At 63.3% G+C, this 57,671-nt stretch carries 46 protein-coding genes and 1 riboswitch (1 of these 47 running past the window's edge); of the genes, 22 read left to right on the top strand and 24 right to left on the bottom strand.

Going from position 1 to position 57,671, the window contains the following annotated elements:
- A protein-coding gene (locus B0919_RS13655; RefSeq protein ID WP_139362117.1) for a hypothetical protein crosses the window boundary here: on the top strand, positions 1–433 show its 3' portion. Its footprint begins 290 nt before the window's first position; the window shows 433 of its 723 coding nt (coding positions 291–723); the start codon falls outside the window, past its left edge; it ends in the stop codon at positions 431–433.
- Positions 434–712: 279 nt separating this feature from the next.
- On the opposite strand, the gene B0919_RS13650 is transcribed toward B0919_RS13655, so the two are convergent.
- From B0919_RS13650 to ettA, 5 genes are all read right to left on the bottom strand, one after another.
- Positions 713–1,675 carry an HNH endonuclease gene (locus B0919_RS13650; RefSeq protein WP_078012836.1) on the bottom strand — a complete coding sequence of 321 codons (963 nt, stop codon included), beginning with the start codon at positions 1,673–1,675 and terminating at the stop codon, positions 713–715.
- On the bottom strand, positions 1,672–2,610 hold the full coding sequence (locus tag B0919_RS13645; protein WP_078012835.1) for an HNH endonuclease: 939 nt from the start codon (positions 2,608–2,610) through the stop codon (positions 1,672–1,674). The genes B0919_RS13650 and B0919_RS13645 overlap by 4 nt, the downstream gene beginning before the upstream one ends.
- Positions 2,611–2,692: 82 nt before the next feature.
- Positions 2,693–3,163, bottom strand: a complete 471-nt coding sequence (locus tag B0919_RS13640) for a hypothetical protein (protein WP_078012834.1) — start codon at positions 3,161–3,163, stop codon at positions 2,693–2,695.
- Positions 3,163–3,597, bottom strand: a complete 435-nt coding sequence (locus tag B0919_RS13635; protein ID WP_254846575.1) for a multiprotein-bridging factor 1 family protein — start codon at positions 3,595–3,597, stop codon at positions 3,163–3,165. Before B0919_RS13635 ends, B0919_RS13640 begins: the two co-directional genes overlap by 1 nt.
- Before the next feature lie 531 nt (positions 3,598–4,128).
- A complete protein-coding gene (ettA, locus tag B0919_RS13630; RefSeq protein ID WP_078012833.1) occupies positions 4,129–5,796 on the bottom strand; it encodes an energy-dependent translational throttle protein EttA in 1,668 nt (555 codons plus the stop codon).
- A 610-nt stretch (positions 5,797–6,406) separates the two neighbouring features.
- Here ettA and B0919_RS13625 point away from each other — a divergent pair.
- The 4 genes from B0919_RS13625 (at position 6,407) to B0919_RS13610 (ending at position 9,531) form a co-directional block, all read left to right on the top strand.
- Complete coding sequence (locus tag B0919_RS13625) at positions 6,407–7,711, top strand: DUF349 domain-containing protein (RefSeq protein ID WP_078012832.1); 1,305 nt, start codon at positions 6,407–6,409, stop codon at positions 7,709–7,711.
- Positions 7,712–7,857: 146 nt separating this feature from the next.
- Complete coding sequence (locus tag B0919_RS13620; RefSeq protein ID WP_022821757.1) at positions 7,858–8,079, top strand: DUF2795 domain-containing protein; 222 nt, start codon at positions 7,858–7,860, stop codon at positions 8,077–8,079.
- Positions 8,080–8,145: 66 nt separating this feature from the next.
- The gene (locus tag B0919_RS13615; RefSeq protein ID WP_078012831.1) at positions 8,146–8,913 is read left to right on the top strand and encodes an ABC transporter ATP-binding protein; all 768 of its coding nucleotides are present in this window, start codon (positions 8,146–8,148) and stop codon (positions 8,911–8,913) included.
- A gap of 177 nt (positions 8,914–9,090) precedes the next feature.
- Positions 9,091–9,531 carry an endonuclease domain-containing protein gene (locus B0919_RS13610; protein ID WP_078012830.1) on the top strand — a complete coding sequence of 147 codons (441 nt, stop codon included), beginning with the start codon at positions 9,091–9,093 and terminating at the stop codon, positions 9,529–9,531.
- A gap of 14 nt (positions 9,532–9,545) precedes the next feature.
- Here B0919_RS13610 and B0919_RS13605 read toward each other — a convergent pair whose 3' ends face one another.
- From B0919_RS13605 to B0919_RS13585, 5 genes are all read right to left on the bottom strand, one after another.
- Positions 9,546–10,718 (bottom strand): lycopene cyclase family protein, encoded by a 1,173-nt coding sequence (locus B0919_RS13605; RefSeq protein ID WP_176133040.1) that lies wholly within the window; start codon positions 10,716–10,718, stop codon positions 9,546–9,548.
- Positions 10,719–10,798: 80 nt separating this feature from the next.
- Complete coding sequence (locus tag B0919_RS13600; protein WP_078012828.1) at positions 10,799–11,437, bottom strand: RBBP9/YdeN family alpha/beta hydrolase; 639 nt, start codon at positions 11,435–11,437, stop codon at positions 10,799–10,801.
- A 333-nt stretch (positions 11,438–11,770) separates the two neighbouring features.
- Positions 11,771–12,364, bottom strand: coding sequence for a hypothetical protein (locus B0919_RS13595; RefSeq protein WP_078012827.1), 594 nt, complete (start codon positions 12,362–12,364; stop codon positions 11,771–11,773).
- Between the two features lie 209 nt (positions 12,365–12,573).
- Positions 12,574–13,437 carry a TIGR00730 family Rossman fold protein gene (locus B0919_RS13590; RefSeq protein WP_078012826.1) on the bottom strand — a complete coding sequence of 288 codons (864 nt, stop codon included), beginning with the start codon at positions 13,435–13,437 and terminating at the stop codon, positions 12,574–12,576.
- 351 nt (positions 13,438–13,788) lie between these two features.
- Positions 13,789–15,051, bottom strand: coding sequence for an ABC transporter permease (locus B0919_RS13585; RefSeq protein ID WP_078012825.1), 1,263 nt, complete (start codon positions 15,049–15,051; stop codon positions 13,789–13,791).
- 224 nt (positions 15,052–15,275) lie between these two features.
- On the opposite strand from B0919_RS13585, the gene queA reads away from it, so the two are divergent.
- Positions 15,276–16,328 (top strand): tRNA preQ1(34) S-adenosylmethionine ribosyltransferase-isomerase QueA, encoded by a 1,053-nt coding sequence (gene queA, locus B0919_RS13580; protein ID WP_078012824.1) that lies wholly within the window; start codon positions 15,276–15,278, stop codon positions 16,326–16,328.
- Between the two features lie 70 nt (positions 16,329–16,398).
- On the opposite strand, the gene B0919_RS24775 is transcribed toward queA, so the two are convergent.
- Entirely contained in the window at positions 16,399–16,800 is a 402-nt protein-coding gene (locus B0919_RS24775) for a hypothetical protein (RefSeq protein WP_176133039.1), read from the bottom strand.
- Between the two features lie 139 nt (positions 16,801–16,939).
- Between B0919_RS24775 and B0919_RS13570 the strand changes: the two genes are divergently transcribed.
- The 4 genes from B0919_RS13570 to B0919_RS13555 all read left to right on the top strand — a co-directional run bounded on the left by B0919_RS13570 (position 16,940) and on the right by B0919_RS13555 (position 19,123).
- Positions 16,940–17,620 (top strand): 2-C-methyl-D-erythritol 4-phosphate cytidylyltransferase, encoded by a 681-nt coding sequence (locus B0919_RS13570; protein WP_078012822.1) that lies wholly within the window; start codon positions 16,940–16,942, stop codon positions 17,618–17,620.
- Positions 17,621–17,931: 311 nt separating this feature from the next.
- The gene (locus tag B0919_RS13565; protein ID WP_078012819.1) at positions 17,932–18,294 is read left to right on the top strand and encodes a hypothetical protein; all 363 of its coding nucleotides are present in this window, start codon (positions 17,932–17,934) and stop codon (positions 18,292–18,294) included.
- Positions 18,295–18,472: 178 nt separating this feature from the next.
- Entirely contained in the window at positions 18,473–18,673 is a 201-nt protein-coding gene (locus B0919_RS13560; RefSeq protein WP_078012818.1) for a hypothetical protein, read from the top strand.
- 228 nt (positions 18,674–18,901) lie between these two features.
- Positions 18,902–19,123: a hypothetical protein gene (locus B0919_RS13555; protein WP_078012817.1), complete on the top strand. Its 222-nt coding sequence runs from the start codon at positions 18,902–18,904 to the stop codon at positions 19,121–19,123.
- Here the strand turns inward: B0919_RS13555 and B0919_RS13550 are convergent.
- From B0919_RS13550 to B0919_RS13535, 4 genes are all read right to left on the bottom strand, one after another.
- Entirely contained in the window at positions 19,120–19,794 is a 675-nt protein-coding gene (locus B0919_RS13550) for an SOS response-associated peptidase (RefSeq protein WP_078012816.1), read from the bottom strand. The two genes, B0919_RS13555 and B0919_RS13550, sit on opposite strands and share 4 nt — an antisense overlap.
- A 62-nt stretch (positions 19,795–19,856) precedes the next feature.
- Positions 19,857–20,084: a hypothetical protein gene (locus B0919_RS13545; protein ID WP_078012815.1), complete on the bottom strand. Its 228-nt coding sequence runs from the start codon at positions 20,082–20,084 to the stop codon at positions 19,857–19,859.
- A 60-nt stretch (positions 20,085–20,144) separates the two neighbouring features.
- The gene (locus tag B0919_RS13540) at positions 20,145–20,993 is read right to left on the bottom strand and encodes an MIP/aquaporin family protein (RefSeq protein ID WP_078012814.1); all 849 of its coding nucleotides are present in this window, start codon (positions 20,991–20,993) and stop codon (positions 20,145–20,147) included.
- A gap of 46 nt (positions 20,994–21,039) precedes the next feature.
- Positions 21,040–21,789 carry an alpha/beta fold hydrolase gene (locus tag B0919_RS13535; protein ID WP_078012813.1) on the bottom strand — a complete coding sequence of 250 codons (750 nt, stop codon included), beginning with the start codon at positions 21,787–21,789 and terminating at the stop codon, positions 21,040–21,042.
- Positions 21,790–22,042: 253 nt separating this feature from the next.
- On the opposite strand from B0919_RS13535, the gene B0919_RS13530 reads away from it, so the two are divergent.
- Both B0919_RS13530 and B0919_RS13525 read left to right on the top strand, forming a co-directional pair.
- Positions 22,043–22,615: a Crp/Fnr family transcriptional regulator gene (locus tag B0919_RS13530; protein WP_078012812.1), complete on the top strand. Its 573-nt coding sequence runs from the start codon at positions 22,043–22,045 to the stop codon at positions 22,613–22,615.
- A 77-nt stretch (positions 22,616–22,692) separates the two neighbouring features.
- Complete coding sequence (locus tag B0919_RS13525) at positions 22,693–23,448, top strand: SDR family oxidoreductase (protein ID WP_078012811.1); 756 nt, start codon at positions 22,693–22,695, stop codon at positions 23,446–23,448.
- Positions 23,449–23,499: 51 nt separating this feature from the next.
- Here B0919_RS13525 and B0919_RS13520 read toward each other — a convergent pair whose 3' ends face one another.
- Positions 23,500–24,432, bottom strand: coding sequence for a hydrogen peroxide-inducible genes activator (locus B0919_RS13520; protein WP_078012810.1), 933 nt, complete (start codon positions 24,430–24,432; stop codon positions 23,500–23,502).
- 170 nt (positions 24,433–24,602) lie between these two features.
- Here B0919_RS13520 and B0919_RS13515 point away from each other — a divergent pair, with 170 nt between their 5' ends.
- The gene (locus tag B0919_RS13515; protein WP_078012809.1) at positions 24,603–26,111 is read left to right on the top strand and encodes a catalase; all 1,509 of its coding nucleotides are present in this window, start codon (positions 24,603–24,605) and stop codon (positions 26,109–26,111) included.
- 232 nt (positions 26,112–26,343) lie between these two features.
- Complete coding sequence (locus tag B0919_RS13510; protein WP_078012808.1) at positions 26,344–28,749, top strand: T9SS type A sorting domain-containing protein; 2,406 nt, start codon at positions 26,344–26,346, stop codon at positions 28,747–28,749.
- 103 nt (positions 28,750–28,852) lie between these two features.
- On the opposite strand, the gene B0919_RS13505 is transcribed toward B0919_RS13510, so the two are convergent.
- The 6 genes from B0919_RS13505 to B0919_RS13480 all read right to left on the bottom strand — a co-directional run bounded on the left by B0919_RS13505 (position 28,853) and on the right by B0919_RS13480 (position 36,372).
- Positions 28,853–30,190 carry a family 1 glycosylhydrolase gene (locus B0919_RS13505; protein WP_078012807.1) on the bottom strand — a complete coding sequence of 446 codons (1,338 nt, stop codon included), beginning with the start codon at positions 30,188–30,190 and terminating at the stop codon, positions 28,853–28,855.
- Between the two features lie 152 nt (positions 30,191–30,342).
- Positions 30,343–31,893, bottom strand: a complete 1,551-nt coding sequence (locus B0919_RS13500; protein WP_254846584.1) for a GMC family oxidoreductase — start codon at positions 31,891–31,893, stop codon at positions 30,343–30,345.
- Between the two features lie 223 nt (positions 31,894–32,116).
- The gene (locus B0919_RS13495; RefSeq protein WP_078012805.1) at positions 32,117–32,722 is read right to left on the bottom strand and encodes a gluconate 2-dehydrogenase subunit 3 family protein; all 606 of its coding nucleotides are present in this window, start codon (positions 32,720–32,722) and stop codon (positions 32,117–32,119) included.
- Positions 32,723–32,873: 151 nt separating this feature from the next.
- Positions 32,874–33,719, bottom strand: a complete 846-nt coding sequence (locus B0919_RS13490; RefSeq protein WP_254846583.1) for an SDR family oxidoreductase — start codon at positions 33,717–33,719, stop codon at positions 32,874–32,876.
- Positions 33,720–34,003: 284 nt separating this feature from the next.
- Positions 34,004–35,137, bottom strand: coding sequence for an alkene reductase (locus B0919_RS13485; RefSeq protein ID WP_078012803.1), 1,134 nt, complete (start codon positions 35,135–35,137; stop codon positions 34,004–34,006).
- 134 nt (positions 35,138–35,271) lie between these two features.
- Positions 35,272–36,372: a PA14 domain-containing protein gene (locus B0919_RS13480; protein ID WP_078012802.1), complete on the bottom strand. Its 1,101-nt coding sequence runs from the start codon at positions 36,370–36,372 to the stop codon at positions 35,272–35,274.
- 297 nt (positions 36,373–36,669) lie between these two features.
- Positions 36,670–36,784: riboswitch (SAM riboswitch) on the top strand.
- A gap of 74 nt (positions 36,785–36,858) precedes the next feature.
- Between B0919_RS13480 and metH the strand changes: the two genes are divergently transcribed.
- From metH to B0919_RS13450, 6 genes are all read left to right on the top strand, one after another.
- On the top strand, positions 36,859–40,602 hold the full coding sequence (gene metH / locus B0919_RS13475) for a methionine synthase (RefSeq protein WP_078013015.1): 3,744 nt from the start codon (positions 36,859–36,861) through the stop codon (positions 40,600–40,602).
- A gap of 206 nt (positions 40,603–40,808) precedes the next feature.
- A complete protein-coding gene (gene metF / locus B0919_RS13470) occupies positions 40,809–41,765 on the top strand; it encodes a methylenetetrahydrofolate reductase [NAD(P)H] (RefSeq protein ID WP_078012801.1) in 957 nt (318 codons plus the stop codon).
- 198 nt (positions 41,766–41,963) lie between these two features.
- Complete coding sequence (locus B0919_RS13465) at positions 41,964–42,455, top strand: tetratricopeptide repeat protein (RefSeq protein ID WP_078012800.1); 492 nt, start codon at positions 41,964–41,966, stop codon at positions 42,453–42,455.
- Positions 42,456–42,635: 180 nt separating this feature from the next.
- Positions 42,636–43,217: an energy transducer TonB gene (locus B0919_RS13460; RefSeq protein WP_078012799.1), complete on the top strand. Its 582-nt coding sequence runs from the start codon at positions 42,636–42,638 to the stop codon at positions 43,215–43,217.
- Positions 43,218–43,258: 41 nt separating this feature from the next.
- On the top strand, positions 43,259–43,822 hold the full coding sequence (locus B0919_RS13455) for a hypothetical protein (protein WP_078012798.1): 564 nt from the start codon (positions 43,259–43,261) through the stop codon (positions 43,820–43,822).
- Between the two features lie 153 nt (positions 43,823–43,975).
- Complete coding sequence (locus B0919_RS13450) at positions 43,976–45,574, top strand: N-acetylmuramoyl-L-alanine amidase (protein WP_078012797.1); 1,599 nt, start codon at positions 43,976–43,978, stop codon at positions 45,572–45,574.
- Between the two features lie 124 nt (positions 45,575–45,698).
- Here the strand turns inward: B0919_RS13450 and B0919_RS13445 are convergent, their stop codons facing one another.
- Both B0919_RS13445 and B0919_RS13440 read right to left on the bottom strand, forming a co-directional pair.
- Positions 45,699–48,044 (bottom strand): BamA/TamA family outer membrane protein, encoded by a 2,346-nt coding sequence (locus B0919_RS13445; RefSeq protein ID WP_176133038.1) that lies wholly within the window; start codon positions 48,042–48,044, stop codon positions 45,699–45,701.
- Positions 48,045–48,076: 32 nt separating this feature from the next.
- Positions 48,077–53,329 (bottom strand): translocation/assembly module TamB domain-containing protein, encoded by a 5,253-nt coding sequence (locus B0919_RS13440; protein WP_139362116.1) that lies wholly within the window; start codon positions 53,327–53,329, stop codon positions 48,077–48,079.
- 332 nt (positions 53,330–53,661) lie between these two features.
- Between B0919_RS13440 and B0919_RS13435 the strand changes: the two genes are divergently transcribed.
- Both B0919_RS13435 and B0919_RS13430 read left to right on the top strand, forming a co-directional pair.
- Positions 53,662–56,412 carry a 4-alpha-glucanotransferase gene (locus tag B0919_RS13435; RefSeq protein ID WP_078012794.1) on the top strand — a complete coding sequence of 917 codons (2,751 nt, stop codon included), beginning with the start codon at positions 53,662–53,664 and terminating at the stop codon, positions 56,410–56,412.
- Between the two features lie 157 nt (positions 56,413–56,569).
- Positions 56,570–57,532, top strand: coding sequence for an NAD(P)/FAD-dependent oxidoreductase (locus B0919_RS13430; RefSeq protein ID WP_078012793.1), 963 nt, complete (start codon positions 56,570–56,572; stop codon positions 57,530–57,532).
- Positions 57,533–57,671: the final 139 nt, after the last annotated feature.

Genomic DNA, 57,671 nt, shown 5'->3' with positions numbered 1-57,671 from the left:
CTACCGCACCGAATCAAAGGATAAAATTCCCGCTTACCTGGATTACCAGATTTTGGTGATGGAGCTGGACGACGATGTGCGTGCGGTGGGCACCATGCTCGACGAGGTACGCAACGACAAGCAGTTCAAGGATTTTGAGAAGGCCCTGCTGGCCACTACTTCCGCCACTGCTCCGCAGGTAGCCCTCATTACCGCCGCGGCCGACCTGGCCCTCAACCTCATTGCGAAGATTCTGAAAGCCAACAAAGACGATCAGCTGTTCTTGCTCCGAGGGTCTTTCGACAACGCTTTTGATGACCTCGGCACCGGCTTCGGCCCCTTGACGCAGGAAAACCGCAACGTAACCATCACCTACCAGGTGGAAGCCAAAAAGGTGAAAGCCGCCAACGACAACGGGGCAGCAGTAGCCGCCGTCGATGGAAATCAGGAGTAATTCCGCTATAGCCCTACCAGCTTACCGCTACGCCCTGGCTACCTAGGTGGTCAGGGCGTACTTGTTTCGCGGGCTTTGCCCACACCACAGCTGAAAAGCGTCTTTACTCTCCCCCAAACGTCATACTTAATCCGGGGTACCCGCGCAGTCAAAGCAAAACGGTCCAGGGCTTTCGGCTACGGCGTAATATGCAGCTAGCCAGCTGTAAGTAACTCTTGGCCGCCGGCCGGACTGCAGTTACCCGCCGTGCATCACACGTAGGCTAAGCTTGCCGCCTTACTACGCATCTACTCCCCGCTGCGCCCGCAAATTCTCCCGATCCGGCCACCACGCCTGCTCCTGCGGCAGCTGCAGCATCTTGCCCTCAAACTGCCGAATGCCGTGCGCCTGGCCCGCTAGCTCGCCGAAGCTGGCGGCCAGGCGCACGCGGTATTCCTCGTCGATCCACAGGAGTTTGCGGTCGAAGGCGCGGTGCAGGGTGGGCGTTAGGGCCAGGCCATTAGGCAGGGTATCGTCGTGGGTGAGGGCCCAGGGCACGATGTGGCAGGCGTCGAGTAGGGGATTGGGGGCGGCGCTCTGGGTGCTGATGAGTTTTAGGCCGCTGATGGCGCAGGTGTGGTCGTAGGCCTCGAGCACCAGGCGCTTGAACACGCCGCTGCGCACGGCCACGTCCAGCTCGTCGGCGGGGGCTACGTGGCGGCGGTACTCGGCGGCAGGCTCTTCCAGCATTTGCCGCCGGATGGCCTGCACGGTGGCGGCGCCGGCGCGAGGCTGGTAGTGAAAGCGCGTTTGGGGAAAGTAGCGGTGCAGCAGCGCCTGGCGCAGCGTTTCGCGGGCGGCGGGCTCTTGCAGCAGCGCCCATAGCTCCGCATCCAGGTAGGCGTACTCCACGGTGTCGCGCAGGCTGCGGAAGCTTTTGACCGAGCGCGAGGCCGTCAGCAGCACTTCCAGCCCCGGCAGGGTGCGCAGGTGCCAGAACCCGTCGCCGGTGAGGTGGTAGAAGGGCAGGGAAAAGTCGTTGGCCCGAAACAGCGCGGAGGTGCTCAGGTCGCGGCAGAGGCTGCGGAAGGCGGCCAGCAGCTCCGGGGTGATGTAGATGCGGTTGTCCTGGATGCTGCCGTCTTCGATGCCGTCGAGCACGGCCAGCAGCAGGGCGGGCTTGTACGGGGCCTCGCCGTGCTGATGGCTGCGCGCCACGCGCAGGTGGGTGAAGCGGTAGAGGTAGGGCTTTGGAATACTCACGGCCGAAAAATGGTCGTGTTATGGAAGTTCAAATATTCTGTCCCTGGCCGGTTACTAACAGTGCTCGGGAGTACAAACAGGCCCTTGCCGTGGTATTGATAATACTCGCGCCCATTTTCAAACTCCTCCCTAATTTGGCTACTGATTTCAATCTTATAGTCGGGTGTTACGGTGATATAGCCATCGTCAAACAGCTTATGCATATCCGAACGAAGTAGCAACCCGTTGGTAACCGTGTTGGGCCCCGCTTCAGCGTATGGTTTAATGTGGGCTGCCTCCAACACTGGAAGCGTCTTTTCTCCCGTGATGGCGCAACGTTTGGTATAGGCATCAGTAACTGAGAGTCGAAAAGCCCCCTGCCCAATACGGACTTTTCTAAGAACCGGGGCCCCGTATAGCGGCGCAGGCTCGGCCACGACTAGCGCGGCCTCCTGACTGCTAGGAAAATTTGCGTGGTAGCGCGTAAGGGTTGCCTGTACTTGCCGCCAGAGTGCAGCATCAACACTATCCTTCTCTGTATTGTAGCTCTTTCCAACTACAATATTGTTACTCCAGTTTGCGGGCAATGGTATCCAATCTTCTCGCTGAAAGAATACCGGATTGGTCAACGCAATGCACCCAATAGTAGGATTACGGTCGACATCACCACGAATCTGCTGAATAGCTGCCCGAAACTGTTCGATTGTCTCGAATCCGTTGCGTTGACGGAAAGTGTCCCACGCCACCGACAACGGCACTTGGCTTTGTGCCGTGAAAAAGCCTATGCCGCCAATTGCATTGTAAGGGCTCTTTAACTTGAAAAGAAAAGGGCCGCCCGGTTCCAACACCCGAAAGGCAGATTTTCCGCCAGGCTGCCAGAAGTTTACATCCTCCTGAGAAGTTTGACTCAGATAGCTGTACCAGCGCCAGTCAGTGACACCTAGGTAGTATTTCATCCTTAATCAGTATACCGCAGGCCTAATATGCGAATAGCCGTTGGTACTCTGTTCCAACGGCTATTCTGGATTGCACTACCTGTTACTCAGCAGCTGGAACTGGTGGTTGCCAGAGTTGCTGCGGGCTGATAATTGGCAAGGAAGCGCCGCTGAATGAAGTGCCAGCCAATCGTGCCTGTAGCTGCCCACGCATGGTGGAATACGCCAGGCTTACGGCCGTGTGGGCCAGTTGCAAGGGGAGTTTTCCATTTTTGCGCAAATCGTCTAGTCCGCGGTATTCAAATACAACGGCAATACGGGCTTTCACGCGTGGCTTAGTGCCGCCAGTCATGCGAGCTTTAGCAGGAACATTAATATCAGTGTGCACGTCTACCCGCAGCTGATCAGCTTGCAGTGAGCTAAATAAGATATCGGCCTTCGACTTAAATCCATAACGCCCCTGAATGGCCAGAAGCGGCATAGTGTCGTCCAAGGTAAAATGCAGCAATTGCACTTGGCATAGCGTTAGGGCATCAACCGCAAAACGCGGAGCGGCAGCAGGAGTTTCGGCCATTAGGCGGCTTCCGTAAGTGAGTAAGGTTCTTCCACCGAGACAACGGTGCGACGCTGTGGCTGCTGACTACGCACTGGCGGTTGCCAAGTGTCTGCGGCTTCGGCCCACTGCACCTTGGCTGGGGCAGTAAGCGTAGCCGTAGCCACTTGGTCACGGAAGGTCAGAACCAAATCTTCTCCCAATACCGCTTCTAAGCGTGTGAGGCTTTTGAGCGTGAAGTTGTGCAAACCGCTAAGCCAACGGCTTACCTCCGACTCTTTCTTGCCCAATTGGTCCGCCAACGCTTTTTGCGTTAGCCCTTTCCGCCTCATGGCTGCGGCAATCAAGCCGGACAGTTGCATCGATTTATCTACAAACCGCTTGTCTTCCTCAGAAGGAGGCGTTTGAGCAAGTAAGTCAGCTAGGGTATTCATCGTCGGGAATGTCAATTTCAAGTGGGTAGGCTTGAGAAGCGTTTTCAGGTAGACGCTCTGGGCCAACGTGCCGGTTTCGCAGTGCTTGTACTACGTAATTCATCAAATTGAAGTGCGGTAGACAATCCGGGCTTTCCTGAACTGTCTGACTTGATTTGATGCCTCCGCCACAAAGCAACAGTGTACGGTCGTCGAACCGATAACAGTATAAGCGTAGCGGGCCTCCATCTATTGGCAATGCTTGTCCGTGCCATTCAGGTCGGAAGAAGCGTGACGACGCTCCTTCCAACCGAACAATCCGGTCAAGCCAGTCAAGTAGCTTTTCTCTCGCCTTGCGAAATCGGGCGTCTGATTTATAACGAGGATGATCATAGATACGGCTGAAGAAACGAACTGTCTCCGGAACGTTCTGCTCCGGCAGCCTTACCGAATATAAGCGAGCCTTGAGCCCCTCGGCAAACCACACTATTTCAACTCGAATCTTCACTTAAAAGTTAAGGCAAAAGTAAAGAAATATTCGAACAGCAATCGGAGTCGACCTAATTTCATCTGTTACCCCAAGCTCCGGTACCGCACCCGCTTGGGCTCTACGTCGCCGAGGCGCTTCTTCTTGGCTTCCTCGTAATCTGAGAAGTTGCCCTCGAACCATACCACCTGCGAATCGCCCTCGAAAGCGAGGATGTGGGTGGCCAGACGGTCGAGGAACCACCGGTCGTGGCTGATGATGACGGCGCACCCGGCGAAGTTTTCCAGCGCGTCTTCCAAGGCGCGGATGGCATTCACGTCGAGGTCGTTGGTCGGTTCGTCGAGCAGCAGCAGGTTGGCGCCCTGCTTAAGGGTGGTGGCCAGGTGCACGCGGTTCCGCTCCCCGCCCGAGAGCGAGCCGACTTTCTTTTCCTGGTCGCCGCCGCGGAAGTTGAAGTTGCTCACGTAAGCGCGCGAGTTCACCTGCCGGCCGGCCAGCAGCATGGTTTCGGTGCCGCCCGAGATGGTTTCAAACACCGACTTGTTGGGGTCCAGCGTGTCGTGCTGCTGGTCCACGTAGGCCGTCTGCACGGTGGGGCCCACCACGAAGGTGCCCGCGTCGGCTTTCATCTGGTCGGTGATGAGGCGGAACAGGGTGGTTTTACCGGCGCCGTTCGGGCCGATGATGCCCACGATGCCGCCCTGCGGCAACGAGAACGAGAGGTTCTCGAACAGCAGCTTGTCGCCGAAGGCCTTGCTGAGGCCCTCGGCCTCGATAACCTGGGCACCCAGGCGCGGACCGTCGGGGATGAACAGCTCCAGCTTCTGCTCTTTTTCCTTGGCGTCGGCCGTCACCATCTTGTCGTAGCCGGCGAGGCGGGCCTTGCTCTTGGCCTGGCGCGCTTTCGGAGCCATGCGCACCCACTCCAGCTCACGCTGCAGCGTCTTCTGGCGCTTGCTCTCGGTTTTCTCTTCCTGGGCGAGGCGGTTGGACTTCTGCTCCAGCCACGAGGAGTAGTTGCCCTTCCACGGAATGCCTTCGCCGCGGTCCAGCTCCAGAATCCAGCCGGCCACGTTGTCGAGGAAGTACCGGTCGTGGGTTACGGCAATGACGGTGCCTTTGTACTGCTGCAAGTGTTGCTCCAGCCACAGCACCGATTCGGCGTCCAGGTGGTTGGTTGGTTCGTCGAGCAGCAGCACGTCGGGCTCCTGTAGCAGCAGGCGGCACAGGGCCACGCGGCGCTTTTCGCCACCGGAGAGGTTGCCGATGATGGCGTCTTCGGGCGGGGTGCGCAGCGCGTCCATGGCGCGCTCCAACTTGTTGTCGAGGTTCCAGGCGTCGAGTTGGTCGAGGCGCTCCTGCACCTGGCCCTGGCGCTCCAGCAGCTTGTCGAAGTCGGGGTCTTCGCCGCCGAAGGCTTCGTTGATTTCCTCGAATTCCTTGAGTAGGGCTACCGTTTCGGCCACGCCTTCTTCGATAACCTCGCGCACCGTCTTGGTGGCGTCGAGCTGGGGCTCCTGCTCCAGGTAGCCCACGGTGTAGCCCGGTGACCACACCACGTCGCCCTGAATCTGCTTGTCGACGCCGGCAATGACCTTCAGCAGCGAAGACTTACCGGAGCCGTTCAGACCGAGCACGCCGATTTTGGCGCCGTAGAAGAAGGAGAGGTAGATGTTTTTGAGAACCTGTTTCTGGGGCGGGTAAACCTTCGTTACCCCCGCCATGGAGAAAATAATGGTGGGCTGGTCGCTCATGCAGAGAAGCTGGTAAAAAGAGTCGAGAGGAAAAAGAAGAACGAAACTCCCCTCCTCAGCTGAGGAGGGGTGCCCGAAGGGCGGGGTGGTTGACAATCGTTGGCGGATTATCAACAGCCCTCCCACCAAGCGCCGTCGAAGCAGCTATACCACTTCGCCAGGCTCCCCCTCTCCTTTTTCGGAGAGGGGGCCGGGGGGTGAGGCGAACGTGAGGCGCCCAACGAAGCGGTAGAGATGCTTCGACAAGCGTACGCCAAATGAGCAGGACGGGCCAGTAGTTGCGAACGGCGCGGACGCCCGTCAACCACCCCAGCGTTGCCTTCGGCACCGCGTCCCCTCCTCAGCTGAAGAGGGGAGTTGGCCGCTCTCACAAAACTACGCCGCCTGCGGCACAGAACCAGCCGCAGAGTTTTACTTGCGTTGTATCCGATATATAATGCAACTTCCGGCAGCGTACGCCGTCTGCCCTGCCTACGTATTTGTTCGACGCTTCTCTTTAACCTCAACGCGATAGCTGCGTACCGTCAAGTCGTTACGAAACCCGTAAACTTGTACGTTTTTCGTTTTCCGCCACCCACCACCCCGCACCTATCCAGGAGGTTAGTATCCTATGGAACAGCAAACCCAGCTGCTCGATCAGGCCCGTCAGTTCGGCTACATCGAAAGCGACCAAGTTTGGCTCCGTCCGTTCATGGACCTGCCGGCCCGCCAAGTCGGCCAAGTAAAAGACACCGAAGACGCTGCCCTGATTTATTTCGCCCAGCGTTTTGAGAGCTTCCGCGCCAAAGTAGACGACCTGCTGGCCCGCATCGACGAGTCGGAAAACAAGGGCTCGTTCCTGATGAAGGCCCTGCACCTGAAGGAGCAAATTGCCTCCTTCGACGGCCTCGGCGACTTTACGGCCCTGCACGCGCGCCTCACCGAGGCCGAAGAACAGATCCGCACCCTGGTAGCCCGCAACCGCGAGAAAAACCTGGCTACCAAAGTCAAGCTCATCGAGGAAGCCGAGGCCCTGCACACCAGCGTGGACTGGCAGGCCGGCGGCGAGCAGCTCAAGGAGCTGCGCCAGGCCTGGATCAAGACCGGCCCCGTGGCCAAGGAGCTAACCGACGAAATGGAGCAGCGCTTTCAGGCGGCGGTAGAAGACTTCTACACCCGCAAGAAAGCCTTCCAGGCCGACAAGAAGGCCATGACCAACCGGGCCTTCGAGAAGTACAAATCCCTGATTCACAAATCAGAGGCCCTGCAGAACTCCGACGACTGGGAGGGCGTGACGGCCCAGCTCAAGCTGCTGCAGCAGGAGTGGAAGGAAGTAGGCGGCTCCTTGCCGCGCAAAACCGCCAACGACCTGTGGACGCGCTTCCGCGCCGCGCACAACCGCTTCTTCGACCGCCTGAAGGAGCACATCAGCTCCAAGCGCAGCGAGGCTAAGGACCACTACATGGACGACAACCTCACCCGCAAGCGCGACCTGGTGAAGGAAGCCGAAGCCCTGGTGGAGCGCCCCATGCACGAGGCCGTGGCCCGCGCCAAGGAGTTGCAAACGGCCTGGAAAAAGGTCGGCCCCGTGCGCGGCCCCGAGTCGGACCGCGTGTGGGAGGCTTTCCTCTCGGCCTGCGACCGGGTGTTTGAGCTTAGCTCGCTGGAACACTATATTCGGAAGCGGCAGGCCCCCGAGGGCCCCAAGCCCCCGGCGGCCGAGCAGTACGCGCAACGCGTGGCCGCGCTCAAAGACTTTATCAAGTACGACCGGCAGGAGCAGCAGGTGCTGGAAGAAAACCTGGGCAAGCTCAACGACTCGCCCGGCAACGAAGCCTTCCGCACCATGCTGCAAAGCAAAATCCGGGCGTTTGAACGGAAAATTCGCACCAAAAACGACCTCATCGAATTCCTGCGCCTGCGCTACCAGCAGTAGGCCTAACATTTCGGGCGCGTTTGCGTTGTCCCCCAAACGCCGCCCTCACCTGACGCCTTGTCGTACGGTCGCGCGTCGGCCGGATTTTTGTGGGCAGCTCGTCCACGACTCTTTCTCAACTCCCTCTTTTACGCACACCCTAGACTATGTACTGGACTCTGGAACTTGCCTCGTACCTGGAAGATGCTCCCTGGCCGGCAACCAAAGACGAGCTGATTGACTACTCAATCCGGTCGGGCGCTCCGATGGAAGTGGTAGAAAACCTGCAGGCCCTCGAAGACGACGGCCAGCCCTACGAGAGCATCGAGGAAGTTTGGCCGGACTACCCGACCAAAGAAGACTTCATGTTCAACGAGGACGAGTATTAGCATTCAGAGGCGCGAGGTTAGACAGGAGAAGTGAGTTTTCGGGCTCAGCCTGATCTTATTGGTCTTATGTCTGACTTCTCACTTCTAACCAAGGATTTGGTTGCGGGGTATGCACCACGGGTGCTGCTCCGCAACCTTTTTTTGTCGGTACCCGAAGGCGCGTTTGTGGCCATTGTGGGGCACAACGGCGCCGGCAAGACCACCCTGTTTCGGGTGCTGACGGGGCAGTTGCCCTACCAGGGGCAGGTAACCATTCAGGGCCGCGACCTGCGCACGGTGCGGCGCCCGGCCGTGGAAGGCCTGCTGGCGCACTTGCCGCAGCGCAACGTAGTCAGCTTTCCCATTGAGGTGCGCGAGCTGGTGCTGATGGGCCGCTTCCGGCAGCACCGCGGCCTGCTGGCGGGCTACGGCCCCACCGATTATGCCCTGGCCGACGCGGCGCTGGCGGAAGTAGGCGCCACGCACCTCGCCCACCGCGACTTTACCCAGCTCTCGGGCGGCGAGCAGCAGCTGGTGTGGCTGGCGCAGCTGCGGCTCCAGGACGCGGCCCTCTGGCTGCTCGACGAGCCCACCCAGCAGCTGGACGTGTACTACCGCCGCCGCGTGTTCGGCCTGCTGCAGCGCTGGGGCCAGGAGCGCCGCAAAACCATCCTCTGCATCACCCACGACCTGGATCAGCTCCCCGACCTGCCGGGCTACTTGCTGAACCTCTCGGCTCCTCAACCCGAGCTGCAGCCCCTAAGCCGCGCCACCGTAGAAGCCGCCCGCACGTGGCTGGAAGATGAAGCAAGCCTGCCAGAGCTAAGAAGCCAGGAGCTACGAGATAAGAGCTAGGAAAGCTACGAACTAGCTCCCCTCCTCAGATGAGGAGGGGCTGGGGGTGGTTGACCTTAACGTTTGGACGTCATCTAACTTTTAAATTTCTAGCTCTAATTTTTCAACCACCCCCAACCCCTCCTCATCTGAGGAGGGGAGCTAGCTTGTAATTTTGGCCTAGCGGCCCGTATTGCTATGCCTGATACCAAACACGTACACAATCTCGGCCATAAAAAGGAGGCCCGCCAGCAATTGCGCAACAGCGCAACGCCCGCGGAGGCACTGCTTTGGCGTGGGCTGCAACGCAGCCAGCTTGCCGGGCGAAAGTTTCGTCGCCAGCAGAGCATTGGGCCATACATCGTGGATTTTTATTGCCCGAGCGAGAAACTGGTAGTAGAACTCGACGGTGCTGCGCACTACACGGCTAGCGGTGGAGCGTATGATACAGACCGTACGGCTTATCTCAACAGCTTGGGCTTACGCGTGCTGCGGTTTGAGAATTGGCTTGTGTTGCAGCAGCCTGATAATGTATTGCTGCTATTCGGGCGGCGTTCGTGCCAAAGGCCGATGACGGGCAAGCGTCCAGATCAACCACCCCTAGCCCCTCCTCAGCTGAGGAGGAGAACTAACCCTTAGTATCTAACTCTAACCTAGATCCTACTTCCCGGACGGCCGCGCAGTACCTGCGCGATGGAGCGCAGGAAGGGCCAGGGCGTGACGGAGTTCATCACCTGCAGATTTTGCGGCCAGGTGGTGCGCTCGTCCAGAAAATCGAGGATGCGCTCGGGTGGGTTTCGCTGGAATAGTTCGGCAAAAATGCCGCCGGTTCGTTCGCCCTGGCGCAGCATGATGTCGAGCAGCAGGGTGTCGAAAAAGTGGAACTGCCACTGGTCGCCGGTTAAGTCGGCGGGCAGGGCGCCGGTGGTGGCTAAAGCTTCGGTGAGGCGCCGGGCGTGCTGCTGCATGCGCAGAAAGGCGTAACCCGTACTGGCTTTCACGCGGCCGCCGCGGGTACCCAAGTGCACGATGTTGGGGCCGGTGCGCGCCGCAAACGGGTGGTCCGTCATCGGAATGGCACCGGCTTCCGTTTCCACGATGCGGTAAGGCCGGCCGCCCAGCTCCGCGGCCAGGTAAGCACGCAGGGCCGCTTCGTACTCCTCGCGCGGCAGCAGCGTGGCCGAAAACAAGGTGTACTCCACCAGCGCCCGGCGGCTGGTAAAGGGCAGCACGTACACGAAGCGGCACTGCTGCTGCTGCGGCACCCGGAAGTCCATGAATACGGGCGTAGCCCGGTCAAAAGCGTCGAAGTCAGTTTCGATTTCCCAGCCCGCGAAGTGCTGCCAGAGGTAGCGCCGCTCCGGGCGGGGCGAGAGCTGCGGTGGGCGGCTGTCGAAGGCGTAACGGGCGGTAAAGCTGCCGGCGGAAGTATGCGCCAGCACGCCGGTGGCGGTATTTTCCAGCTGCTCCACGCGGGCGGCCACGCGCACAAATTGCTCGGGCCGTGCATCCAGCGCGGCTTGCACGAAGCGGTAAAAATCCAGCCCGCGCAGGGTGCAGTAGCGGTGCCGCTGCAGCGGCAGCACGGCCGAAAACTGCGGGCTGTGAAACGCCAGCTGCCGCCACTCGCCGGCCAGCACCGCATCGTAGGGCGTGGGCTGGTCCGTCCAGAACGACCAGGTACGGTCGTTCTGGGTTTTGGCTTCGGGTTCGAGCAGCAGCACGCGCTTGTGGCGCAGGCGGGGCTCCTGGCTCAGGTAGTAGGCCAGGCTCAGGCCCGCCGCGCCGCCGCCGGCCAGCAGGTAATCGTAGTCGTCGGACTTCACAGGCACAAAAGAACACCGGCGACCCGAATGTTTGGGCCGCCGGTAGCTCAACGGCGATACAGGCGTGGCAGGTTACGCCGCTACGCGCTGTGGCGACTGGTCAGCTCGGAGCTGAAGGCACCGGCCAGGTCGCGCACGGCGTCGCGCACGTCCAGGTCGAGCGTGGCGCTGAAGTGCTGGCGGCCGGGCAGAATGCTCACCTGCGCGTGCAGGCGCTCCACCCACAGCTGCTCGTTTTGCTGGTAGCCGGAGGTATAAGGGTCGTCGTCGGAAAGCAGCACCGTGAGCTTGTCAGCAGGCACGGCCTGGCGGGCGCGCTCGAAGTTGATAGGCGCGTTCATCCAGTTCAGAATATCCTGCCACGGGCTATCGACCATAAACCAGCCAGCCACGCAGAGCACTCCGCCCACGCGGGCTGCGGGCACTTGCTCGGCCACCTGGGCCAGGTAGTGCAGAATGGCCAGGCAGCCCACGCTGTGGCCTACCAGGTACACGTCCTCGGTGAGCAGACGCGGCGGGGGCAGGATTTCCGAGAGGTAGCTTACGGCATTGTCGATGGTGGGCACGTCCCAGGCGGGCATGTCCAGCAGGTGCACTTCGTAGTGGACGCCGTCTTCGGCGGCGGTTTGCTCCAGCTGTAGCTTGAGCCAGGGGTACCAGTCGCTGCTGCTGTTGCCGCCCCAGCGGGGCACTACGTACACGTGTTTGACGGGAAGCATTATTACTGCAGAAAAAGAGATGAATAAAGCGCTTTGCACCGGCGCGGCTTATCGGCACAATAACATGACTCTATAATACCACAAATTGGGCAGTAGACCAAAGCCAGGAGCTAGAGTTAGAGCTAGGGTTATTCCCCATCCTGAGTTGAGGAGGGGCTAGGGGTGATTGGCCAGGCATCTGGCCGTTAGCTAATTTTTAGACTTCTAGCCCCATTCTTTCAACCACCCCCAGCCCCTCCTCAGCTGAGGAGGGGAGCTAGTTTTAATCCTGCAACCTGGGTTACGGGTTACATAGCCAATGGCTCGTTGGCAAACTATCCGGCGCCAGCGGCATCAGCCCGCAAGCCCTCCTCCGCTCAGGGCAATGGCCAGCACCGTAATCAGGGTAGCCAGGCCCACGACTGTGCCCACGCCCCAGCCCAGCATCGTTTTGCCCAGGTGCCGGCCGCTGGCCTTGGCGGAGTAGCCGCGGTAATAATCCGGGTCACGCAGCAGCTCTGGCTCCGGGGCGCTGCGTTGTAGCTTCTGGGCCTTTGGCCGCACCGCCCCGATGCCGACCGCCGTGCCCAAGCCGCCCACAATCCCCACCGGCCCCACAGTAGCCAGCCCCAGCGCCGGCACCACCGTGCCGGCCCCAAATCCAGCCCAGAAAGCGCCGCGCGGGCGGTAATGCTGCCCGGCATCGGCGCGGCCCCGCTGCATCCGCTCCTCCGCCGATAAGCCCCGCAGGGCAGCCGGAACGGAATCAGGGGCCGCAGCCGTGGCGCTGGGTATGGTATCGGTGGGCAGCACCGGGAGTGCCACGGAATCCGCCAGCGCGGGAGTGGCCCTGGAAACCAATGCCACGGCGGCAGTATCGGGAGCGGCTACCTGGGCGCTGGCCAGCCATGGCAGGCTCAGCAACAAGAAAGTCAGTAAGCGTTTCATACGAGCAAGCGTAAACCAGCCGCCGGCTTCGCGCGCAGCTGCCGCGGCCGGCTACTCATTAGAGTACCTGGGGCCAACGTGGGTTGCGCGGCTCACATACACATGTGATGGCTGATCGGCCCGTAGCGCGGGCTATTGCCGATACCCAAAAACAAAAGCCTCCAACCCGGTGGGTTGGAGGCTCGCATGCCTGGTTCGGGCCGAAGGGCTTAGAAGTTCGGCGAGAGCAGGTACTTGTGGTAGAAGTCGTCGATGATTTTCACGGCCGAAGCCGCGTCGTCCACGATCTGCACCAGCTGCATGTCTTCGGCCGAGATGTTGTGCTCCTCGTGCAGCATCACTTCCTCGATCCACTGGAACAGACCATTCCAGTAGGCCGAGCCCACCAGCACGATGGGGAAGCGGCCGATTTTGCGGGTCTGAATCAGGGTAATGGCTTCGAACAGTTCGTCGAGGGTGCCGAAGCCGCCGGGCATGCCGATGAAGCCCTGGGCGTACTTCACGAACATCACCTTGCGCACGAAGAAGTAGTCGAAGTTGATAACCTTGTCCGGGTCGATGTAGATGTTGTGCGTCTGCTCGAAGGGGAGTTCAATGTTCAGACCTACCGACTTGCCGCCCTCAGAACGGGCGCCCTTGTTGCCGGCTTCCATGATGCCAGGGCCACCGCCGGTGATAACACCGTAGCCGTGGCGCACCAGCTTGGCCGCAATTTCTTCGGCCATCTGGTAGTAGGGGTTTTCGGGCTTGGTGCGGGCCGAGCCGAAGATGGATACGCACGGGCCGATTTTGGACATCTTCTCGAAGCCCTCCACGAACTCGGCCATTACCTTAAAGATCTGCCAGGAGTCGGCAATCTTAATCTCGTTCCAGTCTTTGTCGACGAAAGCCTTGCGGATCTTCTGCTCGTCCTCCAGCTGAATCGTCCGCTCGCCGTGGGTTTGCTCGCGGATGTCGCTGATGCTCGTGACCTTGTTGTCGTTCACGTCGGGCTGCACGATGGTCTGGCCGCTGCCGGCGTTGTGCGCCTCCTCCTGGAGATTGGTTTTGCTGGTTTTCTTCAGTTTGGTCATAGCCTCGCTGACGTAATAAGCCGGCCGCCTCTAAGCTGACACAACCGCACGGGTTCGGGCACGGCAGGCCGGGAAGTGGAAAAATGGGAATGAATTGGGGAGCAAAAGAAAGGCCGTTCGACACCTACGCGGTGGAACGACCAAAAGTATGGGCGGCCAAGTTAACAATTTATTAACATTAGCCTATTAAGATGGTGAAATTGTTATGCGGGCTTGTGCACCTTTTCCGTCATCTTGAGCGGAACGCGAAGGACCTTATCACGTGTGAACGACAATCGCCTGGACAACTCGTCCAGGCGTGATAAGGTCCTTCAACTGCGTCTCAGGATGACAAACGATTTGCTGCCCTGCTTACTTCGAGCGGATGGCAATAACCGGGTCCATCATGGCGGCAATGACGGCCGGAATGATGCCCGAAATGACGCCGATGAGCACCGACAGGCCCAGGCCCAGCACGATGCGGTTCAGGGACATGAATATCTTCATTGCGTCCTGCGGTATCAGTGTCACCAGCCAGACCAGGCACAGGCCGGCGGCCCCGCCGATCAGGCACAGGAACACGGCTTCGAAGAGAAACTGGGCCAGGATAAAGTAGTTCTTGGCCCCGAGCGACTTCTGAATGCCGATGATGTTGGTGCGCTCCTTCACCGACACGAACATGATGTTGGCAATGCCGAAGCCGCCCACCAGAATGGCAAACGAGCCGATAATGGCCCCGGCCACGCCAATAACGCTAAACAGGCTGGTGATGGCGTCGGCCAGCATTTCGGGCCGGTTCAGGGCAAAGTTGTCGTCCTCGCGCGGCTTCAGCCCCCGGATGGTGCGCATGGCCCCCTGGATTTCCGATTCCAGGTTGAGCAGGCCGGGGTCGTTGTCGGTGCCCTTCACGCCGATAGTGCCCTGGGCGCCGCCCATGCTGCCGGTGCTCAGGGCGTAGATTTTGGTGAACGAGCCCAGCGGCACGAGGCAGTTGGTGTCGTTGCTGGGCGTATCGAGCAGCTTCTTGCCTTCCTTCTCCATCACCCCGACAATGGTGTAGCGCAGGCCGTGGGTGCGGAATTCCTGCCCGATGGCCGAGCCGTTGGGGTACAGGTTGTGGGCAATGTCGTAGCCCACGATGGCCACGTTGCGCGAGGCATCCACTTCCTGCTGCGTGAAGTAGCGGCCTTCCGCTACCGGCACGTCGGATACCTGCCGGTACTCGTAGGTGACGCCCTGCAGCGGAATGTCCTCCACGCTGTTGGAGCCGGCCTTGAGCGTGTTGCCCCCGCGGGCGGCGAACAGCGCTACCCCGCGGTTGTTGTCGGCCGTGAGCAGGCGCTGCAGTTCCCGCAGCTCGCGCACGGTGGGGCTGGGGCGGTTGAAGTACTTCCACCACGGATAATCCCCGCCGAAGGCCCAGGGCCACTTGGCCACGTAGATGACCTTGTCGCCCACGAAGTTCATGCTTTGCCGCACGTTGGCCTCCAGCGAATCGACCACGGTGAATACCGAAATAATGGCAAAAATGCCCACCGTGACGCCCAGCAGCGAGAGAATGGTGCGCAGCAGATTGGAGCGCAACGCCTCCCAGGCGAAACGGAAACTTTCAAAGGTCAGGCGAAGCGTTTTCATAGCGGATACAAGTACTCCTACAACACGGCGGCAAGTAAGCAGGTTACAGCTAAACTGCTGAACCACGCGGCCCGAAACGCGTATGCCGGACCCGGCTGCGCCCTCGGTGGCCTATGCAAATTTTAACAGAAACATACTGATATATCCGGGCTGGCTCTGTACTTTTGCAATCCGAAAAAAATGCGTATTCTCCCCGCATTGTTGCCTGTACCCAACGCCGGCTCATGAAGCTTTCTGAATTTAAGTTTGACCTGCCCGAATCCCTGGTAGCTCAGCACCCCGCCAAGCAGCGCGACGAATCGCGCCTGATGGTGCTGCATCGCGACAGTGGCCGCATCGAGCATCGCACCTTCAAAGATATCATTGAATACTTCGACGACGGCGACGTTTTCGTGGTAAATGACACGAAGGTATTTCCCGCCCGCCTTTACGGCAACAAAGAAAAAACCGGCGCCAAGATTGAAGTATTCCTGCTGCGCGAGCTGAACAAGGAGCTGCACCTGTGGGACGTGCTGGTGGACCCGGCGCGCAAAATCCGCGTCGGCAACAAGCTGTACTTCGACGACGACGGCGTGATGGTGGCCGAGGTCATCGACAACACCACCTCGCGCGGCCGCACGATCAAGTTCCTGTTCGATGGCCCGGAGGAGGAGTTCTACAAGGCCCTGCACGACCTGGGCGAAACGCCGCTGCCCAAGGAGGTAATTACCCGCGACCCGGAAACGGCCGACAAGGAGCGTTACCAAACCATCTACGCCAAGCACACGGGTGCCGTGGCCGCGCCCTCGGCCGGCCTGCACTTCACCCGCGAAGTGATTAAGCGCCTCGAAATCAAAGGCGTGGACATGGTACCGGTGACCATGCACGTAGGCCTGGGCACCTTCCGCCCCGTCGACGTAGAGGACCTGACCAAGCACAAGATGGACTCGGAAAACTTCATCGTGCCGGCCGACTCGGCCACGGTGGTGAACCGCGCCCTCGACAACAAGAAGCGCGTGTGCGCGGTGGGCACTACCTCCATGCGGGCCATGGAGTCGTCGGTGTCGGCCAACGCCCGCCTGAAGCCCACCGAGGGCTGGACGGACAAGTTCATCTTCCCGCCCTACGACTTCAAAATTGCCAACTCGCTGCTGACCAACTTCCACATGCCGGAAAGCACGCTGATGATGCTGGCCTCGGCCTTCGCCGGCTACGACCTGCTCATCGAAGCGTACCAGACCGCCATCAAGGAGAAGTATAAGTTCTTCAGCTACGGCGACGCCATGCTGATCCTGTAAGCAGGAGCATACTTACGTTGAGAAGCCCGGCCGCTGCGAGCGGCCGGGCTTTTTGTTTGTAGCGCCGAGCCTATTCCGCGGGGTTAGGCGCGGCGGTGGGTGAGTCGCCAGTCTTGGTCAGCACCAACTCATCCACTTGCAGACGCTTGATGGTAAGCTGCTGAATTTCGAGCGTGCGCAGCTGGGCCTGCACCACGCTGAGGCGGCGAATGGCTACCACGCCTACCGCCAATGCCCCGAGGGCCAAAGCGCCAAGGGCAGCCGCGCCGATGGCCAGCGCCCCCTGCGCCCCAGCCCCAATGGCCTGCGCCCCGGTAGCAGCGGCGCCCGTAGCCGATGCACCGGTAGCGGAAGCCCCAGTGGCAGAGGCTCCGACGGCTTGCGCCCCGATGGCTTGCACAGGGACGACGTGAGAATTGGCGGAGGCTTTCTTCGGGCTAGCGGAGTGGGTCTTATCAGTGCTATGTGCCATGAAAAGGGAAGTAAACAAGCAGAACGACCTTATTTCAGACGTACCTTCCGCCATAGAGTTGCCCGGTTGGTGGGCGGCGAGTGGCCACCTGCTACTTTTGCCCGGCGGCGCTTCCGCATTCCGGCGCCGGGCCTAGTGCATGAATCTTCCGCGTTTTGCCATCATCGTTGCCGGGGGCACTGGCACGCGCATGGGCGCCAACCGGCCCAAGCAGTTTCTGGAATTGCTCGGCGAACCGGTGCTGGTGCACACGTTGCGCCGCTTCGCCGAGCCGGCACTGCGCGTGGAAAAGCTGGTGCTGGTGCTACCCGCCGACCAGTTTGGGGTGTGGGAGGAGTTGCGCGCCCGCTACGCGCCCGACCTGGCCCACGAAGTAGTGGCAGGCGGGGCCACGCGCTGGGCCTCGGTGCGGCAGGGACTGGCGCAGCTACGCGCGTACACCACGGGCGTAGTGGCAGTGCATGACGGGGTGCGCCCCCTCACGCCGGCCCGCGTCATCGAGCAGACGTACGCGGCGGCAGCGGAGCACGGCGCGGCCATTGCGGCCGTAGCCCCCAAAGACTCGGTGCGCGGTTTGTCGGCCACGGGCTCGTACGCGCTGGACCGCTCGCGGCTGCGGCTGGTGCAAACGCCACAGTGCTTCGAGCTGGAGCTGCTGCGGCGGGCCTACCAGCTGCCGGAGCTGCCCACCTTCACCGACGACGCGAGTGTGGTGGAGGATTTGCACCCCATCCGCCTGGTGGAAGGCGACTACGGCAACCTCAAAATCACCACGCCGGAAGACCTGGTGCTGGCCGAAGCGCTACTGCGCGGCCGCTAGCGTGGCCCTGGGAGCGATTAAGCCAAAGCCTGCTTCCGGAGCGGGCTTTTTTGTTTCCGACCAAGCCGCCTGGCTACCAGCATTCGAAGCGGGCCCGTACGAACGCGCATGGGCACAGCTGGCGGGAGTAGGAATAACACGGCCGGGCCGTTGTGGCGGTGGGCCAAAACCCAGCCTATGCAAGTGCATCTCAAAAAACTCCCAGCTCGGCTGTAGCCTTCGCCGGGAGTTTTGCGTAATGCCCTCCACACCCGTTCGGCGGCTGCCGGCCGGGTGTTTGTTCCGATACCATCTACCAACTGTTCCGCCCCATGGACAACCAGCTCGAAAAGCAAATCGAAGACATTCTGCCGGAAGACATTGCCCGCACGTTTGAAAGCGCCTTCCACGTCATCCGCGGCGACAACGACCACGTGGAAGACCTGCTGCGCCACGGCGGTGCTCTGCTGCGCAAAGCCAGCCAGCGCCTGACGCCCACCCAGCTCGTGCTCGGCATTGCGGCCATTGCTGCCGGGGCCGTCTTCGTGCTGGCGAAGTACTCCGACCAGATTCAGGACGCCATCGAAGACTTCACCGACGGCGACGACCAAGGCAACGCCCAAGCCGGCAAAGGTGGGCAGGGTGGCCAAAGCAACCAGGGCGCGAAACCCGCTGGCGCTCAAGCTGGTCAATAATCCGACTCGGCATTTTCTAGCAGCCTGCTTCTGACAAGGAGCGGGCTGTTTTGCTGAACTGATAATTCCAAACGCCTAACTATATAACTTTGCTAATTAATTGTTGAATTAATATCACTTATGCGTATACTTGCCTCCCGTTGACGCCGACCCTTTTCCACCACCAAAACTTACCTTTATGCGTAAGCAGATCTACTATGCCCTGGCCGGATTGCTGCTAGGTACCACGGTTTTCCCTGAGCACAGCAGCGCCGAATCCTTCACCGCTCCTGCCCCCGCGGCCCCAACGCTTAAAGCCGCATCTGCTGACCGCGTCGAGGGGCTGAAAAAGCGAAAGAAGCGCAAGAAGAACCGGCCCGCCTGGCGCCGACGCCGCTAACGCCCCGCATGTTTGGGGGATATCTGCAGCTTCACCTTGGTAGCGAAACCTAACCGCTGAGCTTCGGAAGTGGTTTTTGCACCTGTGCCGACTACCTCCTACTCCTGAGCCACAAAGGGCCTCACATCTTCATGTGAGGCCCTTTTTTTTGCCCTGGCAGAAAGTAGGCGTAGACTTGCACCGTCAAAAGATTCTAGGATTTCTCCACTTCAGCACCTTTCTACCGCTATGAAAACGCTTTGCTTCTCCCTCGTTCTCGCCGTATTGGCCACCGCTCCGGCCGAGGCTACGTACGGCGCCCACGCCAGCGCAGCTACCACGAGCACGCTGACCACAACTGACCACGACGCCTTTGGTGGCGGCTACAAATTCAAGCGCAAAAAGCGCAAGAAGACCCGCGGTGCGGCTTACCGCCGGCACAAAGGCGGTTTTCTCGGCTTCGGCCGCTAAGCCGCCGCGGCGGGCTCCAGCACCGAAGGGTCGTTGTGAGCCGGCGAGTTGACCAGGGTGGTCACGGCATATTCCCGGAGCAGGCCGTCGGGCAGCGGGCGCAGCAGCGCCTGGTGCTCGGCGGCCGTTGCGTCTTCGGACAACCAGGCCAGCTCGGCGGCGCGGTCGGGCAGGATGACGGGCATGCGGTTGTGCAGGCGGGCCATCAGCTCGTTGGGGTCGGTGGTGATGATGGTGTAGGTGGGAATAACCTCGCCGGTGCTGCGGTCGGCCCATTCGTCCCAGAGGCCGGCAAAGGCGAAAGGCTGCTCGTCCTCACGCAGGATGCGGTGCGGAATCTTGCCGCGCGCGGTTTGCTGCCACTCGTAGAAGCTGTCGGCCAGCACCAGGCAGCGCCGGCGCTGCAGCAGCTGCCGAAACGACGGCTTTTCGGGCAGGGTTTCGGCCCGGGCGTTGATGGGCTTGGGGGCCTGCTTGAGGTCCTTCACCCAGGCCGGAATCAGCCCCCACTGCACGGCCTGAATGTCGTGCGGGGCCAGGTTGGTGATGATGGGCATGCGCTGCGAGGGAGCCACGTTGTAATTGGCCGTGGGCGCGGCGTCGGAGAAGGAGGCGTCGAAGCGCTGCTCAAGGGAAGGTCCGGGCGTGATGACGGTGTAGCGGCCGCACATAGTGAGGGGGCAGTAAGGTGAAGCTGCCGGTACCGGCAACTTCACCTTTTTACTGATTCCGGCTACGCTACGTTTTCCGCAGCGTGCAGCATCTGCCGCAACTGGTCAGCCGTCAGATGCACCGTTTGCGTAGCGGCGCCGGTGGTTGGGCGGCCCTCAGCCCAAGTACGCAGGCGTACGCAGCTGACGCCGTTGGCCGTAACGACATCGTACAGGCCGTTTGCCGTGGTGATGTTATGGGCATCGTGGGTACCCTCGGTGGGCAAAAGAGTGAGGTTGACAAAAGCCATAAAGCAGGGAGGAAAAGTAGTTTGGGGCCAAACTACGCTTTTGGGCGTCGCCTAGGCCCCTTATTTTTCCGTCGCCTGCGGGTCGGGGTACAGCGGCGGCTCGGTGAGGTCGGCGTGGGGGCTGCGCGGCGACGGGTCGCAGCCGGCCAGAATGGCGCATACCATGGAATGATCGTGGTAGAAGCGCCGAAACAGCGCGGTGGCCAGCCAGGTGGCGGCTACGGGCGCCGTCAGGTAGATCCAGTAGCCGTGAAACTGACCCGCCGCTACGGCCGAGGCCAGGGAGCGGGCGGGGTTCAGGCTCATGCCCGAATACGGTGTCTCGAAGATGATATACGCCGCCAGCAGCACGCCCGTCACCCAGCCCGTCCAACGCTTGAGCCGGGCCGAATGCAGCATCAGCAGGGTGGTGCCCATCAGCACGAAGGTGATGCTGAACTCGGCCAGCCAGGCCAGCCACCAGCCGTTGGGGCCGGGCGGGGGTTGCGTCAGCACGTAGTTGACGGCGGGGTGGCCGTACCAGGGCGCCAGCACCACGTGCTTCATCAGCTGCGCCGCCAGCAGGCCGCCCAGCAGCTGAAAGAGTACGTACCACACGGCATCGGCGGTGCGCACCTTGCCTAGGTGCCAGAAGGCGGCCGTCACGGCGGGGTTGATGTGGGCTCCGGAACGTTGGCCCCACGGGCTGTAGATAATAACGACGATGACCAGCCCCATCAGCCCGGCCATAATGACGCGGCGCAGCAGCTCGTCGGCGGCCAGGCTCTGGCGCACGGGCGAAGCCGGGTGTTCGAGCAGCACGGTAAAGCAGCTGGCGCAACTCACAAAAAAGGCGAGGCCGGCGGCTTCGGTCAGGTAATGCGGCCAATGGCGCCGCCACGCCCCGGCAAGGGAGGAAACGAAGGACATACGGGAAGGAGCGGCATCCGCTACAACGTAACGCGCACGAGCTTAGTTAGGCCGCTACGGCCTGCAGCTCGCCCAGGAATTGGCGCAGCGCAGGGGCTACTTCGCCCGGGGCTTCCAGCGGCAGCAGGTGGCCGGCGCCTTCGATGAGGTGAAACGTGGTGCTGGCGGGCAGGCAGGGCAGCAGCTCACGCCGGTGCACCTGGGGCGGCAATACCGCATCGGCCGTACCGGTCAGCAGAAACACGGGCACCTGCACCCGCGGCATCAGGGCGCACAGGTCCTCTTTGCTGCCTTGCAGCAGCCAAGCATCCCAGGCGGCTTTGCTGCTGCGCAGGTTGTCGGCAATGACCTGCTGGCGCACCTCGTCGGGCAGGGGCCGGGCGGTAATGTGCTCGAAGGTTTCGTCGGCGGCGTTTGGGTCGCCGAAGCTGCGCAGGCTCAGCTGGCGCTCCTCCTCGCGCATGGGCTCGGGCGTGGGCGGCGAGGGCGTGAGCAGCGCCAGACCGCGCAGGCCCACGGGCTGGCGCGTGGCTACTGCCAGCGCAATTTTGCCGCCCATGCTGTGCCCGACGAGCACATAATCCGTTAGCTCATGTCGGGTTACCAGGGCTTCCACTTCGCTGGCGTAGGCCTCCACGGAAAAGCCCGTGGCCGGCGGCGGGGCATCGCCGAAACCACCGAGGTCGGGCGTCAGGCACTGATAATCGGGCCCAAGGGCGCTGACGACTTCGTTCCACTCGCGGCCCGAGCCGGCCCAGTAATGCAGGAAGATGAGCGTAGGAACCGGGGCGGCCATGGCAGGGCAAAAATTAGCTGTTTGGCTCCTTACGCAAAACGGCCTGGCCGGGACGAACACCCGCCGCCCCTGAGGAGCATTGGAAATTCGGCTGCGTTGACTGCCATGCCCGCTACTTCCCTACTACGAAGCCGGATGCTTGGCCGCTGGCCCTGGCCACTGGTACGCAAGCTCCTGTAGAACACCTCCGGGGCGGCCGCCAACCCCGCCCACCAGGACCGGCGTACCTTGGAGTGCCACTGAACGCGCGGTCATGCTTGCTCCCCTCTTCAATTTCCTGCGGATGTTCCGCTCCATTTCTGCTGCTGACGAAGCCCTGATCGGTACCGAGCTGCGGCCGCGCGCCGCGGCTCCGGGTGAATACCTGCATCAGGAGGGCCGCGTCTGCCGCGAGTTGTTCTTTGTCGTGGAGGGCGTGCTGCGCATCGTGAAGCAAAACGAGCAAGGCGTGGAAGTGACGCATTTTTTCCTGAAGGAAAACCAGTTCTGTACCATTCTGCACAGCTTCACGCAGGAAACGCCCTCCACCGAAGGCATTCAGGCCGCTTGCCCGGCGCAAGTCATCGGGCTGCCCAAGCAGGGGCTGGAACGCCTGTACGCGCAGCTGCCGTACCTGCGCGAGTTACTCAACGGCATCATCCAGCAAGCCTTGCTCGACAAAATCCAGACCCGCAACGCCTACCTCGGGGCCGATGCCAAGACGCGCTATCAGTTGTTTCTGATCCGGCAGCCCGAGGTGGCCCTGCGCGTCCCGCTGCGCGACGTGGCCTCTTACCTGGGGGTGACGCAACAGTCGCTGAGCCGCATCCGCCGGACCGCCAACTAACGCTTTTTACCATTTGGTAAACGCGGCCGAATGCCCCGTCCGGACCTTTGTTGGCACAAACCAATTACTGCCAACCAATGACAGACCAAGCTCATTCTCTGCCCGCTACCTCCGATTTTCTGGCCGACAAACGCGTTGTGGTGCTCGGCGGCACGGCCGGTATCGGGCTGGCCACAGCCCAGGCCGCCGCGGCGGCCGGCGCAACGGTGGTTGTGGTATCAAGCCAGCCGGAACGGGTGGCCCAGGCCGTGGCCCAGCTTCCGGCCGGCGCTACCGGACACGCCGCCGACCTCACCGATGAAGCCCGGGTGCAAGAGCTGTTCGCCCGGGTTGGCGCCTTCGACCACCTCGTGTTTACCGCCGGCGACGCGCTGCAGCTCGGCGATTTGGCCGCTACCGCCCTGGATCAGGTGCGCCGCGCCTTCGAGCTGCGCTACTTCGGGGCGCTGGCGGCCGTCAGGCACGCGGTGCCGCGCCTGCGTCCGGGCGGCTCCATCGTTCTCACCAGTGGCATTGCCGCATTGCGACCCGGCCGCGGCTGGGCAGTGGGCGCCAGCATTTGCGGGGCCATGGATGCCCTAACGCGGGCCCTGGCCGTGGAATTGGCCCCGATTCGCGTCAATGCCGTGGCGCCGGGCGTGGTCAAGACCGATTTGTGGGCCCCCTTGCCGGCGGCTGAACGTGAAGCCCTCTACGCCCAAACCGGCCAGCGCCTGCCGGTGGGCCGCGTGGGCGAGGCCGCTGACGTGGCTCAGACCTACCTGTACCTGCTGCGCGAGCGGTTTAGCACCGGCCAGACCATTGTGGTCGATGGTGGCGCCGTGCTGGTGTAAGCCGCCTTCAGCCTACCCACAGCGCCCGTTGCCTTTCCGCGACGGGCGCTGCTATTTCCACCGAATCTTCTTCCCCGCGCCGCGGGCGTGCAGGCGCTCGGGCGTGCGGCGCAGCACCGTGTCGCGCAGGGTGGTGAGCAGCGGCCGGCGCACGAAGCTGTGGTGCACCACCAAGCTGACTTCGCGCACCGGCTCGGGCGCGGCAAAGCGCTTGATCATGGGGTTGTGGTCGATTTCATCGAGCACCGACAGCTCAGGCACCAGCGTGTAGCCGCGGTTTTGGCGCACCAGGTGCTTGAGCGTTTCGATGGAGCCGCTTTCGTAGGTAAACGGACGCGGATCGGCGGCCGGGCGCGGCGTGCAGATGTTGAGCACCTGGTGGCGGAAGCAATGGCCCTGCTGCAGCAGCCACATTTCATGGTCCTGCAGGTCCTCGGGCTGGATGTCCGGGCGCTGGTAGAGCGGGTGGCCTTCGGCGACGTAAGCCAGAAAGGGCTCTTCCAGCAGCGGTATTTCCTGCAGGGCGCGGTCGTCGAGCGGCGTCACGAGCAGGCCCACGTCAAGGCGGTTATCTTTCAGCCGCTGCACGATGTGCTCGGTTTGGAGCTCCTCCACCTGCACGCGCAACTGCGGGTGCTGCTCCACCAGTTCCAGCAAGAACAGCGGCACCAAGTAAGGCGCCAGGGTGGGAATGATGCCGAGGCGCAGCTCGCCCACCAGTTCGCCTTTTTCCATTTGCACGGCCTCGCGCAGCTGTTTTACGGCGCGCAGCACCTCGCGGGCCTGCTGCACCACCTTCGCGCCCACCGGCGTCGGCTCGATGCCGCCTTTGGTGCGGTGAAACAGCAGCACGCCAAGCTCGTCTTCGAGCTTCTGCACCTGCATACTGAGTGTGGGCTGGGTAACAAAGCACTTGTCGGCGGCCAGCACGAACTGCCGGTGCGTCTCGAGGCTAACCAGGTATTCCAGTTGCTGCAGGGTCATGGCGCGGGAAATCTTACAGGGTATCTGTCATCCTTCGATTCACTCTGAAATGACAGGCAAAGCTAACCATCAACAAAAACTATACACGAATAAAAATTATCGATTTTCTTGATAATACCTTTCCGGGCACCTTTGCAGCACCTCAACAACAGAATCAACTGCTGCTACCGATGGCTGAGAACCAGAATCCGAACCGACTGACTACCGCCGCTGGGCGTCCCATCTGGGACAACCAAAACTCGCAAACCGCCGGCCCGCGCGGCCCGGTGCTGCTGCAGGATTACCTGCTGCACGAGAAGCTGGCTCATTTCAACCGGGAGCGGATTCCGGAGCGCGTGGTGCACGCCAAAGGCTCGGGCGCGTACGGCACCTTTACCGTGACACAGGACCTGACGCAGTACACCCGCGCCAAGGTGTTTTCGGAGGTAGGCAAGCAGACGCGTGTATTCCTGCGCTTCAGCACCGTGGGCGGTGAAAAAGGCTCGGCCGACACGGAGCGCGACCCGCGCGGTTTCGCGGTGAAGTTTTACACCGAGGAAGGTAACTGGGACCTGGTGGGCAACAACACGCCCGTGTTCTTTGTGAAAGACCCAGTGAAGTTTCCCGACTTCATCCACACCCAGAAGCGTGACCCGTTCACCAACTGCAAATCGGCCACGGCCATGTGGGACTTCTGGTCGCTGAACCCGGAGTCGCTGCACCAGGTGCTCATTCTGATGTCGGACCGCGGCACGCCCTACGGCTACCGCCACATGCACGGCTTCGGCTCGCACACCTTCTCCTTTATCAATAAGGACAACGAGCGGTTCTACGTTAAATTCCACTTCATCACCCAGCAGGGCATCAAGAACTTCTCCGCCGAGGAAGCCACGGCGATGAAGGGCATCGACCCGGATTTTGCGCAGCGCGACTTAGTGGAGGCCATTGAGAAAGGCGACTTCCCGCGCTGGACGCTGAAGGTGCAGATCATGCCCCAGGCCGACGCGGCGACGTACCGCATCAATCCCTTCGACCTGACCAAGGTGTGGCCCCACGCCGACTACCCGCTGCACGAACTGGGGGTGCTGGAGCTGAACGAAAACCCGGTGAACTACCACGCTCACGTGGAGCAGGCCGCCTTCGCCCCGGCCCACGTGGTGGACGGCATCGGCTACTCGCCCGATAAAATGCTGCAGGGTCGTCTGCTAGGCTACCCCGATGCGCAGCGCTACCGCCTGGGCACCAACTACGAGCACCTGCCCGTGAACCGCTGCCCCTACGGCTTCAGCAACTACCAGCGCGACGGCCAAATGGCCCTGGGCGACAACGGCGGCGCCGGCCCTAACTACTTCCCGAACTCCTTCGACGGGCCGCAGGAAGACCACTCGGTGGGCGAGCCGGCCGAGGAGCTGCACGGCCTGGCCGACCGCTACGACCGCAACGCCCCCGGCGAAAACGACCACTACTCGCAGCCGGGCAACCTATTCCGCCTGATGACGCCTGAAGCCCAGCGCAACACCATCGAGAACATCGTAGGCGCGATGAGCGGCGTGACGGGCCCCAAGCGCGAAGAGATTCTGCAGCGCCAGCTCTGCCACTGGTTCCGCGCCGACATCGGGCTGGGTATGGCCATTGCGCAGGGCCTGAACGTGAACATCACCATGCCGGCGCACCACGCCCCGGCCGCAGCTACAGTGTAGTGTTGGGGGAAACATTTTAGTTAAAGAAAACTCATTGCACTGGAAAAAGCCGGCTCCCTTGGGGCCGGCTTTTTTGCGTGGCGGCCGCACCAGCCCCGGGTGCTCTGCCAGCTTACTTAAGACGCATCGTACAAAATCCTTCGCTGGTTTTCTAAGCAGGAGTGCTACATTAGGCGCACCGGCTGAACCGGTTACGTTGCAACTTTCCTTCCACCACCCCTAACTCCGCTGTATGAGCGAAAAACTCTACTCCCCTCCTTTCGCCAAGAGTAGCTTGCGGCTGCGGCTGCTGACCTTGGCCTCGGCTCTGCTGCTAGCCCCGGCGGCTATGGCTCAGCTTACGGTGCCGGCCGGCAACCCCAACGTCGGCGTTCAGCGCCGCCCCCTAGCCACCTGGTTTGGCTTCGAGCGCAGCGCCCTGATCTACACGCCGGCCGAAATCGGCAGCAGCGGCACCATCACGGCTGTGGGCTTCTACCTCAACGCGGTGGGCACGCCCGGCGCCGCGCCTACTAAGGTGTACCTGAAGGCCGTCAGCAACAGTAGCTTTGCGGCGGCCACCACGGTAGCCGCGGAAGAAACGGGGGCTACGCTGGTGTACGACGGCACCATCCCGGCGACGTCTTTCACCGCCAATACCTGGGTTACCATTCCGCTGGCGACTTCCTTCGCCTACAACGGCACCAGCAACCTGGAGGTCATTGTGGAAACTAATGCCGGCGGCGGCGGCAACGAAACCAGCACCGGCAAAGCATTCCGCAGCATCGCCACCACCACCGCGCAGGCCCAGTACTGGAGCGCCGACAACACCGCGCCCAGCGGTAACGGCACGCTGAGCGCCGCCCGCCCGAACATTCAGCTGACGGGGCTCACCTCAACCTGCCCGGCTGCCACGGACCTGGCCGTATCCGGCCTGACCCCCACCGGCGCCCAGGTGACCTTTACGCCCGGCGCGGGCAATACTACCTACAACGTCACCTACTTCCCCACGGCGACGCCCGCCAACGTTACCACGGTGACGCCGTCGCCGATCAACTCGCCCATCACCCTGACGGGCCTGACGCCGGGCACGGCCTACACCGTCAACATCGTGGCGAACTGCGTGGGCAGCACGACCTCGCAGCTTACCTCGGTTTCGTTTCTGACGACCCTGGCCAACGACGACTGCGCCGGCGCTATTACCCTGACGCCGAGCGCTACCTCCACCTGCGCCACTACAACTAACGGCACCACCACCGGCGCCACGCAGAGCCAGGCCCCCAGCGCCTGCTCGGGCTCGACGTCCGGCGCGGCCGGCGACGTGTGGTATAAGTTCACGGCCACGTCCACGGCGCACATCGTCACGGCCAGCAGCACCACCCTCGACGGGGTAGTGCAGGCCTTCAGCGGCGCTTGCGGCTCGCTCACGGCCCTGAACTGCGTAGATGCCACCGCGAGCGGGGCCGAAACGCTGGCCCTGACCGGCCTGACCATTGGCAACGTCTACTACGTGCGCTACTACGGCTACACGGACCTCACCACACCCGTGGGCGGCGCATTCACGCTTTGCATCACCACCCTGCCGCCCAACGACGCGGCCGTAGCAGCCGTGTACACCACGGGCAAAGTATCGCCGCTGGCCTCGCCCGTAACGGTGCAGGCAGTAGTGCGCAACGGCGGCTCCACGGCCATCACCAACCGCACCGTGACGCTGAACGTGACGGGCGCTACCACCTTCACGAACCAGCAAACCATTGCTTCGCTGGCCCCGGGTGCTTCCACCGTCGTGACGTTTGCCACCTACCCCGTCACGGCTACGTCGGGCACCAACGCCATCAGCGTAACGCTGCCCGCCGATGACGACGCCGCCAACAACACCGGCACTTACTCGCAGGCTGTTACCCCGGCCCAGCTGAGCTACTACGACGACGCCAGCCCGCTCAACGCGACGGGCGTGGGCGTATCGAGCACTACCCCGAACGGCATCCTGGCCGTGAAATACTCGGTGCCGCAGAACACGCGCGTCAGTGAAGTGCGCCTGAACTTCCCGGCCAACGCTACCACCACTTCCACCTACCAAGTGGTGGTGCTGAACGCCACCAGCACGGGGGCGCCGGGCACGGTAATCTACTCCTCGCCCACGCAAAACCGGCCGACGGCCGCTGGCATCGTTACCGTTCCGGTACCGGGCAACGTGACGGTGAACGGGCCGTTCTACATCGGTCTGCGCGAAGTGGCCGGCAACGTGGGCATCGGCTACCAAGTGGAAGACCCGCTGCGCTCCGGCGTGTTCTTCTTCCAGTCGCCGACCACGGGTGCCTGGGCCGACGTGAACACCACCACGCTCAAAACCCGCCTGGCCATTGAAGTTGGGCTGGCCGTGGTGACGGCTACGCGCAGCGCCGAACTGAGCAACGCCATTACCCTGTTCCCGAACCCGAGCAACGGCCAAGTAGCGCTGGATGTGCGCGCCGCCCATGTACAGGGCGCCCTGCAGGTGCGCGTTATCAACGCCCTGGGCCAGACGGTGCACACGGCCGAGCTGCGCAACAACTTCGAAAACCAGCTGAACCTCTCGCACCTGGCCGCGGGCATCTACACGGTGAAAGTGCAGGCCGGCAACGAGTTCACGGTGCGTCAGCTCTCGCTGACCAAGTAAGCCAGCTTACTCGCCCGGCGGCTGGCCCGCCCGGGTTGCCAACAAAAAGCCCGACTCCGCGAGGAGCCGGGCTTTTTTGCTCAATAACACCTGGGTAGCTGACTTACACGTCTACTTTCAGCGCGGCCGGGCGGGGCGTTATTTCGAACAGCTCGCCGTGGGGCACCATGGTAATCTGCCCAAACTCGCGGATCATCATCTTGTAGCTCTCGCCCACAGCCCTGATTTTCCGGTCGAGGTCGTAGAGGCCGCAGGCGTTGACGGACATGCGCTTTTCGGCCAGGCTGATGTCCCAATCGAGCTGATCGAGCAGCGAATACCACGTGAAGCCGACGACGGGCACACCGTCTTGCCGGATGCGCATCACGTTGACCCACTGCTTCCAGAGCCAGCACTCGGCGTCCTGCTTGTTGAAGGTGTTGGTTTCGGTGTGCATCACGGGCTTGCGGTACCGCTCGTAGTACTGGCGCGTCATGGTGTACCAGCCCAGCACGTCCTCGGCCGAGCACCAGTTGCCGTCGGGCTTCACGATTCGCTCGTTGCGGCCGTAGTAGTCGTTGCCCATGATCTGGTAGCCGGGCGGCTCGCCGGCCATAAACCAGTCCAGCTCCTGCCGCGTCAGGCCGTTGTCGAGGCAGTACATCAGCACCCGCGAATCGAGCGGGTGGGCGTAGAGCAAATCCAGCGAGAGGAAGCGCAGCTGGTTGATGAGCTTGATTTCCTCGGAGGGCACGGCGCGCATCTCGTGGATGTACTCGGCCGATTCGCTTTGCACGATGACGCAATCGGGGCGGTGCTGGGCAATTTGCTGGGTGCCCATGATGCTGGCCGCCGCCGCGTGCTTCATGGCCGTGATAAAGGCCCGGTCATCCTGGAGCTGCTCGTTCCAGATGCCGTCCTTGGCGGAGGCGCGGGCCGTCACGTAGATTTCGTTGACGGGCGTGTAGAAGCGCACCCAGGGGTAGCGCCGGGCCACCGCCCCGCAGTACTCGGCAAAGTGCACCGGCAGCTCGGGGTTCTGGAAGTTGCCCACCCAGTCGGGCACGCCGAAGTGCATCAGATCCAGGATGGGCGTGAGGCCCAGGCGCTGAATTTCGGCCAGGGCCAGGTCGGCAAACTCCCAGTCGTAGCGCCCGGCCCCCTTGTGGATCAGGTAGTAGGGCAGATTATAGCGTAGCACTTTCAGGCCCAGCTCCTTCACCAGCCCCAGGTCCTCCTTGTAGCGGGCGTAGTGGTCGGTTTCGGCCAGCAGGTCGCGGCGCGTGCGGCCGTTATCAATGGTGGGGTACGAGCACTCGATGCCGGTGGCAAACATGAAGTTGCCGGGCGCGCCGGTGGGCAGGCCGCGGCCGTCGTGGCCAGCGGCCCCGCCGTACTCGTCGCCGGCGTAGTGCCCGTCGCCGAACTTGCGCTTGATTAGGGAAAGAAAGTCTTGCGGCATGGGTGGTGTGGTGGTTGCGGCGGTATTTTATCGTGTCATCCTGAGCCGCAGGCGAAGGGCCTCCTCACGTCAGGTAGTAAGCTCTGATGCCTGCCGTTCAGGCACGATAAGGTCCTTCGGCTTGCGCCTCAGGATGACCCGACACGAGCAGGTTATGCGTCGCGGCGCAGTTTCTTTTCCAGGAACCGGTCGGCGGTGCGCAGGCTCAGGGCCATGATGGTCAGGGCCGGATTGACGCTTAGGGCACTGGGAAATACGGAATTGTCGCAGATGTAGAGGTTGGGCACGTCGAAGCAGCGGCCGTCGGCATCCACCACGGCATCGTCGCCGCTCAGGCCCATGCGGCAGGTTCCGATGACGTGGGCCGAGCGCGGAAACGTCCACAGGTCGCGGGCGCCGGCGGCTTCCCAGATTTGGCGCATCATGCGCTCGGCGTGGACGGTCAGGCGCTGCTCGTTTTCCTGGTACGAGAAGTACACGCGCGGCTTGGGCAGGCCGCGGGAGTCTTTTTCCTCCGACAGCTCCAGGAAATTATCGGCGTGCGGCAAACAGTCGCCAAGGATGTTGATGCCGGCCACGTGGTTGTACTGCCGCAGGTAGTCGCGCAGGGCTTGGCCCCACAGGCCACGGCCCCGCGCCACCTGGCTGGCAAAGGTCACGGGCATCACGCCGATGCTCTGCAGCAGGTAGCCACCGGCAAAATCCGCGTCCCGAGGCCGGTGGGTGTCCTCCGAAATCAGCCCGCCCGGAATGCCTTTGTTGGGCCGCACCACCTCGTCGAAGGTGCCCCAGAGCTGCAGGCCGGGGTGGGCCATGAGGTTGCGGCCGACGTGCCCGCTGCTCAGGGCCAATTCGTTGAGCAACAGCAAGCGTGGCGTCTCCACGGCGCCAGCGCAGAGGAAGAGTGTGCGGCACTTTTGGCGGTGCTCTTCGCCGTGCTGCTGGTACACCACGCCCGTCACGCGGCCCTGGGCGTCGCGCTCAATTTCCGTCACGAAGCACTCGGCGCGCACTTCAGCACCGTGGGCCTCGGCCAGCGGGATGAAGGTGACGTCCATGCTGGCCTTGGCGCCGTTGGAGCAGCCGGCCTGGCAGAAGCCACGGTTGGTGCACGCCTCGCGCCAGCCAATGCCCTCCTGGTAGTAGCGCGCCGACAAGGCCGCGTTGGCCGCCGGCGAGGTGCGGATGCCCAGCTTTTCGCAGGCCCGCTGCATGAGCTGCGCGGCCCCGTTGAGCGGCAGCGGCGGCAGCGGGTACCCGCGTTGGCGCGCCGGCCCCCACGGGTACGGCGAGGGGCCCGACACCCCCAGCAGCCACTCCAGCTCGTCGTAGTACGGGGCGAGGTCGTCGTAGCTCAACGGCCAGTCCTGGCTCACGCCGAACTCGGTGCGCAGGCGCAGGTCGTCGGGCTGCACGCGCGGGGTGTAGGCGGTGTAGTGTAGGGTGCTGCCGCCCACGCCGGTGCCGGAGTTGTTGTTGCCGAAGGACAGCGGGTCGCGGCCGGCCGATAGCCGCTCGTCGTTCCAAAAGAGAAACGCCTGGGCCTGCTCATCGGTGGCAAAGTCGCGACGGGGCTCGTGGCGCGGGCCGGCTTCTAAGGCCACCACGCGCAAGCCCGCCATAGCTAGGCGCGCCAGCAGCGGCGCTCCGCCCGCCCCGGTACCGATGACGACGCAGTCCACTTCGTCGGCAGGCTCGGGCAGCTTGTCGGGCTGGGGCGCGGTGATTTTGCCAGCAGCGGGCTCCTTCTGCAGCAGCTCGCGCAGCAGCGGGTCCTGGATTTCGGGCTGCACGGGGCTGACTACGCTTTCTTCTAATAACTCTTCTTCGTCGGGCACGGTGTGGTAGGTGATATGGTGACATGGTGAAATAGTGAGCGGCGGACGGCGAAATGGAGTAACGTCAGCTCACCATTTCACCACCTCGCTATTCCACCGCTTCCGGCTCTCGGTCTTCCCGCTCGTTCAGCCCGATGCGCGTCCACGCGGGTAAGTCGGCAGAACCCACGTAACCGATTTCTTCCTGGGCCAGTGGGTGGCAGTAATACAGAATGGTGGCCTCGGCCAGCAACTCTTCGAAAAAGCGGCCGGCATCCACCTTCAGCCAGACGTCGCCGGGCGGATTGCCGCTCTGCACGGCCGTGAGTACGGCGTCCTGTTCTTCCTCCGTCAGGCGGAGAAAGTCGCGCTGAAACTGCGCCTGCGCCACTTGCTGAATGCCGCCCAGCCCAAGCCGGTAAGCTTCGCGGTCGGGCGGCAGCACGTCGTAACGCCAACCGTCGGCGCGGCCGGTCAGCAGCCGCTCGTCGATGCCCGCGGCCAGCTCAATGGCATCGGTTGGGCGGTCGGGCTGGGGCAGCAGGCGGCGGCACACGGCCTGCAGCAGGGCGTAGGTGTCGGCGTCGAAGAATTGCGGCGTGTACGGGGGCGCCATGAGGCGCGCTTCCAGGGCGGCACGGGTCGGCTCGCTCACGTGCGGGGTGGCGAGCAAGGCCCGCACCGTGCCGGCGGGATACTGAGGTGCGGCGGGCATAATGGTAAAATAAGCCGGGTGTGGTCGGCGGGTAATCGAGGCGGCGCGAAGCCGCGGCGTAGCCGAGTTATGATGAGCTAACTACCTGACTCGGCGAAAGGTTGTGCTGGGGTGGTCAGGTGCCGGCTGCGGCCGTATCCAGGCCGGCCCCCTACTGGTCGCTGCTGAGCTTGCCGCCCGTTACGTGCACCAGCGAGCCGGTCATGAAGGAGCCGTCCTGCGAGGCCAGCAGCACGTAGGCCGGAGCCAGCTCTTCGGGTTGGCCGGGGCGTTTCAGGGCTACTTCATGGCCAAACTTCTCGATTTCCTCCAGCGGCATGGTGCCGGGAATGTTGGGCGTCCAGACCGGGCCCGGCACCACGCAGTTGACGCGGATGCCCCGCTCGCCCAGGTACTGCGCCAGGCTTTTCACCAAGGCATGAATGGCCGACTTGGTGCAGGCATAATCCACTAGCAGCGGAATACCCGTCAGGCCCACGATGCTGCCGGTGCAGATGATACTGTCGCCCTTCTGCAGGTGCGGAATGGCGGCCTGCGCCATCCAGATGTAGCCGAGGATGTTGGTGTCGAAGGTGCGGCGGATTTGCTCCTCCGAAATATCCTCAAACTTCTCCTGCGCCATCTGAAAGGCGGCGTTGTTGACGAGGATGTTCAGCCCGCCCAGCTCCTTACGGGTGCGGCGCACGGCCTGCTTGCACTGCTCCGGGTCGCGCACGTCCAGCTTCAGCAGCAGGCAGCGGCGCTTTTGCCCTTCCACCAACCGTTGCGTTTCCTGCGCGTCCACGTCGTTTTCGTTGTAGAGCACGGCTACGTCGGCGCCTTCCATGGCAAAGGCCACGGCCACCGCCCGCCCGATGCCTGAGTCGGCCCCAGTAACGAGGGCAATTTTGCCTTTGAGCTTGCCGGCGGGCTGGTAGCCAGCCAGGTCCGAGGCCGGTTGCAGCTTCATATCGGCCTGCCGGGCCGGGTAAGGCAGTTTTTCGGCGTGCTGCTTCATCTCAGCCGCCGTCGGGCGCTTTTCGCTTTTGGCGGCAGGTGCTTTGCGGGTCGATTTTGCGGCCGGCTGGGCGGCGGCTTTGGAAGCGGCAGGTTTCTTGGCGGCCATGGGGTGGCGGGGTCAGGGGTGTGGTCGAGTTTGCATACGCAAAGCCGCGCCGCGGCGGCTATGGGCGGGCGGTGACCTGCACCCTACCGCCAACGAAAAAGCCCCTGCCTCGCCGCAGCAAGACAGGGGCCTGGGCACGCTGGGCGCAGCAGCCGCTACGGGCTATTCAGCCGCCCTTAGTTGCTCTGGTAGTCGGCAGCCTTTTCCGTTTGGGCTTCGGCCAGCGAGGGGTAGTCGATGTAGCCTTTGTCGCCGGGCACGTAGAAAGTGGCAAAATCGGGCTGGTTCAGCGCGGCGCCTTGCTCGAAGCGTTCCACCAGGTCGGGGTTGGCAATGTAGGGCACCCCGAAGGAAATCAGGTCGGCCTCGTTGGCTGAGAGGGCCGCTTCGGCCGTTTCCTGGGTGTAGCCGCCGTTCAGGATGACGGTGCCGTTGAAGATCTTACGCAGGGCGGGCGCAATGGCGGGCTTGCCATCGGGGCGGGCCATGGGGTGGCCGGGCAGGGGCTCGAGCACGTGCAGGTAGGCCAGGTTGAACTGGTTCAGCTGCTCGGTGACGTAGCTGAAGGTGGCCGTGGGGTCGGAATCGGAAATGCTGGCGCTGCCCTGCGGCGAGAGGCGGATGCCCACGCGGTCGGCACCCAGCTCGTCGACGACGGCCTGCACTACTTCCAGCACGAAGCGGGCGCGGTTTTCTACCGAGCCGCCGTACTCGTCGGTGCGCTGGTTCGAGCCGTCTTGGATGAACTGGTCGAGCAGGTAGCCATTGGCGCCGTGGATTTCGGCCCCGTCAAAACCGGCGGCTTTGGCGTTGCGGGCAGCCTGACGGAATTGCTCCACCACGCCCGGAATTTCTTCCAGCGTGAGGGCGCGCGGCGTGGGTACTTCCTCAAAGCCCTGGCCGGTGAAGGCCTTGGCACCTTCCGGCTTGATGGCCGACGGGCCGACGGGCAGCTCGCCGTTGTGGAAGAAGGGGTGCGACACGCGGCCTACGTGCCAGAGCTGCACGTAAATGCGGCCGCCGGCGGCGTGCACCGCGTCGGTTACGCGCTTCCAACCGGCTACCTGCTCTTCGGTGTAGATGCCGGGCGTATTGATGTAGCCCACGCCCTGCGCCGATACCTGGGCGCCTTCGGTGATGATGAGGCCGGCCGAGGCGCGCTGCACGTAGTACTGCACGACGGAATCCGTCGGTGCATTGCCGGGTTCGGTGGCGCGGCTGCGGGTCATGGGGGCCATTACCAGGCGGTTAGGCAGCTCAATGGCGCCCAGCTTGTAGGGCGAAAACAGAACGGGAGTGTGGTGGCTCATGGATTTCGGAAGGGTTAGCAGTACCCGCTTTCGGGCACAATGGCAGTCTAACCGTCAACCAGAGCCCGCGGTTACGGCCGAACGCGCTTCGGCCGGTATCCTGCGGGGAACCACAACGCCCCAACTTACGCCCGCTACCGCGCCACCAGCTCTACGCGCCGGTTGCGCGGACGCAGCCGCGGGTCGCGGTTGTCGGCCACGGGGCGGGCGCCGCCGTAGCCCACGGCCGTCAGCCGCAGCGAGTCGATGCCGCGCTGGACCAGGTAGGCGCGCACCACCCGGGCGCGCTGCTCGGAGAGCTGCTGGTTTAGTGCGGCGTCGCCCACGTTGTCGGTGTGGCCCGCTATTTCGAAACGCAGCGCCGCCTGCGCCTGCAGCACCCGCACCAGCCGGTTGAGCTCGGGTTGCGAGGAAGGCAGCAGGCGCGCCTTCCCTTGCTCAAAGTACAGGTTACGCAGCGCTACCGCCTCGCCTTTGACCAGCGCCGCCAGGTCGGGTAGCGAGTCGGTGGGCACGGCTACCTGGGCCACCGGCGGCGTGGGCACGCGGCCCGGCGCGGCCGCCGGAACCACGGCGCGCTGCACCGGGCGGGGCCGCGGCGGGGCGGGCTTGCGCGCCGGGGCCTTCACCGCCGCGGGCCGCGCCGCCACTCGCTCGGCCGGTAGGGGCTGCGGGCGCGCAGCTACGGGCGCCGCCTTGGGCGCGGGCGGCGCAATGGGCCTGGCCGATGCGGGCAGGGCGGCAAAGAAATATGCGCCGCTTACCGGCTCAGGCGCGGAGGCATTGGGCAGGCGCCAGCGCAGCAGGGCGCGGGTGTCCCGGATGGTCTGAAAATACTCGACGCGCAAGCGGTAATACCGCCCAGCCTCCAGCCGCAGGTGCGCTTCGCCGGGCACGTGGTCCTGCTCGCGCCAGGCGTTGATGATGCGCTTGCCGCCCAGCCACACGCGCAGGCCGTCGTCCATTACCGTCGAAAACTCATATTCGCCGGTGACTGGCGCGAGAATAAACCCCTCCCAGCGCACCGAGAAGAACTCGGAGCCCAAGCCATCCACAGGCGGCTCTTTTTTCCAGTCGAAGTCGATGGCCGCGTCGCGGCGGCGCAGCACCAGCTTATCGAAGTTGATGCCGTTGTAGTAGGCCGCCTGCAGCCCGTCGCCGGTAGGCAGCGCCGAGGTTTGGGCCTGTGCGCCCGTCGCCAGGCCGAGTAAGAGTAGTAGTGCGAGGCGTTTCATAAGGAAAAGATAACGCTGACTAACTCGTTTTGCGTGCTTAATCAACCAGCGCCCCGTGCCAGTCTACCAACGCCTGGCCACGCCCCTACCAACCTCACCGGGGCTCCGCCTGATGGCTGCATCCGAAAGCAGTACCCGTTGATTGAACGCCCGTGGCCGCCGGAAAGATGGTCAGTTGAAGCCGGGGATATGGCCGGCAATGGCGCGGGCGGCGCTGTTTTTGAACCCCAAGCAAAGTACCGGCGCGGGCTGCGGGGCCTGCTTGGCATTCCCATTATTGCGTAGTATCTTCGCTGTAGCTTATCCAGAAAGACCGAGGGACTGGGCCCTGTGACGTCTTAGCAACCAGCCACTGCGGCAGAGGTGCTAACTCCCATCCGAGGCGCAGCCGCGCGTTCGGAAAAGATGAGCGGAACCGGCACTTTCCGAAGTGGCCGGGGCTTTCTGGATAGCGCCAAGCGCACCTCCAAGATCCAGAAAGCAGCTATGCCAAGCCTTCCCGCCTCTCCCCTCGCCGACCTGCTCCGCCAGCGCGTGCTCGTGCTCGACGGCGCCATGGGCACTATGATTCAGCGCCACCAGCTCACCGAGGAAGACTTCCGCGGGGAGCGGTTTGCCGGTCACCCCACCCCCCTGCGCGGCAACAACGACCTGCTCTGTCTGACGCGCCCCGACGTGGTGCGCGGCATTCACGCTGAGTACTTCGCCGCGGGCGCGGACATCGTCGAAACCAACACCTTCTCGGGCACCACCGTGGCCCAGGCCGACTACGGGCTGGAGCATATCGTGTACGAACTGAACTACGAGGCCGCCCGCCTGGCCCGCTCCGCCGCCGATGAGTACAGCACGCCCGAGCGCCCCCGCTTCGTGGCCGGCGCCATCGGGCCCACCAACCGCACTGCCTCGCTCTCGCCCGACGTAAACCGCCCCGGCTTCCGCGCCATCACCTTCGATGAGCTGGCCGAGGCCTACCACGAGCAGGTGCGCGGCCTCATCGACGGCGGCTCCGACGCGCTGCTGATCGAAACCATCTTCGACACGCTCAACGCCAAAGCAGCCCTGTTCGCGGCCCAGCGCTTTTTTGACGAAGGCGGGCGGGTGGTGCCCATCATGATTTCGGGCACCATCACCGACGCCTCGGGCCGCACCTTGTCGGGCCAGACGGTGGAGGCGTTCTGGAACTCCATGCGCCACTTGCCCATCCTGAGCATCGGCTTGAACTGCGCCCTCGGGGCCAAGCAGCTGAAGGTGTACCTGCAGGAGCTGAGCCGCTTGGCCGACTGCTACGTGTCGGCTTACCCCAACGCTGGCTTGCCCAACGCCTTCGGTGGCTACGATGAATCGGCCCAGGAATTTGCGGCGGTGCTGGAAGAATACCTGCAGGAAGGGCTGGTGAACATCGTGGGCGGCTGCTGCGGCACCACGCCCCAGCACATTGCCGAGGCAACCAAAGTCTCGGCCCGCTACGCGCCGCGCCAGCTGCCGGTGCGGCCCCGCGCCACGCGCCTGAGCGGGCTGGAGCCGCTGAATATCTACCCCGAAAGCCTGTTCGTGAACGTGGGCGAGCGGTGCAACGTGACCGGCTCCCGCGCCTTTGCCCGCCTGATTCGGGCGGGGCAGTTCGATGAGGCCGTGGCCGTGGCCCGCGCTCAGGTGGAAGGCGGTGCCCAGGTGCTCGACGTGAACATGGACGAAGGCCTGCTCGACTCGGTGGAGGCCATGACCAACTTCCTCAACCTGCTGGCTTCGGAGCCCGACGTGGCCCGGCTGCCCATCATGATTGACTCCTCGAAGTGGGAGGTGCTCGAAGCCGGCCTGAAGTGCACCCAGGGCAAGAGCATCGTCAACTCGATTTCGCTGAAAGAGGGCGAGGACGTGTTCCGGCACCACGCCCGGCTGGTGCGAGCCTACGGGGCGTCGGTTATCGTCATGGCCTTCGACGAGCAGGGCCAGGCCGACAGCTACCAGCGCCGCATCGACATCTGCCAGCGCGCCTACCGCATCCTCACCGAGGAAGTGGGCCTGCCGGCCGAGGACATCATCTTCGACCCGAATATCCTGACCGTCGGCACCGGTATCGAGGAGCACCGCCGCTACGCCATCGACTTCATCGAGGCCGTGCGCTGGATCAAGCAGCATTTGCCCGGCGCCCTCACCAGCGGCGGCGTGTCGAACATCAGCTTTGCCTTCCGGGGGCAGGACGTGGTGCGCGAAGCCATGCACGCGGCCTTCCTCTACCACGCCATCCAGGCCGGGCTCGACATGGGCATCGTCAACCCCAGCCAGCTGGCCGTGTATGACGAGGTGCCCAAGCCCCTGCTCGAAGCCGTGGAAGACGTGCTCTTCGACCGCCGCGACGACGCCACCGAACAGCTGGTGCAGCTGGGCGAATTGCTGAGCCTGACCAAGGGCACGGCGGCCGCCAAAGCCGTGGAAACCGAAACCTGGCGCACCTGGCCGGTGGAAAAGCGCCTGGAGCACGCCTTGGTGAAAGGCATCACCGACTACATCGACGCCGACACCGAGGAAACCTTGAAGCGCCTGGGCCGGCCGCTGGCTGTTATCGAAGGCCCGCTGATGGCCGGCATGACGGTGGTCGGTGACCTGTTCGGGGCGGGCAAGATGTTTTTGCCGCAGGTGGTGAAGTCGGCGCGGGTGATGAAGCGGGCCGTAGCCTGGCTGGAGCCCTACATGCAGGCCGAGCGCGACGCGGCGGCCGCCGCCGGCGGCACCCAAGCCCGCCAGACGGCCGGCAAGGTGCTACTAGCTACCGTGAAGGGCGACGTGCACGACATCGGCAAGAACATCGTGGGCGTGGTGCTGGCCTGCAACAACTACGAGGTCATCGACCTGGGCGTGATGGTGCCGCTGGAAAAGATTGTGGAGGAAGCCGAGCGGCAGCAGGCCGACATCGTGGGCCTGAGCGGGCTCATCACGCCCTCGCTCGACGAGATGGTGTACGTGGCGCAGGCCTTGGAAAAGCGGAAGCTGCGGGTGCCCCTGCTCATCGGTGGGGCCACCACCTCGCGCCTGCACACGGCCGTGCGCATCGCGCCGGCTTACAAGGGCCCGGTGATTCACGTCAACGACGCCTCGCGGGCCGTGCCGGTGGCCTCGCAGCTGCTGGGGCTGGGCCGCGACGCCTTCGCCAACGACGTAGCCCAGGAGTACCTGCAGCTGCGCGACGACCACGCCGGCCGCCAGCGCAACAAGGACTACGTACCCATCGAAGAAGCGCGCCGGCAGAAATTCCAGGCCGACTGGGCCGCCGCCGACATCGTGAAGCCTTCGTTTCTCGGTGCCCGCGTGTTCGAGGACTACCCGCTCACCGAGCTGCTGCCCTACATCGACTGGACGCCCTTTTTCCACGCATGGGAGCTGAAAGGACGCTACCCGCGCATCCTTGACGACGCGACCTACGGCGAAGCCGCCCGCAAGCTGTTCGAGGATGGTCAGGCCCTGCTCAAGCGCATCATCGACGAGAAGCTGCTGACGGCCCGCGCCACGGTGGGCTTCTGGCCGGCTAATACGGTCGATTCCGACACCATCGAAATCTACGCCGATGATTCGCGCCAGCAGGTGCAGGCCCACACCTTCACCCTGCGTCAGCAGAGCCTGAAAGCCGCTGGCCTGCCCTACCTGGCCTTCTCCGACTTCCTCGCCCCCAAAGATTCTGGCCGCCCCGACTACCTCGGCGGCTTCGCCGTCACGGCCGGCATCGGCCTGGATGAGCTGGTGGCCGAATTCGACGCCCAGCACGACGACTACTCCGGCATCCTGGCCAAGGCCCTGGCCGACCGCCTCGCCGAAGCGCTGGCCGAGCGCCTGCACGAGCGGGTGCGCCGGGAGCTGTGGGGCTACGCGCCGCAGGAGCACTTCACGAACGAAGACCTCATCAAGGAAGAGTACCGCGGCATCCGCCCCGCCCCCGGCTACCCCGGCTGCCCCGACCACACTGAGAAAATCGTGTTGTTCGAGCTGCTGGGCGGCCCGGAGCAAACGGGCATCACCCTCACCGAAAACCTGGCCATGTACCCCACGGCCGCCGTCAGCGGCTTCTACTACTCGCACCCCGAGGCGCGCTACTTCGGCCTGGGCCGCATAGCCCAGGACCAGGTGCAGGACCTGGCCCGGCGCAAAGGAATGCCGTTTGCGGAGCTGGAGCGGTGGTTGTCGCCGAATCTGAACTATGAACCGTCCGCCGAGCCAGTGCCGGTAACAGCCGGATAAGCCTGGCTGATCAAGGCCGTCATGTCGAGCGCAGTCGAGACATCTCGCGTGCTGATGGTGGATAGTAAACCCAATGAGGGAGTTGCTATCCAGCGAGATTTCTCGACTGCGCTCGACATGATGAACTAACCGCCTGTCCCGATACGCACTAATCATCCTGGTTCCTCCTGAGCCACCACACGCTGCCTGATTGGCATGCGCACCCCATGAAAGTAACCGAGCACCTGGCCCGCGCCGCCGGCAAGACGCTGTTTTCCTTTGAAGTGCTGCCGCCCAAGAAGGGCGAGAACATTCAGACGCTGTTTTCGAACATCGAGCCGCTGATGGAGTTCAAGCCGCCGTTTATCGACGTGACCTACCACCGCGAGGAGTACGTGTACCGGCAGCACCCCAACGGCCTGCTGGAAAAGAAAACCGTGCGCCGCCGCCCCGGCACCGTCGGCATCTGCGCCGCCATCAAGAACCGCTTCGACGTGGACACCGTGCCCCACCTGATTTGCGGGGGCTTCACCAAGGAAGAAACCGAAAACGCCCTCATCGACCTGCATTTCCTCGGCATCGACAACGTGCTGGCCCTGCGAGGCGACCCGATCAAGTCGGAAGGCCGCTTCGTGCCAGAGCCCGATGGCCACGCCTACGCCTGCGACCTGATCGGGCAGGTGGCCGACCTTAACAAGGGCGCCTATCTCGATGAGGAGCAGGACGACACCTGGGCTACCAACTTCTGCATCGGTACGGCCGGCTACCCCGAAAAGCACTTCGAGGCCCCCAGCCACGCCGCCGATTTGCGCTACCTCAAGCACAAGGTGGACCGCGGCGCGGAGTACATCGTCACGCAGATGTTTTTCGACAACGAGCAGTTCTTCAGCTTCGAAAAGCGCTGCCGCGCGGCCGGTATCCACGTGCCCATTATCCCGGGCCTGAAGCCCATCACCACCAAGGCCCAGCTCACGGCCCTGCCCCGCTCGTTCTTCCTGAACCTGCCCGACGAGCTGGTCGACGCCATTCACCTCGCCCCCGACAATGCGGCGGCCCGCGAAATCGGCATCGAATGGTGCATCAACCAGAGCCGGGAGCTGATGGCCCACGGCGTACCCGTGCTCCATTACTACAGCATGGGCAAGGCCGAAAGCGTGCGGAAGGTGGCTGCTGCCTTATTTTAAAGCTTACCGCTGCTGCTCATTGCCTAACGCTGCCGGGTTCGTCTGAGCCCGGCAGCGCTGTTTACCCCGGGCAGTACCCCACCCGAATACCTACCCGGGCTAAACGCCCGCCGGCCGCCTACGTACTACTACTGACCACAGCCGCCGCTCCACCAGCGCGCTGGTTCGTGCCCCATCGATACTGGCTCCCCGACCTCCATGCCCGACCGTCTGCACCAACTCGATGAGCTGTTTCAGCGCTTGCGCACGGCTACTGCCCCGCTCGAAATCGAGGCGTTGCAGCAGGGCATCTGGCAGCTGTGGCTGGAAACCGACGACGTGGCCCTCAACAAGTGCATGGAGAGCGGCATGCGCGCCATAGCCGCCGAGGACTACGCCCGGGCCATCATCGATTTTACCTGGATTGTCGACCACAATCCGGCCTTTCCGGAAGGCTGGAACAAGCGCGCAACGGCTTATTACCTGCGCGGCGAGTACCGCGCCTCGCTGCTTGACATCAGCCAGACGCTGCGCCGCGAGCCCCGGCACTTCGGGGCGCTGTCGGGCAAGGCCACCATTCAGCGCCTCATCGGCGACGACCACGGAGCCCTACGGACTCTGCGCCGGCTGAGCCGCTTGTGCCCGCATTTGCCGGGCCTGCAAGCCCAGCTTTTGGACCTGCAGAACCGCCTGGATGACCCCACCAGCTAGCCAGTACGGTTCATAATTATTCCACGAATATCAAAAATTAGTTCGCAGAAAATAGCTATATATTTAGGCTGCCAATTCTGGGCAGTTTGCTGTTCAAGGTTGGATTGTTCTTTTTCCTCCTTGTTTACCACCCCAAATGGAATAGGACGTTCCCCGACTATTCCATTTTGCATTCTCACTATGAAAGGAACCTTACTACTGCTCTGCGGGGTCCTCGCCGTGCCCTGCGCCCTGCACGCGCAAGGCCGCGTGCGCCAAACCGACTTGGATAGCGGCCGCGTAGAAAAGGGCCGCAAGCTGGGTGAATGGGCTTACTACGCCATGACGCCGAGCGGCCGCAAAGTGCTGGTGCAGCGCTACGACTACGACAAAAAGCAGCTGCTCTACTACCGCAAGCCCGACGAGCACACCTACCGCTACCAGGTCGGCGACACCTGGCAGGTAGGCTACCTCGACCGCCCGCCGCTCTACGTGGGCGGCGAGCCGGTGCTGGGCACCTACATGCGCCAGATGAACTACCCCGAAGTTGCCCGCCAGAAGAACGTGCAGGGCCGCGTGCTCATCAGTTTTGTGGTGGATACCATGGGCGTGGCCAGCAACTACAAGGTGCTGACGAGCATCGGCTCGGGCTGCGACGAGGAAGCCCTGCGTGTGGCTCGCATCATTCCGCCCACCGATTGGATTCCGGGCCTTAAGGACGGCCGCGCCGTGCCCGTGCAGGTAGAAATGCCGTTTACCTTCCGCATCAGCCCCGGTCAGTAAGCCCAGCATCCCGTCTGGCCGGCGTTGCGTAAACTGCGGGCATGAAACCGACCGCCGCTTTTGCCTCCTCCGCCCCTCTGGCGGCCTTACTGCTGACCGCAGGCCTGCTGCTGACTGCCTGCGACTCCACGCCGCGCGAGCGGCAGGACGCCGTGGAAAACAGCACCCGCAAGCTCGATTCCCTGGCCGACAAAGCCGGCACCGCCCTCAAGCGGGCCGGCAGCCGCGCCGCCCGCTGGGACTCCGTCTCCAAGGCCCGCACCCGTCAGCCGCTGGATACCACCGCCGCCAACGCCTTCATGCAGGAGCTGCTGGGCACCTACGCCAACGTGGAAACCCTGCAGGTAGAAAACCTCGACCCGGCCTACACCCAGCTGCTACGCCAGACGCGCGCCCGGCGCCGCGAGTGGACGCAGCGCGACTGGGATTACGCCACGGCTGTGTTCAAGCGCCTGAACGCCCGCTACCGCGCTATCCGGCTCGATTTGCCGGCCCGCCAGGAGCTGCACATCAAGGCCTTGCAAGCCGAGTTTGAAGGGCTGGAAGCCGGCCGCGACCTGAAAGACCTGCGCGAAGCCGTGCGGGATAAACCTGCCGCCAAGTAAGCCTGCCCGGCTCTTTTTCGTCTTCCCTCACCCGGCCGGCCCCGCTTCGCCCTACGCACAGGGCAAGCGGGGCCGGCCGTTTGGTTTGGCCCACAGGCGGTCTTATTGACGCGTAAGCGCATCCTCGCCTGCCGCGGGCCGTTTCTTTGCGGTATGAATCCATTTCGGCATCCTTTACGGGGGCTCCGGGCAGCGTTGGTTGCCTGGGCCTGCCTGTGTCTGACCATACCAACCCAGGCTCAGCGCCTCATCACTTCGGCGGAGCTGCTGCCGGCCAAGGACCAGTGGCTGCAGCCCGGCGACCGGCTGCAATTGCGCGTGAAGGCCCAGCCCGGCGCCCGTGTAGCCGTGTTGCAGACGGTGACGCCCGGCCTGCCCGGCCCCGATGGCAAACGCCCGGCCAGCCTAGTGCGCGATGTGCCCCTGACCGAGCTGCCCGCCGCCAGCGGCAAGCAGGGCAGCGGCACCTACCAGCTCAGCTACGTGGTGCAGCCCACCGATACCCTGCTGGGCACCGCCGCCAGCCGGCCGCTGCTGGTGCGCCTGCGCCTGCCCGACGGCCGCCGCGACTCTCTGCTGACCGCCAACACCGTCCGGCTGCTTAACCCCAACCTGCCGCAGCTGGCCCGCACCAGCACGTCACTGGCTTACCTGAACTACGGCTTGGGTGAAGACCGCCTCGGCGGGGCCAAAATCGGCTACCTCGACTCCCTGGTGCTGCTGCACGTGACCGGCCGCGTGGGCGAATACCTGCGCGTACGGCTGGCGGAAAATCAGACGGCCTGGGTGCCCGACGAAACCGTGCGCCTGTTGCCGGCCGGCGGCTTTGTGCCGCAGTCGCTCACCGGCTCGTGGAGCGTGAGCGGCGACGAGCAGTACGACTACGTGCGCGTGCCGCTGCAGGAGCGCCTGCCCTACCGCTCGCAGCTGCAGCTGGAGCCCACGCGGCTGGTGGTAGACGTGTTCGGGGCTACCTCGAACACCAACTGGATAACCCAGCGCACCGGCCTGCGCGAAATCACCAACGTGTACTACGAGCAGCCCCAGCCCGACGTGTTTCGCATCGTCATCGACCTGAAGCACCGGCAGAACTGGGGCTACGGCATCAGCTACGCGGGCAACGTGCTGACCATTCGGGTGCGGCGCCCGCCGGCCCGGCTGGAGCTGCAAGGGCTGACCATTGCCGTGGATGCGGGCCACGGCGGCGACAACCAGGGCGCTGTTGGCGCCTTGGGCATCATGGAAAAGACGCTCACGCTCAGCATAGCCCAGAAGCTGCGCGCCGAGCTGGAAAAAGCCGGTGCCACCGTGCTCATGACCCGCGAGGCCGACGTGAGCGTGGGCAACGAGCTACGCATCCGCCGCCTGCGCAAGCTCATGCCGCAACTTATGGTGAGCGTGCACGTCAACTCGGCCGGCAGCAAAGACGCCAAGGGAACGGCCACCTTCTACCGCTACGTGGCCTTCCGCCCGCTGTCGAAAGCCATCTACGACGAGATGCTGCAGACCGGCCTCGACGGCTGGGGCAACGTCGGCGCGTTCAACTTCGGCCTGAACGGCCCCACGGAATACCCCAACGCCTTGGTAGAAACGGCCTTTGTCTCCAACCCCGACGACGAAAAGCGGCTCACCGACCCTGCGTTTCAGCAGCAGATGGCCGAGCGCATCACCGCGGGCATCCGGCAATTTGTGGAAGGGCAGCGGGCCAAGAAGTTTCTGGGCCGCAGCAAGACCGAGGCGGTAGAGCAATAAGTGAAATGGTGAGTACTATTTCTCTGCGAAACGCGCCAACGGCCCCGGCAGCATCAGCTAACCGGGGCCGTTGGCGCGTTTCGCGTCGCCTGAACGTCAAACTCACTGTTTCACCATTTCACCGCTAGAAGGGGTAGCCGATGGCCAGGTTCAGGCGGCCATCGGTGAGCTTGCCGGGCTTGGGAAACAGGTCTTCTTTGCCTTGCGGAATGTCGCTGCGCTTGTAGGGTACCAGCATGGGCACGGCGTAATCGAGGCGGATGACCAGGAACTGGATGTCAATGCGGATACCAGCGCCGGCGCCCACGGCCAGTTGCGTCAGGAAGCTGCCGGGCTTGAATTCGGCGTCTTTGCGCTCGGGGTCGGAGTTGGCCAGCCAGATATTACCGGCATCCACAAACAGGGCGCCCTTCACGTAGGGAAACAGGTCCTGGCGGTACTCGGCGTTGGCCTCCAGGCGAATGTCGCCCACCTGATCGTAGAAGCGGTTGTTGATCTGGTCGTCGGTTTGGGGAACGTAGCCGCCCGGGCCGATGTAGCGCGCGCCGAAAGCCCGCACGCTGTTAGGGCCGCCGATGCCGTACTGCTTCAGGTAGGGCAGCACGCGCGAGTTGCCGTAGGGCATTCCCAGGCCCACCAGCAAGCGGGTGGCAAAGCGGTTGCCGCTGGTCGGGTTCTGGCTGATGCGGTAGTAGTTGCGGAATTCCAGGTCCACCTTGGCGTACTGCGAAAACGCCTGCCCGAAGATTTCCTTCTGGGTGCGGCCGTCGGCGGCGGTGCTGGTGCCGTTGCTGAGCACGCTGGCCAAGTTGCCGGCCAGCTCCAGCCCGCCGCTGAAATACACTTGGTCGCGGCGCTTCTCGTACACCTGCGTGTTGTAGGTGTAGCGGTACGAGGAGGCCGGCACGAACTGCTGCTCGAAGCTGGTGCGCAGGTAGGCCCGTTGCGCCAGCAGCTGCCGAAACTCATCGGTCTGATTACCCAGCCGGATATACTGCAAATCGATGGGCCGCAGCTCCTGCTCGTTGGTAATCTTGGTTTTCCAACTGTAACCGTAGTTCAGGTTGAAGAGGTCTTCCTGGAAAAACTGCCGGCGCTCCACGTAGCGGTAGCCCGCCCCAAAGGTGGTGCGCGGCTGAAAGTCGGAGTTGACGAGGCGGATGTTGAAGGGCGGGGTGATGAGGCGCGGCACCAGCAGTTGCCCGTTCACCCCGGCCTCGATAGAGGACAGGCCCAACGCGGGCGTGCCGCCTTCGGTGGTTGGCGGCTTGGAGCGCGTCTCGAAGGTGCCCACGAAGTTCAGGATCAGCTGCTCGGCCCCGCGCAGGGCGGAGCGGTTGCGAAACTGCGCCGTGAAGCCCGGCCCGGTAAAGCCGTTGGTCTTGGACACCAGCTGCACCTCAGCCCGCAACGACTTCTTCTTGAGCTGCGTCATACGCACCTGCGCGTTCAGGAAGCCGTAGCCGGCCGAGTCGGGCTTCTGCCGGGCCGGCCGGAATTGGATGTCGACGAACTTGAACGTGCCCAAGCTCATCAGGCGGCTCAGCGTCTGGTCCTGGCGCTTGCGGCGGTAGATGGAGTCGGGATGCAAGAAGGTGGCGCGGGTAATGGCCCGGGCCTTGAATACCTTTTCGTCGGGTACGTAGCGAAACTTATCGTAGATGATGGGCTTAACCGATTCGGTGGTGTCGGTCAGGCCGAAACGCGTGTTCAGCGTCACGCGGTTGAGCACGTAGGGCTTGGCGGCCCGCTGCGGGATGCTGCCCTTCACCCGGATGTACACGTCCACCGTGTTGTGCTCCACGCTGTCGACTTCGTAGATGAGGTAGTCGGGCGCAAAGTAGTAGTACCCGTTCTGCTTCAGCTCGTTGTCGATGCGCGTACGCTCATCGATAAGGCGGTTGAGGTTGTACGCGTCGCCCACCTTGAGCAGCGTATTCGCCTGCGTTTTGCGAATGTCGCGGTCGATGAGGGTGTCACGGTCCGGGAAGTGAATTTCCTTGATGGTGTAGGCCCTCTGCACCTTGGCCGTGTAGTCCACGGTAGCCGTCTGGCCCTTGGCCGTCACCTTGCTCTGCAGCACCGGTGCGGCAAAGTAGCCATTGTTGTAGAGGCGGTTGAGCATCAGGTTTTTCACCTTCTGCGTGTCCACCTGGCTGAGCAGCACGGGCGCCTCGCCGTACTTGTCGGCTATCCACTTGCCGAGGCCCTTGGTTTTGCCCTCGCCCATATGCCAGAAGTAGAGCTTGGGCCGCAGCCCGAGGATGGAGGCATTGGGCTTGGGCGTCAGCACCGATTCCAGTTCGGTCGTGAGCGTGGCTTCGTCGGCAATCTTGTAGGGCGAAGTCACCTTCACCGTCGAGCCGGTGTAGAGCTTGTCGTTTTCGGGAATGAATCGCGTACCGCTGCAGCCGGCCAACAGCAGCGCGGCGGCCAGCGCGGCGTAGCGCATCGGATAGGTCGTCCGCATCGGCGTCTTTAGTAGTTCTGACATCTGCGGTCCTAGTTCAAGGCATTGTTTTTAAGCGTATCCTGAGCGGCGGCCTTTTCGGCCTTGCGGGCTTTGCGGTCGGCCCGCACCGACTGCTTCACCTCCGGCGCCACTTTCTGGAACAGCTCCTGCAGGGAGTTGTAGTCGCGCTGGAAGATGATGGCGGTACCGGTGCGGATGAATTGGCCGTCGATGTCCTCGTAGGCGTTGTTGCGGAAGGCGCGCAGGCGCAGGCGGCCGTCGGGCAGGATGTTGTACTCGATGCTCACGTCGCCGGCAAACTGGCTGGCCGCGGCCGTGCCCGAGGTGGCCTGGGTGCCGTTGCTGCCGCCGCCCAGCGGCACATCGGTGCCGAGGCGCACCGAGAGCCGGTCGTTGAAGAGCTGCCGGCGCAGGGCCACGTTCAGGTCGGTGCGGTTTTGCTGGGCGCCCGTGCCCGACACGGCCGTGTACGAATCCACGCCCAGCTCCAGGCCCAGGCCCGCGAGGTACTCGCCGGTGAGGTTGTTGAGCTGGTCCGTCAGCACCTGGCTGGCCGAGCCGCGCAGCTGGTTGCCCACGAAGGAGCCGGGGCCGGCGGTGCTCTGGAAGGGATTTTCGGCCACGAAGCGGTTCAGGGCCAGCAGCGCGAATACCTGCTTGTTCAGCTCGTTCACGTTGCTGGGCTGGCGCAGCTGCTCCAGCTTGGCGCGCACCGGCTCGGCCACCGGGCTGGTCGTGCCCTCGGGCACCCGGATATCGAAGCTGATGGCCGGCTTGAGCAGCTGATCGGTCACGTTCAGGTACACTTCGAAGGGCAAGCGGTTGCGGGCCAGGTTGTTGAGTGCCGCATCGTTGGCATCCAGCTGGTTGGCAATGAGGTCGGCGGCCACGGCGCGCACCCGGTAAATGGCCGACACGTTCAGCTGCGCGTTGTACGGGTCGCCGCTCCACACCAGGTAGGAGCCCGGGGCAATATCGAATTTGCGCTCGGCCAGGTCGTAGAGCGAGAGTTCGTACTGGCCCGAGGTAACGTCGAGGCGGCCCGTCAGGGTCTGGGCGCCGCGCTCATCCAGCAGGGCCACCAGCGTGCCGGCGGCGCGCACCTGCAGGTTGTCGCCGGCAGCTTCGTCGATGACGATTTTAAACGGCGTCTGGTCGGTGATGGTAATGTTGGCGCGCACGTCGTAGCCCGTGGCCACGGCCGAGCTATCGATGTCGTCGGCCGTGGCCGCCAGCAGCGAATCGGTGTTGGGCTTGGGTCCGTCTTTGTCGACAAACACGACAATGCCCTCCCGGTCCACGGACGTAGCCTCGTCGGTAGGCACCACCACGGTCAAGTTCGAGCCCTCGGCCACGGTGGCGCGGGTGCGCACGTTAGGCCGTTGCAGGTTGCCGCGCACCTGCGTATCGGAGTCCACGAACAATTTGCCGTAGTACAGCGGGTTTTCGCGGCGGGTGCTCTGCACAGCCAGGAAGTGGTCGGTGGTTACATTCAGGTTCAGGCGGTACTGGCCCACTTGTGCCAGGTTGCGGGCCGGCACGATGTAGCCATCCACAATGGCTTGCTTGCCCAGCGAGTCGATGATGGCGAAGTTGTCGAAGTGCAGGCCCTGGTCGGTCAGCGTCAGCTCCTGGTCGGAGAGGCGGAAGGGCGCCCCGAGTTGCGTCAGGGTCAAGCCCGCATCGCGGAAGCGGGCCGCACCGCGCAGCTGCGGGGCGGCTGTGGTGCCCGTCACGGTGAAGCGGCCCGTCAAGGCACCCGTCGATTCCTGAATCTGCCCCGCGGAGAACGGCTCAATGGCTTTCAGGTTGAACTGCGCAATGTCGGCTACCACGTTGATGGCGCCGCTGGTGGCGTAGTAGCCGCTCAGGCGCACGTCGGTGCCGTCGGCGTTGGTCAGGTTGGCCGTCAGGTCGTAGCGGTCGGCCACGTTGTTGACCACCTGGGCGCGCAGGTCACCGAGCACGTACTTGTTGTAGGCCAGCCCGCCCAGCGTCAGATCGGCCGTGAAAGCCTGGCCCGTACGGCCGAGGTTGTAGGCCACGGCCTGCCCATTGAGCGTGCCGCCCACCAGCGAGTCCTGCAAGCCGGCGGCGCGGGCCAGGCCGTTTAGGTCGAGGTTGCCGAGCTGCACCTGCAAAGGGTTGCGGGCGCCCGGCAGCGTCTGCAGGGCCAGAAACCGGTCGGCAGCGCCCTGGTTGCGCGAGATGCGCACGTTCTGGGCGTCGATGTTGCCAGTTGACAGGGTGTAGCGCACCACGCCGCCCGGCGCGGCCGTCCACTGCTTGTTGTCCAGCACGATGTCGGGCGCGAAGCTGAACTGGTAGGTCTGCGCCCCGTTGAGCACCTGCAAGGTGCCGCCCAGGCTCAGGCGCTGCACCGAATCGGACTCGGCAATGCGCAGGCGCGTGCCGATCTGATTGTTGGCAATGCTGCCGGCAATGCTGGGGTTGGGAATCTTGAGCGTCGTGTCCTGATACACCTGATCCAGGCCGAGGCTGTAGTCCAGCTTCTGCGGATCGGAGCCCACGCGCAGCTTCAAGGAGTCGAACACGATGCCTTGGTAGCGCATGCGGGCAATGTCGGAGCGCACCGTCAGGTTAGCGGCGCGGCTGTCGTAGCTGCCGTTGAGCTGGAAGGGCGAAATGCGCGTCAGCCCGGTCACGAAGCGCGGCAGCAGCCGGGCGCCCGTCTGCGGCACCGTTACCTGGAAGGTAAACTGCCGGTTGGCCGACGAAGCGCGGTACTGCACGCCCGGCAGGTCGAAGTACCGGTCGATGTGTTGCTGCAGCTCGGTGGCAATGTCGCCGAGGCGGGTGTTGCCCCGCAGCGTGGCCTGCAGAATGCGCGAGGTAAAGTCCACCTCCGTGCGGCCGGTTTCCTGCACGATGCGCGCGTTGAGCGAGTCGAGCGGAATCGTCTGCCCATTCAGGCTGATGACCACGTTGTCGCCCTTCACCGTGCCGTTGAGCGAGTTCAGGTCCGAGCCGCGCAGGTTGGCATCCAGGTCACCCTTGAGGCTCAGTTGCCCACCGGAGTAGAAGCCCAGGGCCGTCAGGTTCAGGCCCTGCAACGAGCCGCCGAAGGAGTACTGCGGCGCATTGGGGTTGCTCAGGTCGACCACGCCCTTGATGTTAAAGGCCGCATTCTGGTCGCCCTGGCTGCGGGCGGCAATGGCGTAGCGCTGCCCGGTGATGCCCACGTTGGCGGCGATGTTGCGGTAGGTGTAGTTGCCGTAACGCACCTGCTGCAGGTTGGCCGTCAGCTGCCCCCGCATGGTCTGCGGGTCGAAGCCCACGCCCTTGTAAGTACCCGAGCCCGTCACCGGCCCGATATCGGGCTGCTTGAGCAGGCGGCCGAGCTGGAAGTTCTGCAGGTTGAAGCGCGCATCCAGCGGCTCCCGGCCCGTGGGTCCGGGGCGCAGGTTGGCCACGATGGTGGCCCCGCCAAACGAGGTATTGGCCTTGAGGTTCACCGCCAGGTCGTTGGCCGTAGGCCGGCCCTTGATAGTGCCGCTGAGCGTGGCCCGGTCGGGCAGCTCAATGACGTCCTGCGGAATGATGCCCGCGGGCAGAATGTCGTTGATATCCCGCTTGGTGGTGGTCAGCTGCCGGATGTCCAGATCGGTGTAGAGGCGCTGGTCGGTATTGGGCAGGCCCTGAATGCGGCCCGAGGCGCGCACAATGGTGTTGCGCAGCCCCACAATTTCAATGTTGTTCAGCGCCAGGTTGTCGAGGCGGCCGTTCACCTGCCCGCTCAGCAGCACCGACTGGTTCGGGCCGCTCGTGAAGGGCTTTTCGGTCACCAGATCGGGCGCCAGGTACAGAATGTCGCGGAAGCCCAGGCGGGTGTTCTGCAGGTTGGCTTCGATGCGCGTCTTGCCCATGGTCCGGCTATCAGCCAGCGCGCCCAGCGAGTCGAACCCGATGGCCAGGGTGCGGCGGATGCGCGTATGAGGCGTCGCCAGATCGAGGTTATCTAGCCGGATCTGCACCGAGTCGTACACCACGTCGGCCTGGGCCCGGTCCACGCGGAAACCGCTCTGCTCCCGCCCGCGCAATAGGTCGATGCGGCCGGTGGTGCGGTTTTCGGTGTACACCAGGTTGCGGGTGCGCAGGGCCAGCGAGTCGAAGAGCAGGTGGTTGTAGTCCATGGCCGGCAGGCGAGTGCGCTGCTTGGTCTCGTCCAGGTTATCGAAAGCGAAACGGACGCCGCTGATGTCGGAATTCTTCAGCGCCACGCGCCAGGAAGTGGGCGCGCCGGTGGTTTGGGCCACGGCCGAGTCTACTTTCTGCACGGCTTCGGCCGGGTTCACCACGCGTTGCTCCACCGGCACGTTGGAGTTCTGGGCGTAGCTGATTTCCGAGTTGCGCAGCACCAAGGTGTTCAGCCCGATGCGCTGCCGGATCAGGTCGATGTTGTCGGCCGTCACCTGCGCTTGCCCGATGCGCGTCTTGATGTACTGCTTCGAGGGGTCGTTGGCGTAGTTCAGCGCCACGTTGTCGAGCGTGGCCCGCTCCAGGCCCAGCGTCAGCGTCATGGGCTCGGCGGGCGTGTCCGGTGGCACTTTGGTCTGCCGGATGTTGAAGCCCGTGTTTTTCAGGCTGGCCGACTGAATGCGGTAGATGCTGTGGTCCACGTCCACCTCGTTCATGGCCACGGCCAGGTCGCCCACGCGGCCGCGCACGTTCATGCCGTCCACCTGGTCGTCGTAGTTCAGGAAGATGCGGGCCAGGTGCGCGTCGCCGATGTCGTACTTGAAGCCGCCCGTCGAGTCGGCCGGCGTGGCCGTGGTGGTGTCGCCAGTGGCGAAGGCGGCCAGGATGTAGTCGAAGTTATAAGTCGAATCGGGCAACGTGCGCGCAATGTGCACCGTGCCGTCGGTCAGCTCCACGTTGCTCACGTTGATCTGCGACTTGGTCAGCGCCCACAGGTCGATGCCCACGGCCAGCTTGCCCACCGACAGCAGGGTGTCGCCCTTCTGGTCTTCCAGGTACACGCCGTCCAGGGCCACGCCGTGGCGCCAGTCGGTCCGGAACCGGTCGATGCGGACTTCCGTCCCAATTTTGTTCTGCAGGTAGCTCGCTGCCTTGTGGGCCGCATAATCCTGCACCGAGGGCACCTGTAGGGCCACCACCAGCCCGACCACCACCAGGATGATCAGGCCTACTAAACCTAATAAGCCCCACAGCAGCCAGCGCAGGGGGCCGGGCAGCCGGTGGCGCGGCGCCGGCGACGAAGCTGGCGTCGCTGACGAAGGAGACGACGTAGAGTTTGCCAAGAGAGAGAAGGGCTGAAGGCCGCGGCCGGCTGAAACACTGACTGCGGCTCAGCCCCTTCGGACGAACTTCGGGCCCGGAATGTTACATGCACGTCACGCTTGGGCTCGGTTGGCGCGCCAAAAATCCTCCGGAAGCAGGTTTGCGGCTCTACTACTAGTTGATTTTCCCGGCCGCTGCCCCAGGCCACACCTTATCATTTCCGGCCTTGGTTTCGTACTGGGCAGCACCGCTTCAGCCTTGATTAAGTCCTCACGCACTGCGCGAAAACAATACGCGGTAGAATCGGCTAAATCTGCGACTTTTGCACACCGATTTCTTGCATCTTTTTTTTATGCGCCTCCGTTTCCGCATTCCCTATTTTACGGCTTGGGGCCAGCGCCTCGAGGTGCGCGGCAGCAGCTCCGCCCTCGGCGACTGGAGCCCACAGCAAGCCCTACGCCTAACTTATCAACCCGCCACCAATACCTGGGAAGGCGAAACGGAGCTGCCCGCTGATGTGGTGGAGCTGCGCTACAAGTACGTGCTCGTCGACGACAACTCGGGCGCGGTGAACTGGGAAAGCGGCCCCGACCGCGTGCTTCCCGTTGCTGGCGAAACCTACGGCACGGTGGTGCTCGACGAGTTCTGGCACGTGCCCGAGCTGCCTGAGTACGAGCTGCAGACCAACGCCTTCACCCAGGCTATTTTCCGCCGTCCGGCCGATTCGCCCTGCCACCAGCCCCGCCCGGCGCGCCTCCGCGCCGGCGACGCCACCGTGCGCTTCTCGCTCACGGCCCCGCGCATCGCGCCCGGTCAGTGCCTGTGCGTGCTCGGCTCCGATGCCGCCCTCGGCGCCTGGGACAACAAAAAGCCCCTCATTCTCTCCGACGCTACCTACCCCATGTGGTCGGCCGACGTCGTGCTGGCCGAGTCCGATAAGCCCGTTGTCTACAAATACGGCCTCTACGACCCGCAGCGCCAGCAGTGCATCGACCTCGAAGGCGGCCCCGACCGCGTGCTGCCGCCCTTCCAGGGCCGCGACACCCTGCGCTGGCGCCACGACGAGCTGTACCGCCACCCCGAAGGGCCCTGGCGCGGCGCCGGTGTAGCGCTGCCCGTTTTCGCCCTGCGCAGCAAGCAAGGCCTCGGCGTCGGCGAATTCCCCGACCTCAAGCTGCTCATAGACTGGGCCGTCGAAACCGGGCTGCAGCTGGTACAGGTGCTGCCCATCAACGACACCACCGCCACCCACACTTGGGTTGATTCTTACCCGTACGCGGCCATTTCAGTCTTCGCCCTGCACCCGCAGTACCTCAACCTCGACAGCGTAGCCCCGCTGCAGGACGCTGCGCTGCAACAGGAGCTGGCCGAAACGCGTGAGCTGCTCAACGTCCGGGACTTCGTCGACTATCAGCCCGTAATGAAGGCCAAGTGGAAGTTTCTGCGCGCCCTCTACAAGCAGGAAAAACAGGCTTTCCTGGCCGATCAGCAATATCAGCAATTCTTTCAGGAGCAGCAATCCTGGCTGGCACCATATGCCGTGTTCAGCGGCCTGCGCGACCGGTTCCAGACCGTTGACTTCCGCCAGTGGCCCACCGAGTTCCAGCAACCCGGCGAACTGCCCGAAACCCTTCTGGACCCCACGCACGCCGAGTTCGACGAATTCGGTCTGCACCTATTCATCCAGTACCACCTCGACAAGCAGCTGCGCGAGGCTGTGGAGTACGCCCGCCAGCATGGCGTGGTGCTCAAGGGCGACCTGCCCATCGGCATCTACCGCCACTCCGTGGAAGCCTGGACCCAGCCCGAGCTGTACCACCTCGATCAGCAAGCCGGCGCCCCGCCCGACGACTTCTCCGTCACGGGCCAGAACTGGCGTTTCCCGACCTACAATTGGGACAAGATGGCTGAAGACGGCTACCAGTGGTGGCGCCAGCGCCTGGGCCACCTCAGCCGCTACTTCGATGCCCTGCGCATCGACCATATCCTCGGCTTCTTCCGCATCTGGGAGATTCCCAACCACGCCGTCGAAGGCCTGCTTGGTCACTTCTCGCCTGCCCTGCCCCTGCACCGCGACGAAGTCCGCGACCGGCTCGGCTGGTGGGATTACCAGCGCCTGACGCAACCGTACATCCGCTGGCACATCCTCGAAGAACTATTCAGCGCCGATGCCAACGCGGTACGCGAAGAGTTCCTAGAGGAAATCGGCCACGGCGCCTTCCGTTTGCAGGAGTTCGTGAATACCCAGCGTAAAGTAGAAGCTGTCTTCGCACCCAAGCTGGAGTTTGCCCAGGGTCCCGAAGAGCAGCGGCTGACACGCCAGCGCAACGGCCTCTACCGCCTGCTCACCGAGGTGCTCTTCGTCGAAGCCGAAGGCTCCAACGGCGAGTTCTGGCACCCGCGCATCACCGTCGACAAGTCGCGCACCTTCCGCGAGCTGGACGACCAGACGCGGCAGCGGATGAACGACCTCTACGTTGACTTCTTCTTCCGCCGCCACGAAAACTTCTGGCGCGAGCAGGGCCTCGTCAAGCTGCCCGCCGTGCGCTACGCCACCGATATGCTCATCTGCGGCGAAGACCTCGGCATGGTGCCTGCTTCGGTGCCCGGCGTGATGCGCCAGCTCGGTATGCTCGGCCTGAACATTCAGCGCATGCCCGCCGCTACCGGCGTCGAATTCTCCCACCCCAACGATGCGGCTTACCTCTCCGTGGTGTCGCCCTCCTGCCACGATATGAGCACCGTTCGCGGCTGGTGGGAAGAGGACCACGAGCGTACCCAACGCTTCTTTGAGCAACTCCTCGGTCACTACGGCCAGCCCGCTCCTTACTTCGCCGAGCCCTGGGTAAGCCGTGAAATGGTAGTGCAGCACCTCTACTCGCCCGCTATGTGGGCCATCTTCCCGCTGCAGGACTTTATGGCCTTGGACGAGCATCTACGCCGCTCAAATCCTTTGGACGAGCAAATCAACGTTCCCGCCAATCCGGAGCACTTCTGGAAGTACCGCTTCCACCTGCCACTGGAAGAGTTGAAAGAAGCCGCCGAATTCAATCAGCAGATCCGTGAGTTAGTTGAGCAAAGCGGCCGCGGCCCTATTCATTAAAGACTCGTACGCACGCGCAAGCCCCGCCAGGCGCTCCACTCCGGAGCCATGCCTGGTGGGGCTTTTTGTTGCCTGAAACCAGATGTATTGTCTCGACACTAAAAACCCATATTCTGTTTAGTCGGTATGCAGAAGGCCATTTAAACCTTCATTGCTCATGCCTGCTTCTGCTCGCCGCCCCTTCAAGCGCCCGCGTCACGTTCCCGCCACCGACTACGAAGTCGTTATTGTCGGCGCCGGTGCAGCAGGCCTAAGCGCAGCGTTGGTGCTAGGCCGTTGCCGCCGCCGGGTGCTGCTGTGCGATGGTGGCCGCACGCGCAACTACCCTTCTCCTGCCGTACACGGCTTTCTTTCTCGTGACGGCATCAAACCGCAGGAATTGCTGCGTATAGGCCACGAGCAGCTCCAACCCTACCCCACCGTCGAGCAACGAGAGAACTGTGTCACCACGGCATCAAGAGACCCTCTAACGGGCACCTTCACCCTCACACTGGACTCCGGCCGGGAAGTCACCTCACGTAAAATCATTTTGGCGACCGGCGTCATGGACATCTTACCAACCATCGACGGCATGCACGAGCTTTGGGGCACCGGCGTCTTGCATTGCCCTTACTGCCACGGTTACGAAGTCAGCGACCAGCCCGTAGCCGTATATGGCTGCGATAAATCTGTAGCCGGCTTTGCCCTGCTGATTAGCCGTTGGTCAAAGGATGTCGCCGTCTGCACTGATGGTTGGACCAAAATGACTGACCATGCTCGCCATCGGCTCCAGCGTCACGGCATAGCTCTTTACGAGCAGCCCATTACCAAACTCGTAGGCTACGCCAACAAGACGCTACGGCACATTGAGTTTCAAGACGGTAGCACATTACCCCGGAAGGCTCTCTTCATTCATCCGCAGCAAAAGCAACGCAGCGACCTAGCTATTCAACTAGGCTGCCGCATTCTGCAGCGCAATGGCAGCGTAGCAGTCGACAAACGGATCCTAACGACAGTTCCAGGGGTGTACGCGGCGGGCGACACCACGCCGGCGGCGCAGCAGGCGCTGGTGGCGGCGGCGGAAGGGGCGCAGGCGGCCATCAGCTGCAACGAGCAGCTCACGCGGGAGGAGTGCGCCTAGGGCGGGGCCGTGGGGGGGGGTAGAAACAGCGACGCCCCCTCGGCGGGCGAACCGCGAGGGGGCGAAGCGAGGGACAAGGTTGGCGGCGACCGACTCTCCCGCCGGCGAAGGCAGTACCATGGGCGCTCCGGGGCTTAAC

Origin of the sequence: Hymenobacter sp. CRA2, from assembly GCF_002007105.1 — a bacterium.
GTDB lineage: Bacteria > Bacteroidota > Bacteroidia > Cytophagales > Hymenobacteraceae > Solirubrum.
The sequence above is the reverse complement of the archived record's forward strand: the minus strand, read 5'-3'. Positions and strand labels throughout refer to the sequence as shown.

Bases quoted from the DNA above. Each gene is read 5' to 3' on its own strand.
- B0919_RS13485 (WP_078012803.1), bottom strand. From the start codon at position 35,137: ATGAGCCACCACACTCCCGTTCTGTTTTCGCCCTACAAGCTGGGCGCC.
- B0919_RS13620 (WP_022821757.1), top strand. From the start codon at position 7,858: ATGTACTGGACTCTGGAACTTGCCTCGTACCTGGAAGATGCTCCCTGG.
- B0919_RS13525 (WP_078012811.1), top strand. From the start codon at position 22,693: ATGACAGACCAAGCTCATTCTCTGCCCGCTACCTCCGATTTTCTGGCC.
- B0919_RS13550 (WP_078012816.1), bottom strand. From the start codon at position 19,794: ATGTGCGGCCGCTACACCGTCATCACGCCCGGACCTTCCCTTGAGCAG.
- metF (WP_078012801.1), top strand. From the start codon at position 40,809: ATGAAAGTAACCGAGCACCTGGCCCGCGCCGCCGGCAAGACGCTGTTT.
- B0919_RS13595 (WP_078012827.1), bottom strand. From the start codon at position 12,364: ATGAAACGCTTACTGACTTTCTTGTTGCTGAGCCTGCCATGGCTGGCC.
- B0919_RS13555 (WP_078012817.1), top strand. From the start codon at position 18,902: ATGAAAACGCTTTGCTTCTCCCTCGTTCTCGCCGTATTGGCCACCGCT.
- B0919_RS13625 (WP_078012832.1), top strand. From the start codon at position 6,407: ATGGAACAGCAAACCCAGCTGCTCGATCAGGCCCGTCAGTTCGGCTAC.
- B0919_RS13585 (WP_078012825.1), bottom strand. From the start codon at position 15,051: ATGAAAACGCTTCGCCTGACCTTTGAAAGTTTCCGTTTCGCCTGGGAG.
- B0919_RS13530 (WP_078012812.1), top strand. From the start codon at position 22,043: ATGCTTGCTCCCCTCTTCAATTTCCTGCGGATGTTCCGCTCCATTTCT.
- B0919_RS13495 (WP_078012805.1), bottom strand. From the start codon at position 32,722: ATGCCCGCCGCACCTCAGTATCCCGCCGGCACGGTGCGGGCCTTGCTC.
- B0919_RS13435 (WP_078012794.1), top strand. From the start codon at position 53,662: ATGCGCCTCCGTTTCCGCATTCCCTATTTTACGGCTTGGGGCCAGCGC.
- metH (WP_078013015.1), top strand. From the start codon at position 36,859: ATGCCAAGCCTTCCCGCCTCTCCCCTCGCCGACCTGCTCCGCCAGCGC.
- B0919_RS13645 (WP_078012835.1), bottom strand. From the start codon at position 2,610: ATGAAATACTACCTAGGTGTCACTGACTGGCGCTGGTACAGCTATCTG.
- B0919_RS13540 (WP_078012814.1), bottom strand. From the start codon at position 20,993: ATGTCCTTCGTTTCCTCCCTTGCCGGGGCGTGGCGGCGCCATTGGCCG.
- B0919_RS13600 (WP_078012828.1), bottom strand. From the start codon at position 11,437: ATGCTTCCCGTCAAACACGTGTACGTAGTGCCCCGCTGGGGCGGCAAC.
- B0919_RS13450 (WP_078012797.1), top strand. From the start codon at position 43,976: ATGAATCCATTTCGGCATCCTTTACGGGGGCTCCGGGCAGCGTTGGTT.
- B0919_RS13565 (WP_078012819.1), top strand. From the start codon at position 17,932: ATGGACAACCAGCTCGAAAAGCAAATCGAAGACATTCTGCCGGAAGAC.
- B0919_RS24775 (WP_176133039.1), bottom strand. From the start codon at position 16,800: ATGGCACATAGCACTGATAAGACCCACTCCGCTAGCCCGAAGAAAGCC.
- B0919_RS13520 (WP_078012810.1), bottom strand. From the start codon at position 24,432: ATGACCCTGCAGCAACTGGAATACCTGGTTAGCCTCGAGACGCACCGG.
- B0919_RS13590 (WP_078012826.1), bottom strand. From the start codon at position 13,437: ATGACCAAACTGAAGAAAACCAGCAAAACCAATCTCCAGGAGGAGGCG.
- B0919_RS13610 (WP_078012830.1), top strand. From the start codon at position 9,091: ATGCCTGATACCAAACACGTACACAATCTCGGCCATAAAAAGGAGGCC.
- B0919_RS13460 (WP_078012799.1), top strand. From the start codon at position 42,636: ATGAAAGGAACCTTACTACTGCTCTGCGGGGTCCTCGCCGTGCCCTGC.
- B0919_RS13480 (WP_078012802.1), bottom strand. From the start codon at position 36,372: ATGAAACGCCTCGCACTACTACTCTTACTCGGCCTGGCGACGGGCGCA.
- B0919_RS13455 (WP_078012798.1), top strand. From the start codon at position 43,259: ATGAAACCGACCGCCGCTTTTGCCTCCTCCGCCCCTCTGGCGGCCTTA.
- B0919_RS13535 (WP_078012813.1), bottom strand. From the start codon at position 21,789: ATGGCCGCCCCGGTTCCTACGCTCATCTTCCTGCATTACTGGGCCGGC.
- ettA (WP_078012833.1), bottom strand. From the start codon at position 5,796: ATGAGCGACCAGCCCACCATTATTTTCTCCATGGCGGGGGTAACGAAG.
- B0919_RS13505 (WP_078012807.1), bottom strand. From the start codon at position 30,190: ATGCCGCAAGACTTTCTTTCCCTAATCAAGCGCAAGTTCGGCGACGGG.
- B0919_RS13445 (WP_176133038.1), bottom strand. From the start codon at position 48,044: ATGCGGACGACCTATCCGATGCGCTACGCCGCGCTGGCCGCCGCGCTG.
- B0919_RS13490 (WP_254846583.1), bottom strand. From the start codon at position 33,719: ATGAAGCAGCACGCCGAAAAACTGCCTTACCCGGCCCGGCAGGCCGAT.
- B0919_RS13560 (WP_078012818.1), top strand. From the start codon at position 18,473: ATGCGTAAGCAGATCTACTATGCCCTGGCCGGATTGCTGCTAGGTACC.
- B0919_RS13510 (WP_078012808.1), top strand. From the start codon at position 26,344: ATGAGCGAAAAACTCTACTCCCCTCCTTTCGCCAAGAGTAGCTTGCGG.
- B0919_RS13545 (WP_078012815.1), bottom strand. From the start codon at position 20,084: ATGGCTTTTGTCAACCTCACTCTTTTGCCCACCGAGGGTACCCACGAT.
- B0919_RS13570 (WP_078012822.1), top strand. From the start codon at position 16,940: ATGAATCTTCCGCGTTTTGCCATCATCGTTGCCGGGGGCACTGGCACG.
- queA (WP_078012824.1), top strand. From the start codon at position 15,276: ATGAAGCTTTCTGAATTTAAGTTTGACCTGCCCGAATCCCTGGTAGCT.
- B0919_RS13430 (WP_078012793.1), top strand. From the start codon at position 56,570: ATGCCTGCTTCTGCTCGCCGCCCCTTCAAGCGCCCGCGTCACGTTCCC.
- B0919_RS13465 (WP_078012800.1), top strand. From the start codon at position 41,964: ATGCCCGACCGTCTGCACCAACTCGATGAGCTGTTTCAGCGCTTGCGC.
- B0919_RS13615 (WP_078012831.1), top strand. From the start codon at position 8,146: ATGTCTGACTTCTCACTTCTAACCAAGGATTTGGTTGCGGGGTATGCA.
- B0919_RS13640 (WP_078012834.1), bottom strand. From the start codon at position 3,163: ATGGCCGAAACTCCTGCTGCCGCTCCGCGTTTTGCGGTTGATGCCCTA.
- B0919_RS13515 (WP_078012809.1), top strand. From the start codon at position 24,603: ATGGCTGAGAACCAGAATCCGAACCGACTGACTACCGCCGCTGGGCGT.